This is a genomic window from Caulobacter sp. UNC279MFTsu5.1, assembly GCF_900114015.1.
GTDB lineage: Bacteria > Pseudomonadota > Alphaproteobacteria > Caulobacterales > Caulobacteraceae > Caulobacter.
In genome coordinates this window covers 1-56,207 of sequence record NZ_FORN01000018.1, presented here as the reverse complement: position 1 = coordinate 56,207, position 56,207 = coordinate 1, and the positions used below count along the sequence as shown (strand labels likewise).

Below are 56,207 nucleotides of genomic sequence, written 5' to 3'. Positions count from 1 at the left end.
GTCGTAACCGCAAGAAACCCGCGTTTTGCCGTCGCCCCCGAGGGTGTCAGAAGAGCCCGCCTAGATAGGAGGTAGGAATTTGTCCCTGCAAGCCCGTCCGCTCTTCGACCTGACCCTCCACCTGCATCCGGTGATCGAACTGGGGCGCACGCCGGCCGGCGAGCGTCGCATCTACCCCGTGTCCGGCGGCGCCTTCGAGGGCGACCGCTTGAAGGGCGAGGTGTCCCCGCTCATCGGCTCCGATCTGCTGCTGCTGAGGGCCGACGGCGCCTTCCAGCAGGATGTTCGCCTGCTCCTGACGACCGACGACGGCGCCCCGATCCTGATGACCTATCGCGGCGTCCGCCGGGCTTCGGCGGAGGTCGACCAACGTCTCTCCCGCGGGGAGATCGTCGACAGCGCGGAATATTACCTGCGCACCACGCCTTATTTCGAGACGTCGTCGGACCGGTACGGCTGGCTCAACGGCATCGTCGCCGTCGCGCGGGGCGGCCGGATCCCGGGCGGCGTCCGCTACGAGGTGCACGAGATCCTGTGACCTGGCCCTGGCGCTTCCCATGTTCGACAGTCCGTCGATGATCCTTGATCATCGCCGGGCCCCGGCCGGCAGGGCCCGGCTTCCGAACTCGAGGATGCCTGCCTACCAGATGTCCACCCGGTCCTCCGGCGCCACGTACAGCTTGTCGCCCGGCTTGACGTCGAAGGCCTTGTACCAGCCGTCCTGGTTCCGGATCGTGCCGTTGACGCGGTAGTAGGCCGGCGAGTGGGGGTCGCTGACCACCTGCTGGCGCAGGGCGTCGTCGCGGATCTTCGAGCGCCAGACCTGGGCCCAGCCCAGATAGACCCGCTGGTCGCCGGTGAAGCCGTCGATCACCGGGGCCGGCTTGCCGCCCAGCGAGGCGTGATAGGCCTGCAGGGCGAAGGCCAGGCCGCCCATGTCGCCGATGTTCTCGCCCATGGTCAGCTGGCCATTGACCTTGGCGCCGGGCAGAGGCTCGAAGGCGCCGTACTGGGCGCCCAGCTTGTCGGCCTGGGCCTTGAACTTGGCGGCGTCCTCGGCGGTCCACCAGTCGCGCAGCACGCCCTTGCCGTCCGACTTGCGGCCCTGGTCGTCGAAGCCGTGGCTGATCTCGTGGCCGATCACCCCGCCGATGCCGCCGTAGTTGACGGCCGGGTCGGCGTCCGGATGGAAGAACGGGGCCTGCAGGATGGCGGCCGGGAAGACGATCTCGTTGTTGACCGAATTGTAGTAGGCGTTGACCGTCTGCGGGGTCATGCCCCACTCGGTCTTGTCGACCGGCTGGTTCAGCCGTTCGACGTCGTGGCGCCATTCGAAGGCGCCGGAGCGCAGGGCGTTGCCGTAGACGTCGTCGGCCTTGATCACCAGCTTGGAATAGTCGCGCCACTTGTCGGGATAGCCGATCTTGACGGTGAACTGGGCCAGCTTGTCCTCGGCCTGGGCCTTGGTCTGCGGCGACATCCAGTCCAGCGTCTCCAGGCGGGCCTTCAGCACGCCGCGGATGTTGTCGACCAGGTCGATCATCTTGGCCTTGGACTCGGGCGGGAAGTAGCGGGCCACATAGACGCGGCCGACCGCCTCGCCCAGCTGGTCGTTGACCGACGCCACGGCGCGCTTCCAGCGCGGCTTCTGCTCGGGCTGGCCGGCCAGGGTCTTGTTGCGGAACGCGAAGCTGGCGTCGACGAAGCGCTTGGACAGCAGCGGCGCGGCGCCGTCGGCGACCTTGAACGCCTGCCAGGCCTTCAGGGTGTCCAGCGGCGTGTCGGCGTAGATCTTGGCGAACTTGGGGAACGCGGTGTTGGTGGTCACCACCACGCGGTCGATCTGGGGCAGCTCGGTCCCGACCAGGTAGCGGTTCCAGGCGAAGCCCGGGGTCAGCTCCTGGAGCTGGGCCAGGGTCATGGGGTTGTAGGTCTTGTCGCGGTCGCGACGCTCGGCGCGAGTCCAGGAGGCCTCGGCCAGCTGGGTCTCGAAGGCGACGATGGCCTTGGCGTTCTCGGCGGGCTTGTCCCAGCCGATCATGGTCAGGATCTGCGCGACATAGGCCTCGTAGGCGGTCTTCTTCTCGGCGAACTTGGCGTCGAGATAATAGTCGCGGTCGGGCAGGCTGAGGCCGCCGGTCGCGGCGTAGACAGCGTAGCGCGTGGGGTTCTTGGCGTCGGGGCTGATGCCCAGGCCCAGGATCGCCGAGAAGCCGGTGGTGGGGTTGCGGCCCATCAGGGCGGTGAAGTCGTCCTTGGTCCCGACCTTGCGGATGTCGGCCAGCTCCGGGGCGATCGGCTTGGCGTCCAGCTTCTCCGCCAGGGCCTCGTCCATGAACGCCCTGTAGGCGGCGCCGATCTTGACCGTGTCGGCGTCGGGTGTCTTGCTCGCGGCGGCTTCGGTGATGATCGCCCTGGTGCGGGCCTCCGACAGCTCGGCCAGCTTGTCGAAATTGCCGTAGCGGGTGCGGTCGCTGGGGATGGCGGTGTTGGCGTCCCAGGTCCCGTTGGCGTACTTGTAGAAGTCGTCGCCCGGCCTGGCCGAGCGGTCCATGCCCGTCACGTCGAAGCCCCAGTCGCCATAGCGCGGCGACTCCAGCGACATCGTCGCCGGGCCGGCGGCCGGCGCGTCGGCGGCGACGAACAGCGATTGCAGGGTGCAGGCGTCGTTCAGGCAGGCGTGGTCGTGGTCCTCGCGGGCGTTCGCCCCGAAGGCCGCCAGGGACAGCGCGGCCATGGCGGCGGCGGCGAACCAGATTCGTTTCATGAAGTCGCGATCCGTTGAAAAACCGAACCGTGACTTGGCCATCAACCGGGGCGTTTCGTCCCTTACTTTTTTGTCATGTTTTCAGTGGTCGTGGTGCATGTCAGCCATAGGATCCGCCGCGGCCGGGGCGGCGCCGGCTTTCGGGGCGCCCGATTCCACCGCCAGCTCGATGCGGATCCGCCGCCCGCCGTCGAACACCAGGGTCAGCGGCACCTTGCCGCCCACGGCCTGGGCGCGGGTCAGGCCCGTCAGCATCAGGTGATAGCCGCCGGGCGCGAAGGCGACGCTGGCGCCCGGCGCGATCTTCAGGGGGCCGGTCACCGGCCGCATCGACGAGATCCCGCCCTCCTGGCTGGTCTGGTGCACGGTCACCGCGCGGGCCGCCGGGCTCTGGACCATCAGCAGCTTGACGGGCTTGCCGCCGACATTGACCAGGGTCAGGTAGCCGACGCCGTTCGCGCCGGCCCGGGCGGGCCGGGTCCACGGATGGCGAATCTCGATCCCGCCGACGCGATAGTCGCCGGCGTAGGCGGGGGCGGTGAAGGTCAAGGCGGCGGCGAAGGCGAGGGCGAAGCGGTTCATGGCGTGTCTCCACAGCGGGACTTCATGCCCGACATGACGGGCGGTGGTGGTGCGGCCTGTTGAGCTGGCGGCCGATCGGGCTTCGATCGAACCCGACCCCTGAAATGGTCATCCCGGCCGTAGCGCAGCGAAGCGCCGGGGCCCAGGACCTCCGCGGTGCGTCGATCCCTGGGGTCCCAGACAGCCTCTTCGAGGCTTCCGGGATGATAACGGCTTTTTGCCGCCGATGGTCTTCCAAGCGTCGACCGCCCCTAATGCACCGAGGCCGCCGCCGCCGCCCGTTTCGGGGCCAGGGCCAGCATGCCGCGGGCGATCTCCTGCTCGCCGATCAGGGCGTGGTCGGCCCCCATCTGCGTCAGCAGGTCGACATCGTTGTCGGTATAGGCCCGGGCGACGATCTTGACGGCCGGGTTGGCGGCGCGGGCCTGCTCGATGATCCGGGCGGCCTCGAACGGGCTGGGCACGGCGACGAACAGGTGGGTGGCCTCGGCCAGGCCGGCCCGCAGCAGCACTTCGGGGCGCACGGCGTTGCCCTGGATGACCTCGAAACCGCCGGCCCGCAGGTCGTCGGCCCGCTCGCCCTCGTCCTCGATCACCACCAGCGGCATGCGGCCCTTCAGCCCCTCGGCCACGGCCTTGCCGACCCGGCCGTAGCCGACCAGCACGCCGTGCGGGCGGGCCGCCGCCGCCGGGGCGACGGGCTCGCCGGCCCGGCCGACCAGCCTGGGCAGGACCTTGTCCAGCAGGGCGAACAGCGCCGGGTTGATCAGGATCGACAGGATGGCCCCGGCCAGGATCAGGTCCTGGCCGTCCTTGGGCAGCAGTTTCAGCGACACGCCCAGCCCGGCCAGGATGAACGAGAACTCGCCGATCTGGGCCAGGCTGGCCGAGATGGTCAGGGCCACGCTCTGCGGCCGCTTGAAGGCGACGACGATCAGCCAGGCGGCCAGCGACTTGCCGACCACGATGATCGCCAGGGTGGCCAGCACGGCCAGGGGCTCGCGCAGGATCACCGACCAGTTGAACAGCATGCCGATCGATACGAAGAACAGCACCGCGAAGGCGTCGCGCAGCGGCAGGGTCTCGTTGGCCGCCTGCTGCGACAGCTCGCTCTCGGCCATGATCATGCCGGCGAAGAAGGCCCCCAGGGCGAACGACACGCCGAACAGCGCGGCCGAGCCGAACGCCACGCCCAGGGCGATGGCCAGCACCGCCAGGCGGAACAGCTCGCGCGAGCCGGTGTGGGCGATGCGGTGCAGGATCCACGGGATCACCCGGCGGCCGACGATCAGCATCAGGGCGACGAAGGCGGCGACCTTGCCGATGGTGATGGCGAAGGCCCCCGCGACGCCGCCTGGCCCCGGCGGCGGGGCCTCGCCGCCCAGGATCCCCGACAAGGCCGGCAGCAGCACCAGGGCCAGCACCATGGCCAGGTCCTCGACGATCAGCCAGCCGACGGCGATGCGGCCGCGGTCGGTCTCGATCAGCCGCCGCTCCTGCAGGGCGCGCAGCAGCACCACGGTCGACGCCACCGACAGGGCCAGGCCGAACACGACGCCCGCCCCCAGGGTCCAGCCCAGCAGGTGGGCCAGGCCGATCCCCATCACCGTGGCGGCCAGGATCTGCACCACGGCGCCGGGGATGGCGATCTTGCGCACCGCCATCAGGTCCTTGACCGAGAAGTGCAGCCCGACCCCGAACATCAGCAGGATCACCCCGATCTCGGCCAGCTGCGGCGCCAGCTCCTGGTCGGCCACATAGCCGGGGGTGAACGGCCCGACGACCACGCCGGCCACCAGGTAGCCGACCAGCACGGGCAGCTTCAGGCGGTTGGCGATGGCCCCGAACACGAAGGCCAGGCCCAGGCCCGCGACGATGGTGGCGATCAGCGAGGTGTGATGCAAAGGCTCTCCTTGACGGTCAACATTTTCGGGCGTACTCAACCAATATGGGCGACGTTATCCAGGAGCGCCAGATGCCCCACGCAAAAATCCTCCTGCCGGCCCAGTGCCGCGGCGCGCGCGGCCTGCTCAGCTGGTCGCAGGGCGAGCTGGCCGACCGGGCCGGGGTGTCGCGCAGCACGGTCAAGGATTTCGAGACCGAGCGCCACGCCCTGCACCATAGCACCGAACGCCTACTGATCGACGCGCTGGAGGCCGGCGGCGTCGCGCTGATCCCGCCTGGAAACGACCAGGGGGCCGAGGCCGGGGCGGGCGTAAGACTGAAGATCGCCAGCTAGGAACGCGCGAAGAGGGGCAAGACCACGTGAGCCATGCGATGTCGCCGGCGGACTACAAGGACCTGGTGCTGTTCCTGGCCACGGCGGGCATCGTCGCGCCGCTGTTCAAGCGGCTGAAGCTGAACCCCATCCTCGGCTTCCTGATCGCCGGCGTCATCCTGGGGCCGTTCGGCCTGGGGGCGCTGAGCCGCGGCTTGCCCTGGCTGGACTACGTCACCGTCGACAACCCGCAGGAAATCGCCCAGCTGGCCGAGTTCGGGGTGGTGTTCCTGCTGTTCATGATCGGGCTGGAGCTGTCGTGGGAGCGGCTGCGGCTGATGCGCAAGCTGGTCTTCGGCCTGGGCGCCCTGCAGATGATCGGCTGCTCCCTGGCCCTGGGCGGCGTCGCCATGGTCCTGGGCCAGCCGCCGGTGGCGGCCCTGGCGATCGGCGCGGCCCTGACCCTGTCGTCGACCGCCATCGCCGTGCCGGTGCTGGTCGAGCGCAAGCGCCTGCATTCCGAGGGCGGACGGGCGACCTTCTCGGTGCTGCTGTTCCAGGACCTGGCGGTGGCGCCGATCCTGATCACCCTGGCGATCCTGGGCCGGGGCGACGGGACCTTCACCCTGCGCGACCTGCTGGCCCTGGGGCCGGCCGTGGTCGGGCTGGGCGCGATCGTGCTGTTCGGCCGCCTGGCCCTGCGGCCGATGATGCGCTCGGTGGCGAAAGCCAAGAGCGAAGAGATGTTCATGGCCGCCTGCCTGCTGGTGATCATCGGCGCGGGGCTGGTGGCGTCGCTGTCGGGCCTGTCGATGGCGCTCGGCGCCTTCGTGGCCGGGATCCTGCTGGCCGAGACCGAGTACCGCCACGAGGTCGAGGTCAAGATCGAGCCGTTCAAGGGCCTGCTGCTCAGCCTGTTCTTCGTGTCGCTGGGCATCCGCCTGGACCTGTCGCTGCTGGTCGCCTCGCCGGCCTTCGTGCTGGCCGTCGCCGCCGGCCTGATCGGGGTCAAGGGTGTGATGGTGATGGGGATGGGCCGCCTCTTCGGCCTGTCGAGCCGGGCGGCGATCGAGGCGGCCCTGACCCTGGCGGCAGGCGGCGAGTTCGCCTTCGTGATCCTGGACAACGCCATGGGCGCGGGCGTCGTCTCCGGCCAGGTCGGCCAGGCCGTGCTGGTGGCCGCCACCCTGACCATGTTCCTGATCCCGCTGCTGGCGGGGATCGGCGGGCGGCTGGCCAAGCGCGCCGCGGTCCCGGTCAGCGAGGCGCCCGAGATTCCCGAGCACCAGGGCGAGGAGCCGCAGGGCCGGGTGCTGGTCGTCGGCTACGGCCGGGTCGGCCGGCTGGTCGGCGACATGCTGGACCGCCACGACCTGCCCTGGATCGCCATCGACCGCGACCCCGGCTTCGTCCAGCAGGGCCGCCGCAACGGCCACCAGGTCTATTTCGGCGACGCCTCGCGGGTGGAGCTGCTCGAGCGCTGCGGCCTCGACTACGCCCGGGCCGTGGTGGTGACCATGGACTCGCCGGACGCCGCCGAGGCGGTGGTGGCCACCGCGCGCGGCCACCGCCCCGACCTGACCATCGTCGCCCGGGCCCGCGACGCCCGCCACGCCGCCCGGCTCTACGAGCTGGGCGCCACCGACGCCGTGCCCGAGACCATCGAGGCGTCGCTGCAATTGTCGGAAGCCGTGCTGGTCGACATCGGCGTGCCCATGGGCCTGGTCATCGCCTCGATCCACGAGCGGCGGGACGAGTACCGCAAGGTCCTGAACCGCCCGGACGCCCTGGGCGGCAAGCGCAAGCGGCTTAGGGACGCGGGCAGGACGTAGCGCGGCGTCTACTGGCCGGCCGATATCCGCGCGATCATCTTCTCGGCGTTGTCGTTGGCCGGGTTGAGCGCCAGCGACCGGCGGTACTCCGCGACGGCCTGGGTCTTGTCGCCCGCGGCCGCCAGCGCTTCGGCGTAGCTGTCATGGGCGTTCCAGCTGTCGGGGCGCTGGGCGGCATTGTAGCCGAGCATCGCCCTGGCCTCCGTCGGGCGCGGCGCGCGCAGCAGGCGGTAGCCCCAGGCGTTGACGTAGTCCTCGCTGAGGTGCAGCTCCGGGAAGCGGCGGCGCGTGTCGGCGACGGTCGCGCCGACGTCGGCGTAGCGGCTCCGCTCCAGCGCGGCCTCCAGCGCCACGAGGCCGCGGGGCCGGCCGAACAGCGCCTCGTGCGCGGCGTCGGCGGCCGACTGCAGCGCGTCCTGCAAGCCCGCGCGATTGGCGAGCAGGACGATCCCGTAGCCCTGGCCCGGATAGAAGTCGCAATAGCTCGAGAAGCCGAAGGTGCCGCCGCTGTGGCGCAGGTAGACCTGGCTGTCGGCGGTCTTGGCGATCATCCAGTGGAAGCCGATCGCGGCGGCGTCGGGCGAACCCCAGGCCGGCTGGTGGGTCAGGGCGATGGCCGGGTCGCGGGCGGCCAGCTGGGCGGCGAGATAGCGCGCCATGTCCGCCGCCGAATAGCGCAAGCCCCCGGCCGCGCGGATGACGGGCGCGGCGAGCGCGGGCGTCGCGGGGCCGCTGTGATCGTAGCCCAGCGCGAGCAAGGCGGGCGGCGGCGCGGCCGCGCCGGAGCCCATGCCCAGCGGCGTCTCGACATATTGGGCGAGCAGCGCCTCGTAGGGGCGGCCATAGAGGCGCTCAAGCACGATCCCGACCAGCTGCGAGGCGACGTTGGAATGGCGCGGGACCCGGCCGGGGGTGTCGACCAGGCTGGCCGTGCGCAGGTCGGCCATCAGCGTTTGCGACGTATAGCCGTCGAGGAGCTTGGCGGCGATGAACGGGATTTCCGCCGGCTTGGCGCCCCCGACGGCCTGGCGCCAGTCGGGCAGGCTGTCCGGCAGGGCCGAGGTGGTGTCGACCAGGTCGATCAGCCGCACGGGGCGGCCGTCGCGCTCGAGATTGTCGTAGCCCGGCGGCAGGTGGCGGCGCACGTCGTCGGACGCGGCGGCCTTTCCCTCGCCGATCGCATGGGCCAGCAGCAGGCCGGTGAACGTCTTGGAGATCGAACCGATCTCGTAGACGCTGCGCTCGGTCGCGGGCGTTCGGGCGTCGCGGGCGATGACGCCGGCATTGTGGAAGCGCGTGCGGCCGCCGTGCACGACGGCGACGGAGAGGCCGTCGGCGCGGCCCGCCCGCACGAATTCCGCGACCAGCGCGCCGACCGGATCGACCGCGTCCGCCGCGTTCGCCGCTCCTGAAAGCGCCAGCGGAATCGCCGGCGCCAGGGCGAGAAGCTCGCGTCGAGCCAGGCCGTTCGAATGCGGGGGCGAGGATTTCGGGTCGGTCGATCTCATCAACGCGGTCCGCTGCTGGGGCTCATGGACGCGAGGGCGCCGCTGTCGGGCGCCGCCTGGCGTCGCCGCGCAGCTTATGGAGGTCCGGTTCTTCGACCTAGTGACATCGCGTTCACGTGCGGGCCTTCACGTGCGAGCGCCGAAGCTTGCGATCGTCGCCGTTTCGTATATAACTGACGGGTCAGTTATATATCTCGAGCTCCCCCATGCCCCCCGGCCAACCCAAGTGGCGACGACGCAGCGAGGCCCGGCCTGGCGAGATCATCGCCGCGGCGCTGGCGGTGTTCTCCGAGAAGGGCTTCGCGGCCGCGCGGCTGGACGACATCGCCGCCCGGGCCGGGGTCTCCAAGGGCGCGCTCTATCTCTATTTCGAGACCAAGCAGGACCTGTTCCGGGCGGTGGTGCGCGAGACGATCGCCCCGAACCTGGCGACGGTCGCGGCCTTCGTCGGCCAGAGCCCGCTGCCGTTCGGCGACCTGATCCGCCTGGTCTTCGCCCGGATCGCCGAGGTGATCACCGAGGGGCGCCTGGGCGCGGTGGCCAAGATGGTGATCGGCGAGTCGCGCAACTTCCCGGAGCTGGCCAAGGTCTGGCACGAGGACGTGGTCTCGGTGATGTTGGGGGCGATGAGCGGGGCGGTGGCCGCCGCCCAGGCGCGCGGCGAGGTGCGGCCCGGCGATCCCCAGCTCTACGTGTTCAGCCTGGCGGGACCCCTGCTGCTGGGGGTGCTGTGGCGCGAGGTGTTCGTGCCGGTCGGGGTCAAGCCGATCGACCTGAAGGCCCTGTTGGCCCAGCACGCCGAGGTCGTGCTGCAGGGCATGCTGGTCGAGGCCGGGGAGGGACGCGCATGAAGCCGCCGGTCCGCATCGCCCTGGCCGTCGCGGCGGTCCTGCTGGTCGGGTTCGTGGCCTGGCGGATCTGGGGGTCGGGCGCGGCCCATCCCCGGCGATTGTCGGGCTATGTCGAGGGCGAGACGCTGTATGTCGGGGCGTCGGCGGCCGGGCCGGTCAGCACGGTGTCGGTGCAACGCGGCCAGCGGGTGGCGGCCGGCCAGCCGCTGTTCGCCCTGGACGCCGGCCAGCTGGTCGCCGCCCGCGACCAGGCCGCGTCCCAGGCCGCCGCCGCCCAGTCCCAGGCGCTGGACGCCGCCAAGGGGCAGCGGCCCGACGAGCTGGCGGTCTATGACGCCCAGCGCGCCGCCGCCGCAGCCGCCCTGGCGGAGGCCCAGGCCGACTACAACCGGGTCGCGCCCCTGGCGGCCCGGGGGATCTATGCGCCGGCCCGGCTGGACCAGGCCAAGGCGGCGCTGAGGACCGCCCAGGCCAATGTCCGCACCGTCGAGCAGCAGCGCCGGGTCGGCACGCTGGGCGCGCGGCCGGACGCCGTCCGCGCCGCCCAGAGCCAGGCCGCCGCGGCCCGCGACCAGCTGGCGGCCGCCCAAAGCCGCCTCGACCAGATCAGCCCCCGGGCCCCGACGGCCGCCCGGGTGCAGGACGTCTTCTACCAGCCCGGCGAGTGGGTGGCGGCCAACCAGCCGGTGGTGGCCCTGCTGGCCGACGACCGGGTGCGGCTGCGCTTCTACGTGCCCCAGGCCGAGGTCGCGCTCTATCGGCCCGGGACGCGGATCGCCTTCGCCTGCGACGGCTGCAAGGGCGGTCTCTGGGCCCGGATCAATTTCGTCAGTCCCCGGGCCGAATTCACCCCGCCGGTGATCTACAGCCGCGACGCCCGCGACCGGCTGGTGTTCCTGGTCGAGGCCCTGCCGGACCATCCGGCCGACCTGCCGCCCGGCCTGCCGGTCGACGTGGTCCCGCTGAAGGGGGCGGGAAAGTGAGCGCGGCCGACCCCGCCGCCGCCGATCTGGCGGTGGATGTTCGCGGCCTGGACAAGTCGTACGGCGACAAGCACGTGGTCCAGGACCTGACCATCCAGGTGGGAGCGGGCAAGATCACCGGCTTCCTGGGTCCCAACGGCTCGGGCAAGACCACCACCCTGCGGATGCTGTGCGGCCTGCTGACCCCGGACGGCGGCGAGGGCGCGGTGCTGGGCCTGGACTTCCGGCGGCGCGCCGAGGCGATCAAGCGCCAGACCGGCTACATGACCCAGAAGTTCTCGCTCTACGAGGACCTGTCGATCCGCGAGAACCTTGACTTCACGGCCCGGATCTACGGCCTGGACCGCCGTCGCCAGCGGGTGGACGAGGCCCTGGACCGCCTGGGCCTGGTCAATCGCCAGAAGCAGCTGGCCGGCAGCCTGTCGGGCGGCTGGAAGCAGCGCCTGGCCCTGGCCTCCTGCGTGCTGCACGAGCCGCGCCTGCTGCTGCTGGACGAGCCCACCGCCGGGGTCGACCCCCAGGCGCGGCGCGAGTTCTGGGACGAGATTCACGCCCTGTCGGCCGAGGGCCTGACCGTGATGGTCTCGACCCACTACATGGACGAGGCCGAGCGCTGCCACGACATCGCCTACATCGCCTATGGCAAGCTGATGGCGCGCGGCACGCTGGACGAGGTGATCGGCCAGTCGGGCCTGACCACCTTCCGCGCCGAGGGGCCGGGGGCCGACCGCCTGGGCCGCGCGCTGTCCGAGGCGCCGGGCGTGGCCATGGCCGCGCCGTTCGGGGCCGCCCTGCACGTCAGCGGCCAGGACCGCGCGGCCCTGGAGGCGGCCATCGCCCCCTACCGCAAGCCGCCCTTCGTCTGGAGCGAGGTCTCGCCGACCCTGGAGGACGTGTTCATCCAGCTGATGGCCTCGTCGAAGGACAACTTCCAATGAGCGCCCGGTCGTCCGATCCGGGGGCTCCAGATCGCGGCCAATCTTCAGGTCGAGGATTGTCGCTGAACCGCATCCTGGCGGTGCTGACCAAGGAGTTCATCCAGCTCACGCGGGACCGGCTGACCTATGCGATGATCCTGGTCATGCCGATCGTCCAGCTGATGCTGTTCGGCTACGCCATCAATAGCGACCCGCGCGACCTGCCCACGGCGGTGCTGGTGCAGGACCACGGGCCGATGGCCCGCTCGACCCTCTCGGCCCTGGCCCACAACGGCTATTTCAGGATCGTCCGCGAGGCCGCCTCGCCCGAGGAGCTGGACCGGGCGATCGCCCGGGGCGAGGTGCAGTTCGCCCTGACCATCCCCGCCGACTTCACCCGCCGGGTGGTGCGCGGCGACGACGCCCAGATCCTGGTCGAGGCCGACGCCTCCGACCCCGCCGCCACCGGCGGGGCCATCGCCGCCCTGGCCAACCTTCCGCGCACGGCGCTCTCGCGTGACCTGGTGGGCGCGGCGGCCCAGACGGGGAAGGACCCGTTCGAGGTGGTGATCCACCGCCGCTACAATCCCGAGGCCATCACCGCCTACAACATCGTGCCCGGCCTGCTGGGCGTGGTGCTGTCCCTGACCCTGGTGATGATGACCTCGCTGGGCATGACCCGCGAATACGAGCGCGGCACCATGGAGAGCCTGCTGGCCACGCCGGCCAAGCCGATCGAGGTGATGATCGGCAAGCTGTCGCCCTATGTGGTGGTCGGCCTGATCCAGACGGTGGTGATCCTGATCCTGGCGCGGGTGCTGTTCTCGGTGCCGATGGCGGGCGGCTGGGACGCCTTGGCCTTGGGCGTGGTGTTGTTCATCCTCGGGTCGCTGTCGCTGGGCTTCCTGATCTCGACCGTGGCCCGCAACCAGCTGCAGGCCGTGCAGATGTCATTCTTTTACATTCTGCCGTCGATTCTGCTGTCGGGCTTCATGTTCCCGTTCCGGGGCATGCCGGCCTGGGCCCAGGCCCTGGGCAGCGTGATTCCAGTGACCCATTTCCTGCGGGTCGTGCGCGGCTCTTTACTTAAGGGGCTGGGACTTGCGGACCTGTGGACAAGTCTTGCCGCCCTGGCGGTATTTGTCGTGGCGATCGCCGCCGCCGCCATGTCGCGCTATCGCCGTACCCTGGACTGAGGTAGCCGGCGCCCTTTGTGCGCTGCGGTGGAATTCGCGGCCGAATGCGACGTTTTTAGGCGTCTGCGCAGGGCAAAACGTGCTCAAGGCCTTGCGCTGCGCGGATTCACGTGCGAACCGGTACCACGCTGGCGCTTTTTCCGAGACAGTCAGCCGAAACGCTCGGAAGTTGATTCTGTGGGGGCGGTCAGGTGTTCGCGGCGTCTTCTCTAAGGGGGCGCCGAAACCTGGCAGGTGTTGCTCTGCTGACACTTTCGCGGATCGTGCGCCTTGGTATAACAATGCTCGGTCGGTCTCGGCCGGTGCAGGGCAATAGAGGGCTCTTGATATGAAACTCCAACTCCTGGCGGGAGTGGCTCTGGCCGCGGTGTTCGCCGCTGGCGCCGCTTCGGCCCAAGAGACCGGCTGGTACGGCGCGGTCGACCTCGGCTATCACTGGCCCGAGGGCATCAATACCGAATCAGACTTGGCCCTGCGGGATGGCGCTCCGGCGCACTGGACCTGGTCGACCGACAACGACTGGGCCGGCTTCGTCCGCCTGGGCTACCAGTTCAACCCGAACTGGCGCGCCGAAGTCGAGGGCGGCTATCGCCCCGGCGACCTGACCAGCGTTCGCGGCAACCCGGTCCGTCAGCAGCCGTACGCGCTCTGCACGCCCGGCGTGACCCGCACCGCGGCCGCTCCGACCTGCGGCAGCCCGTCGGGCTCGATCGACTCCTGGTCGCTGATGGTCAACGTCCTGTACGATTTCGCGCCGGACTCGTGGATCAACCCCTTCCTGGGCGCCGGCGTGGGCATCAACCGCCTGGACGTCGACGCGCTGGGTCAGTTCAGCGGCGTCGGTCCGGTCACCGCGACCAACCCGGCCATCCAGAACCTGACCGCCGACGACGACGACATCGCCGTCGCGTGGCAGGCCATCGCCGGCGCTTCGATCAAGGCGACCGACAAGCTGAAGGTCGACGTGACCTATCGCTGGTTCGCGACCCAGGATCACGCCTGGCAAACCACCGGCTCGGGCCCGATCAACCCCGGCGCGTTCGAGGGCCAGTACAAGGACCAATCGCTGACCGTCGGTCTGCGCTATTCCTTCGCCGCTCCGCCGCCCCCGCCGCCGCCGCCCCCGCCGCCCCCGCCGCCTCCGCCTCCGCCCCCGCCGCCTCCTCCGCCCCCGCCGCCTCCGCCGCCGGTGCAGTACGAAGCGCGCGAGTTCATCGTCTACTTCCCGTTCGATCAGTACGTGCTGACGCCGGAAGCCCAGTCGGTGGTTTCGGAAGCCGCGACCTACGCGACCTCGGGTCACGCCACCAAGCTGGTGGTTGTCGGTCACACCGACACCTCGGGTTCGCCGAAGTACAACGCCAAGCTCTCGGAGCGTCGTGCGAAGGCCGTGGCTGACGCCCTGGTCGGCGCCGGTGTCGCCGCCGACACCCTGGCCGTTGACTGGAAGGGTGAAAGCGCCCCGGCCGTCGCCACCGGCGACGGTGTGAAGGAACCGCTGAACCGCCGTTCCACGATCTCGATCAACTTCTAAGATCAAGATCACCACCGAAGTTGAGGGCCCGGCGGCGACGCCGGGCCCTTTTCTTTTGCGTCGCGCGCCTTCGCGCCAAACCGAAGGGCGCGCGCGGGAGGGCGAAAGATGCGCCGTGAGCGTTGGATCGCCAGTCGGCGGGAGCTTCGCCGAGGCAAGGGCTTTTCGGCGGAATCCAGTCCGCGACCGGATCACTTCTTTGTGGCCCGCGACAGGGCGTCGCAGCGGCGATTGCCTAGGCCGTGCAACCCTTTGATCCTGCCCAGCATCTTCCAGGCGACCGTCGTTCGTTCACAGCTTGTTAAGAAAAAACTCGCCCGCGAGGCGCATCTCGTCGTTGACGAGTCATTAGCCACTGTGGCCCCATATGTGGGCTGAGGGGGCTCCTCGGCCACAAGATATAGCGGCTGGACGGGGCGTTCCCTTCTCCGGAACTCGCTGATTGATTATGGATTTTTGATCATGAGCAGTGAAGCGGCGAAGACGACGGCTGTCCCCCAGGCCCGCACCGAAGGCCTGCGGACCTCGGAACGGCCGAAACTGGCGCTGGTGCGCAAGGTCGAGGTCGACCGCTCGCGCGACGCCCTGCTGACCGATTTCGGCAAGACTACGCTGGAGGACCGCTACCTGCTGCCGGGCGAGTCGTACCAGGACATGTTCGCCCGCGTGTCGACGGCCTTCGCCGACGACGCCGACCACGCCCAGCGCGTCTACGACTACATGAGCAAGCTGTGGTTCATGCCGTCGACCCCGGTGCTCAGCAACGGCGGCGCCGAGCGCGGCCTGCCGATCAGCTGCTTCCTGAACGCCGTCAACGACAGCCTGGACGGCATCCTGGGCGTCTGGAACGAGAACGTCTGGCTGGCGGCCAACGGCGGCGGCATCGGCACCTACTGGGGCGGCGTCCGGTCGATCGGCGAGAAGGTCAAGGGCCAGGGCCAGACCAGCGGCATCATCCCCTTCATCCGCGTGATGGACAGCCTGACCCTGGCGATCAGCCAAGGGTCCCTGCGCCGCGGCTCGGCGGCCGTCTATCTGGACATCCACCACCCGGAGATCGAAGAGTTCCTGGAGATCCGCAAGGCGTCGGGCGACTTCAACCGCAAGTCCCTGAACCTGCACCACGGCATCTCGATCACCGACGAGTTCATGCACGCCGTCCGCGACGGCCACAAGTTCGGCCTGCGCTCGCCCAAGACGGGCGAGGTGCTGCGCGAGGTCGACGCCCGCGCCCTGTGGCAGAAGGTTCTGGAGCTGCGCCTGCAGACCGGCGAGCCCTACCTGATCTTCTCCGACACCGTGAACCGCGCCATGCCCCAGCACCAGCGCGAGCTGGGCCTGAAGGTTCGCCAGTCGAACCTGTGCAGCGAGATCATGCTGCACACCGGCGTCGACCACCTGGGCAAGGACCGCACGGCCGTCTGCTGCCTGTCGTCGGTCAACGCCGAGACGTTCCTGGAATGGCGCGACCACCCGATGTTCATCGAGGACATCATGCGCTTCCTCGACAACGTCCTGCAGGACTTCATCGACCGCGCCCCGGACGCCGCCTCGACCGCCGCCTACGCCGCCATGCGCGAGCGCTCGGTGGGCCTGGGCCTGATGGGCTTCCACAGCTTCCTGCAAAGCCAGAACGTGCCGTTCGAGAGCGCCCTGGCCAAGAGCTGGAACATGCGGATGTTCAAGCATCTGCGCCGCGAGGCCGACAAGGCGTCGATCGCCATCGGCGAGGAGAAGGGCCCGTGCCCGGACGCCGCCGAGCGCGGTTCGATGGAGCGCTTCTCGCACAAGCTGGCCATCGCCCCGACCGCCTCTATCTCGATCATCTGCGGCGGCGCCTCGGCCGGCATCGAGCCGATCCCGGCCAATATCTATACGCACAAGACCTTGTCGGGCTCGTTCGCCGTCAAGAACCCCTACCTGGAGAAGCTTCTCGAGGAGAAGGGCCAGAACACCGACGCGGTCTGGGGCTCGATCCTGGAGAACGAGGGCTCGGTCCAGCACCTGGACTTCCTCAGCCAGGACGACAAGGACGTCTACAAGACCGCCTTCGAGCTGGACCAGCGCTGGGTGGTCGAACTGGCCGCCGACCGCACGCCGGAGGTCTGCCAGAGCCAGTCGGTGAACATCTTCCTGCCCGGCGACGTCGACAAGTGGGACCTGCACATGCTGCACTGGCAGGCCTGGGAGCGCGGCGTGAAGTCGCTGTACTACCTGCGCTCCAAGTCGGTGCAGCGGGCGTCCTACGCCGGTTCCGACGTCGCCCTGGCGGGGCCGGCCAACGGCTTCGACGCCCCGACCAAGACCGACTACGAGGAATGCCTGGCCTGCCAGTAGCGGCCGACGCTCGGGAAACCCTGGACATCAACGGCGTCGCGGACCCCCGCGGCGCCGTTTTCGCGTCGGGAACCTAAGCCAATAAGAAATGTTCATGACGTGGGGATTTGTCCCATGGACGCCGTTCGAATTCCGAGTAGGCTTTCCGCGGGGACAAAGGGTTCTGGGGACCTGAATGCGCGCGTACACGGCATTGGCCGCGATCATTGGGATAAGCGCGCTGGCTGTCGCCGCGGCGCAGGCCCAGCCGATCGGATCCGCCAAGTCGTCCAGGCCTTCAAATAAGACGTCGAGCGCCGCCCGCAAGGCCGCCTCGCCCAGTTTCGTCGTCGACATGCGCGCCGGCGCGCCGATCGATCTCGGCGTCCGCAATGTCCGCCCCGCCGGCGCCGCCGTCGGTTTCGCCGAGGCGCCCGCCGCCAGGACCGGGCGCGCCAGCGATCCCAGCTTCGCGCTGTCGCCCGCGGGCGCCTATGGCGACGCCGGCCTGCTGGACGCCAACCGCTATTACCAGGACCGCGGCCCGGTCACCTGGCGGTCCAACGCCTTCGTGGTCGGCGAGGGCGCGCACGCCGTCGACTCGGTCCGCGTGTCGGTGGCCAGCGTCGCGCCGCAGGGGCGGACCCGGCCCCTGGCCCTGGTGCGGCCCGAGCAGGACAGCTTCGAGGATCGCGACGTCGACGTCACCGTCACCCGCGGCTGGCCGGCGGCGGTGTCGCTGGGGGCCGGCAAGTACGCCCTGGACGTCACGCCGCACGCCGGCCTGGGCTTCGGCGGGGCCGGCGGCTCGGCCGAGGCCGGGGCCACGGTGCGGTTCGGCAAGAAGATGGGCGACCAGGTCGTCAACTCGCTGGGCGTCGAGGACGGCCGCCAGTTCGGCCAGCGCGGGCGCTGGTACATGTTCGCCGCCGCCAGCGGCCAGGCCGTGGGCCTGAACATGCTGCGCAACGGCGACGGCGACTGGAGCCGGGCGGGGGTCACCACCGACGCGAGCAGCAAGCTGGTCGGCGACGGCCAGGCCGGCCTGGCCTGGCGCAAGGGACCCATGCAGGCCTCGTTCGGCTATGTGCACCGCAAGATCAGGGCCAAGGACCAGATCATGGGCATGGCCACCCAGAAGGACGAGATGGTCGCCTTTTCGTTCAGCCTCAGGCCGCACTGGTAGGCGGCCACGCCGGGGCGATGTGCTTCGGCGCTTGAGTTTCGGGCCCAGATCATGCAGCTAGCGCCCGTCCATCATCGAGCCTTCCGCCGGGCCTCCAGTCGAGCCATCACGCGCCATGAGCGATAGCGAGCCTCCTCGCCGCAAGATCCTGAGCCTGAAGAGCGGCGTCGCCGCGCCGGGCGGCCCGCCGCCGCTCGAGCGTATCCCGCGGCCGGCCGGCGCCAAGCGCGTGGTGCTGAGAGCCCCCGAGCCGCCGCCGCCCGCGCCGCCGCCGCCGACGGGCGACTTCAAGTGCAAGCCCTGCGGCACGCGCTTCGACCCGCCGTCCGAACTGGCCGACGAGGAGTCGGTGCGCTGTCCGTCGTGCAACGCCCGCCTGGGCCTGGCCGGCGACTTCCGGGCCGATCCGCCGCGCGTCGAGAAGCTGCGGGCCCGCTACCTCAAGAAATAGGCTCGTCCCGTTCCGGCGGCCGCGGGGCCTCCTGTTCGGCGAACGTCTCGTCCGGTGGGGCCAGGGTCGTGTCCGGCGCGAGGATGGGATCCTTGACCACCTGCCGCGGCGTCGGCGGCAGGCGCTTGAACAGGCCCCGCCACAGGGGCTCGGGCGTCGGGATGGCGCTGGACCACAGCCGGCCGTTGATCGCCAGGGCCTCGGCGTCGTCGAAGGTCTGGCGCATGACCGCGGTCTCGAACTTCATCATGTTGAAGTTCTCGAAGCTGGCGGGGATCGAGGCGGACCAGAGCGGCAGGTTGTGGCGGGCGCAGAAGCCGGCGGCCACGCTCAGCGCCTGGCGGTACGAGAACCGCAGCATGGTCTCGAAGCTGCGCCCCATGATCGAGGCCACGCCCGGCTGGGTGGTGCGGGGCGCGGGATCCAGCACGGTGTTGAAGATCACATAGACCCGGCCGCGCCGCAGGCGCTGGCCCAGGTCGCGCCAGCGCAGCAGGGCGTCGGGCATCAGGAACAGCGGCGCGGCGATGCCGCCGTCGGCGTGCATTTCCTGGTAGCGGGCCATGCCGCCGTCGCCGTCGGCCGCTTCGACATCGATCAGCTTGGGCGGGAACAGGCCGGGCAGGGTGGCCGAGGCCACGAGCACGTCGCGGAACAGCCGTACGGCGTCCTCGCCGCCCCGGGTGGCGATCTCGCCCATGTCCCAGATCGTCGCCTTCTGGCTGTCGAGATTGGTGGTGGCGATCAGCAGGCGGCGGCCGCGGGCGTGCTCGCGAGCCACGGCCTGGATCATGTCCAGGTCGACGAACGGCGCGACCAGCCCGTCCAGGGAGTCGCCGCGGAACAGGCTGAGACCCAGGGTCGGGCCTAGGCGCTTGAGGCTGAGCAGTTCGGAGGCGTGGCCGCCGATATAGGCGTCGGCCAGGCGGTCGTCCCAGTCCGGGCCGAGGAAGGCGAACGGCGCGATCAGGGCGCCGGTGCTGACGCCGGTGACGATGGCGAACCGCGGCCGGGTGCCGGCCTTGGTCAGGCCGACGAGCGCCCCGGCCCCGAAGGCGCCGCCGGCCGCTCCGCCCGACAGGGCCAGGATGTTGAAGTCCTCGCGGCCCAGCAGCGGCCGCATCGGGGCCAGGCGGTCGGCGACGCCGCGCAGGGTCTCGTCGGCCTCGTCGATGCTGAGCCGCACGCCCGGGAAACCGACGGCCTCGATCGCGCTGTCGGGCAGGCCGACGGGGGCGGGGGCCCGCTTGGCGCGTTGGGCGTTGGCCGCGCGATCCCGGAAGAAGGCCTGGACGGGATTCTTGGGGTCGGACGGCGTGCTCAAGGGTGGCTCAGGAGTGGCCGCTCGAGGCCAGGACCACCCCGACCAGCACGGCGGCGTAGTGCAGGCCGGCGCCGCCGATCACGTGACCGTGCCAGATCGCCCGCCGGAACTTCAGCCGCTTCATCAGGTAGAACACCGTGCCGGTGGAATAGATCACCCCGCCGATCGCCAGCAGCAGCAGGGCCACCCAGCCCATGCCGGCGATCATCGGCTTGATGGCCACCAGCACCAGCCAGCCCAGGGCCAGGTACAAAAAGACCCAGAAGCGCTTGTCCAGGCCCGGCAGGAACAGCTTGGCCAGCACCCCGATCCCGGCCACGCTCCAGACGGCGGCGGTCATGCCGATCGCCCACCAGCCATGCAGGTTCTGGGTGGTGAACGGGGTGTAGGACGCGGCGATCATGATGAAGATGCCGGCGTGGTCGAAGCGACGCAGCAGCGGCCGCCAGCGGGCCTTGGCGAAGTTGTAGGCGGTCGACAGCGACAGCATGGTGATCAGGCCGACGGTGTAGACGGCGATGGCCGCCACCTGGCTCAGCGAGCCCAGGCCGAAGGCCAGGCCCAGCATGATGCCGCCGCCCAGCAGGGCGCAGGCCAGGCCGGCCAGGTGCACCACAAGGTCGGCGCACTTGGCGGCCGGCGTCGGATAGTGCGTGGCCTGGACGACCGCCGGGACCGGGGCCGACGTCGGGGCCGGAATGATGCTGGTCGTCTCGGTCATGGCCCGCCCACTGTACGCGCAATCGATGACATATAAACGCCGATCATCGTGGCTGGGATAGGGCGCGGGACGATTTGACGCTGGAAGGGTGGGAGGTGTTCGGCGGGTGAGATCCGACGGGGTGAAACGCAAAATCCGTTGTCACCCCAGCAGCCCGTGCGCCCCGTCCCAGGCCAGCTTGGCGCCGACCGCGATCAGCAGCAGGTAGATGACCTTGTAGAAGCCCTCGGCGGGCACGCGGCGCACCAGCCAGACGCCGGCCCAGGTCGAGGCCAGGGCCAGGGGCAGCAGCACGGCGGCCGTGGTCAGCACCTGGGGCGTGAACTGGCCCAGGGCCACATAGGCCGGCACCTTCATCCAGTTGACCGTGGCGAAGAAGATGGCGCTGGTGCCGATGAACACGTCGCGCGGCAGGCGGCGGGGCAGGACATAGATCTGGAACGGCGGGCCGCCGGCGTGGGCGACCTGGCTGGTGAAGCCGGCGACCGCGCCGCACAGGGCGCCCAGCCAGGGCCGCGCCGGCCCGGCCTCGACCGCCTCGGCGGCCTTGACCGCTCGCTCGGCCCACAGCCGCTGCAGCGAGAAGGCGATCGAGATCAGGCCGATCGACAGCTCGACCGCCGCCACCGACACCCGGGCCGCCAGCAGCCAGCCGACGAAGATGCCGACCGCCGCCGCCGGCAGCATCAGGACCAGCAGGCCCCTGTCCCAGGTCTTGCGGAACGACCAGACGCTGACCACGTCCTGGGCCAGCAGGATCGGCAGGGTGATCGCCGCGGCCAGCACCGGCGAGACGACCAGCGCCATCATCGGCACCGCCACCACCCCGATCCCCGCGAACCCGCCCTTGGCCAGGCCCAGCAGGATCACGGCGGGCACGGCGACGGCGTAGAACAGGGGATCGGTCAGCATGGGAGGGTGGTAGCAGGATCGTGGCGGCCGCGTCATCCGCCGGGAGCCCCCTCCGGCCCTCCGGGCCACCTCCCCCAGAGGGGGAGGATCTACGCTGTGCAGATGCTCCCCCTCTGGGGGAGCTGTCGCGAAGCGACTGAGGGGGTCTTTGGGCCCGCGCTCTCGGCCTAGCCTTCGCGCGCGGAGCCGCATCCGAATTCCTGGCGGTAGGAGCTTCCGCGAACCTGCCTACCCCGCCGCCCCCTTGCTCTCCCAGCCCTCCACGAACGGAAACCGCTCGGCCCAGAAGTCCGCCAGCCGCGGATCCGCATCGACCCGCCGCACCACCTCGGCCATCCGCGGCGCCACCTCGTAGAACCGCTCGCGCCGCGGGCCCCAGCGGCTGACCACGGCGACATAGAGGTCGAGCACCGTCAGCGCGTCGCCGAGCAGATAGCGCCCCGGCGCCAGCTGCGCCTCCATCATCCCCCAGCACGCGGCGATCCGCTCGGCCGTCGCGGCCTTGATCCGCGCCTGGACCTCGGGGTCCGGCCCGCCCAGCCGCGAGGGATCGTCCCGCACCCAGAACAGCGAGTAGATCGCCGCCGGCACGAACACCATCCAGCGCAGGAACTGGCCGCGCAGGGGCGAATCGGGCGACGGAGCCAGCCGCGCCTCGGGGAACCGGTCGGCCAGCCAGATCAGGATGGCGGCGCTCTCGGTGATCGTCTCGCCCTCCGGCGTGACCAGGGCCGGGATCTGTTTCAGCGGATTGACCCCCGCCACCTTGGCCTGCTGGGCCGCGCCCTCCCAGGTCGGCGCCTCGACGACGGCGTAGGGCTGCCCCAGAAGGGTCAAAGTCGCTTCGACGGGCACGGACCCCGAGCCAAGCGCGCCGTAGATGGTGTAAGCTTGATTCATCTTTCGTTACCCAATCTACCCACAACATGTTGTGTGCTGCGACGTCGTGGCCACTAGATGATCCCGACGACCGCGCGCTACCAAGAGAGCCTAACCGTCCGTCCGATTCGCGTCCGCCTGCCCTGGAGCCGTCCTCGATGTCCGCCAAGCTGATCACCACGCCCGGCCTGCTGACCCCCTCCGGCGCCTACAAGCCCTTCCGCTACCCGTGGGCCCACGACTTCTGGAAGAAGCAGCAGCAGGTCCACTGGATGCCCGAAGAGGTGCCGCTGGGCGAGGACCTCAAGGACTGGGCCGTCAAGCTGAACGACAAGGAACGGAACCTGCTGACGCAGATCTTCCGCTTCTTCACCCAGAGCGACGTCGAGGTCGCCGACAACTACATGGAGCGCTACGGCCGGGTGTTCAAACCCACCGAAGTGAAGATGATGCTGTCGTCGTTCGCCAATATGGAGACCATCCATATCGCGGCCTACGCCCTGCTGCTGGAAACCATCGGCATGCCGGAGAGCGAGTTCGGCGCGTTCATGGAATACCAGGCCATGCGCGACAAGCACGACTTCATGCAGAAGTTCGGCGTCGACTCCAACGCCGACATCGCCCGCACCCTGGCCATGTTCGGCGGCTTCACCGAGGGCCTGCAGCTGTTCGCCAGCTTCGCGATGCTGATGAACTTCCCGCGCTTCAACAAGATGAAGGGCATGGGCCAGATCGTCTCGTGGTCGATCCGCGACGAGAGCCTGCACTGCGAAGGCATCATCAAGCTGTACCACACGTTCAACAAGGAGACCGGCGCGGTCACCAAGGCCGTGGCCGACGACATCGTCGACTGCTGCAAGACGGTGGTGACGATGGAGGACGCCTTCATCGACCTGGCCTTCGAGGCCGGCGACGTGCAGGGCATGACCCCCGACGACATCAAGCAGTACATCCGGTTCATCGCCGACTGGCGCCTGCGCCAGCTGGCCCTGCCGGAGGTCTACGGCGTGAAGGAAAACCCGCTGCCCTGGCTGCAGTCGCTGCTGTCGGGCGTGGAGCACGCCAACTTCTTCGAGGCCCGGGCCACCGAATATTCCAAGGCGGCCACCCGGGGCCAATGGCACGGCGCGGAGGGCGTGTGGTCGAGCTTCGACACCATGCTGCAGAAGCGCTCCGAGAACACCCTGCCGGCGGAATAAGCCAGAAGAAGCAGGGATAAACGGGGATAACATGCCGCCGCCCTCGAAAGGGGGCGGCGTTTTCTTTGGCGGGAGCCTGGAGCTGGTGATCGTGCGGGGCAGGGGGAAGCCCACGCTCCGTGGCGCAGGGCTGTCGCCTATGGATTTTCCGGGAAAAGAGCTGTCATCCCGGACAAGCCCGGCGAAAGCCGGGCGCCGATCCGGGACCGCGCGCAAGCGCCTGAGTTCACGCGTCGATCCCGGATCTTCGCGCTGCGCGCTTCGTCCGGGATGACAATGGGGCCTTCAGCGAAACGCTACGACAGCCTTACGGCCGGTCCTTCTTCGGGATGGCCGCGACCTGTTCGGCCGAGAGCTTGGTGATCGACTTGGCCATGATCGGCATGGCGAAGCCGAAGCCGTCGGAAACCCGCAGGTCCAGGTCGAGCGGATGGCAGACCGAGTCGACGCCGCGGACCACCGACACCAGGTGCACGCCGGGCGAGGTCAGCTGGCTGGTGCCGTGCGACAGCTTCACCTGGTAGACGTCGCGGTTGCGCACCCGCAGATACAGCGTGTCGCGGTCGGGCGCGCTCCAGCCGTCCCAGTCCGACAGGTAGAAGCAGCTGCGGGCCGGCTTGGCGGCGGCGTCCTTGGCTTCGTCGGGGGCGTTGGCGGCCAGGGCCGGCGCCGAAGCGGCCAGCAGCGCCGTCGTCAGCAGGCCGGCCCGGATCGTGGATTTGACGTTCATGGCGTTTTCCTAACCGAGATCCCTCGGGGGAAGAGATTGGTCTTCTCCCCCTTGAAGTCAATCGGTCGCGCTTGGGTTACGCCGAGTTCCGGTTGAGTTGGAGAACAGCCGGAGATTGTCATCCCGGCAGCCTCTACGAGGCTTCCGGGATGACAGCGGATGAGAGGCTTCCGATAGTCTCGGGCGGCCAGCCGCTCGATTGAGCGCGGACCTAGGCCTTGGCGGCTTCCGCTTCGGCCGCGACGTCGGGCTCCGGATCGTCCAGTTCGCCCTCCCACTTGGCGACCACGGCGGCGGCGACGGAGTTGCCGACCACGTTGGTGGCGCTGCGGCCCATGTCCAGCAGGTGGTCGACGCCCAGCACCAGGGCGATCCAGGTCTCGGGCAGGCCGAAATAGGTCAGGGTGGCCATGATGACGACGAGCGAGGCGCGCGGCACGCCGGCGATGCCCTTGGAGGTCACCATCAGCAGCAGCAACATGAAGATCTGCTGCTGGATCGACAGGTGCACGCCGTGGGCCTGCAGGATGAACACCGTGGCGAAGGTGCAGTACAGCATCGAGCCGTCGAGGTTGAACGAATAGCCCAGCGGCAGGACGAACGAGACGATGCGGCGGCGGATGCCCAGCTTGGGCAGGGCGTCGAGGATGCGCGGATAGGCGGCTTCCGAGCTGGCGGTCGAGAAGGCCAGCAGGGCCGGCTCGCGGATGGTCCCGAACAGCGGAACGGCCCGCTTGCCCAGCACCAGGAAGGCGGCGATGAACAGCAGCAGCCACAGCGTGCCCATGGTGGCGTAGAAGCCCAGCACGAACTTGCCATAGACCGCCAGCATCGACAGGCCCTGGGCGGCGATGGTCGAGGCCAGGGCGCAGAAGATCGCCAGCGGGGCCAGCTTCATCACGAAGCCGGTGACCTTCAGCATGATCTGGGCGCCTTGCTCGGCCAGCTCCAGGATGTGCGGGGCCTTGTTGTCGAGCGAGGCGACGGCGGTGCCGACGAACAGGCTGAAGACCACGATCTGCAGGATCTCGTTCTTGGCCATGGCGTCGAAGATCGAGGTCGGCACCAGATGGGTCAGGAAGCCCTGCAGGGTGAAGGTCTCGGTCGAGGCGGCCGGGGCGTTGGCGGCGGCGCTGGTCGCCTCGTTCAGCACCAGGCCCGCGCCGGGATGCAGCAGGTGCACCATCAGCAGGCCCAGCAGCAATGAGACGGCCGAGGCGCTGATGAACCAGCCCATGGTCTTGGCGCCGATCCGACCCACGGCGGCGGCGTCCTCCATGTGGGCGATGCCGGCCACCAGGGTGGTGAAGACCAGCGGGGCGATGATCATCTTGATCAGCCGCAGGAACAGGTCGGTGCCCATCTTGAACCACTTGACCGCCTCTGCGGTCTGGGCGGGGTCGAGATACTGGTTGCAGACCCAACCCACCAGGATCCCCAGGACCATGGCGGCGATGATCAGGAAGGCGAAACGTCTATTCATGGGCTCCCCTCTCGGGCGCGGGCCCGAGCGATTGGTCGTGGCGGCGGCGGCCGAAGGAAAGGGCAAGCTTTCCGCCCGGCCGCCGCCGCGCAGGTCATTGCGACCCTTGTGGCCGACGAATTCGGCTTCGTCCATGCCTTGAAGACGGCCCGTCGGCCTTAGCCTGGAAATGCCGGCGGAACGCTGATATAGGGCGCCATGTCAAACCAAGAAAAAGCAATCGCCGCGGTCGAGCGGCTCAATCAAGAATACGAACGCGCCGTCGACGCCCTGCGGACCGCGCTTCGCGCCTATCTCGAACACGGGACCCGGCCCGACCCGCAGACGCGGTTCGACGGCACGTTCGCCTATCCCGAGCTGCGGCTGATCTACGATCCCGAGGCCCTGCCGCCCAAGCTGGCGCGCTCCTACGCCCGGGTCAGCCGGCCCGGCGTCTACGCCACCACCATCACCAAGCCCAACCAGTTCCGAGACTACCTGGTCGAGCAGCTGACCCTTCTGCTCGACGACTTCGAGGTCGAGATCGAGATCGATCGCTCCACTCAGGAGATCCCCTATCCCTACGTGCTGGACGCCAGCATCGACCTGAACCAGGCCGACGTCCGCAGCGAGGACATCGCCCGCTTCTTCCCGACCACGGACCTGGCCTTCATCGGCGACGAGATCGCCGACGGGGTCTGGAACCCGGCGATGGAGGAGAGCCGGCCGCTGGCCCTGTTCGACGGCCTGCGCACCGACTTCTCGCTGGCCCGGCTGAAGCACTACACCGGCGCCCCGGCCGAGCACGTCCAGCAGTTCATCCTGTTCACCAACTATCATCGCTATGTCGACGAGTTCGTGCGCTGGGGCATCGAGCAACTGGGCCAGGAAGGCGGCCCTTACGAGGGCCTGTCGTGCTCGGGCGGGCTGATGATCACCGCCAACACCGCCAATCCCGAACTGGCGGTGGCCGAGTCGACCTGGCGCAAGCACCAGATGCCAGCCTACCACCTGATGGCGCCCGGCGGCCGGGGCATCACCCTGGTCAACATCGGCGTGGGTCCGTCCAACGCCAAGACCATCTGCGACCACCTGGCGGTGCTGCGGCCGCAGGCCTGGCTGATGATCGGCCACTGCGGCGGCCTGCGCGACACCCAGACCATCGGCGACTACGTGCTGGCTCACGCCTATCTGCGCGACGACCACGTGCTGGACGCCGTGCTGCCGCCCGAGATCCCGGTGCCGTCGATCGCCGAGGTCCAGCGCGCCCTCTACGACGCCTCCAAGGCGATCAGCGGCGACAGCGGCGGCCAGCTGAAGAAGCGCCTGCGCACCGGCACGGTGGTCACCACCGACGACCGCAACTGGGAACTGCGCCACAGCCTGTCGGCCCTGCGCTTCAACCAGAGCCGGGCCGTGGCCATCGACATGGAGAGCGCCACCATCGCCGCCCAGGGCTATCGCTTCCGGGTGCCGTACGGGACGCTGCTGTGCGTGTCGGACAAGCCGCTGCACGGCGAGATCAAACTGCCGGGCCAGGCCAACGCCTTCTACGAGCGGGCGATCAGCCAGCACCTGCAGATCGGCATCCTGACCTGCAAGCTGCTGCTGGACGAAGGGCCGAACCTGCATTCGCGCAAGCTGCGGGCCTTCGACGAGCCGCCGTTCCGGTAGGCGCGCGCGAAACCCCCTCAGTCGCTCCGCGACAGCTCCCCCAGAGGGGGAGCATTTGGCTCGGACCAGATCCTCCCCCTCTGGGGGAGGTGGCCCGAAGGGCCGGAGGGGGGCCTACGGCGCTTCCAGAAACGCGACGATCGCCTCCGCCAGCCCCGGCTCCATCACCGCGCTCAGGTGATCCCCCGGGACCCGCGCCGCCCGGGCGTCGGCCATCATCGCCGCCAGCCCCTCGACCGAGCCGTTGTCGTCGTCCCGCTGCCCCGCCACGACCAGGGTCGGCGCGTCGATCGCCGCGATCTCTTCCGCCGACGTCGCCACGAACGAGCTCAGCGCGCCCAGCATCGCCTCGGGCTTCAGCCCGCCCGCCGCCATCATCGCGTGGACTCGGCGACCGGCGCGCGGGTCCTTGGCCGCGTCGCCGTGGCGGATGGCGTCCTCGAACATCGCCGCCCGCGCCCCGGCCTCCATCAGCCCGCGCTCGCCCATCCCGCCCAGCACCAGCTTCCGCGGCCGGGCCCCGCGCGCCACCATCCGCACCGCCGTGCGCGCGCCCAGCGAATAGCCGACCAGGTCGTAGTCCTTCAGGTTCAGGTGGGCGACCAGGGCCTCCTGGTCCATGGCCAGTACCTCGCGTGGCCAGGCGGCCGGATCGGCCGGGGCGTCCGAGCGGCCGTGGCCCCGCAGGTCGGGCGCGATCACCCGCCGGCCGGCGGCGGCCACGGCGGCGGCGATCCCCGGCAGGAACCAGTTGCTCTCGGCGCTCGCCAGGAAGCCGTGCAGCATCAGGGTCGGCCAGCCTTCCCCAAGCGTGCGGTAGCCGATGGAGACGCCGTCGAAGCTCTGGAAGCGGTGCAGGTCGGTCATCGGGGCAGAGTGGCGCCCGGCAGTTCACTCTTCAATCCGCTCATCCCGGCGAACGCCGGGACCCAGATCCCGTAGCGGTGCGGTGGGTTGGAGAGGCTCAGCGCTCTTGGCGTCAACCACACCGTCATTCCATCTGGGTCCCGGCGTTCGCCGGGATGAGCGGTGTTTGGATGTCTCGCTTTCGTCATCCTGTGGCGCTAACACGGCGCCATGACCCGTCATATCCCGCTGCAAGGCGTCGAGAACTTCCGCGATTTCGGCGACTACGCCGCCGGCGCGGGCCGGCTGAAGAAGGGCGTGCTGTTCCGCGCCGCCCACCAGGCCCAGGCCACCGACGACGACCTGGCGGCCATGGCGGACCTGAACCTCTGCACCATCGTCGACCTGCGCCGGCCCAACGAGCGCCAGCGCGATCCGTCGCGGCGCTGGGAGGGTTTCGCCGCCGAGGTCATCGACAACGACCTGGGCGTGACCGGCGAGGACCCCTGGCATGCGTTCCTGCGGGAATCGGACCTGTCGGTGGCGTCGATCCGCGGCTATCTCGTGGAGTACTACCGCCGCGCGCCGTTCGCCGAGCGGCACCTGGACCTGTTCCGCCGCTACTTCCAGGCCCTGGCCGCGGCGCGCGGCCCGGTGCTGGTCCACTGCGCGGCGGGCAAGGACCGCACGGGCCTGCTGGCCGCCCTGACCCACCACGTGGCCGGGGTGGGCGACGACGACATCGTCGACGACTACCTGCTGACCAATGACGAGGCGCGCTTCGCCCGTCGCGGGCCGAAGTTCGCCGACCTGCTCGAGGCCGAGCTGGGCCGCCGCCCGTCCGACGCGGCCGTGCGCGCGGCCATGGGCGTCGAGGCCGACTACCTGGCCACGGCGATCGCCGAGATGAAGGCGCGCTACGGCTCGCTCGACGGCTACCTGGACCAGGCGGTCGGCCTGGACGCCAAGGGCCGCGAGGCGGTGCGGGCGCATATCCTGCTGTAAGCGCTGGACGCCACCTCCCCTGCGATGCGGGTGAGGAGGAAGAGCGGACGGAGGGGGCGTCCTCCGCATTCCCCTCGTGACAAACGCTCGTTTCAAAGTCACGGTCTCCCCCAAGCCGCCGCGTCAGACGACGGCCCTGTAACAGGGTGGAGCAGCATGAGTGAGGTCTCGGCCGCCGCGGCGGTCCCAGCCGGGGGCGAGCCGGTCGCTCCGCCGAAGTCGGGCCTGCCGCGTGGCGCGCTCGCCTGGATTCTGCAGCAGGGCTCGCGCGACCCCTATGTGATCCTGATCACCATCTACATCTTCTCGCCCTACTTCTCGCGGGTGCTGGTCGGCGATCCGGTGGCGGGCCAGGCCCTGGTGGCCAACATCTCCACGACCTACGGCGTGCTGACCGCCCTGACCGCGCCGCTGCTGGGCGCGATGATCGAGCAGTACGGGCCGCGCAAGCCGATGCTGGGCGGGGTGCTGGGCGTGATGGTCCCGGCCCTGGTCGCCCTGTGGTGGGCCATGCCGGCCGGGGGGCTGCCGCTGATCGCCACCAGCGCCCTGCTGACCGTGCTGGGGCTGGTCTACAACTGGGGCGACGTGCTGAGCAATTCGCTGCTGGGCCGGGCCGCCGGGGTCGTCCCGGGCCGCGCCGCCCTGATCTCGGGCCTGGGATACGCCGTGGCCAACGGCCTGTCGGTGGCCCTGCTGATCTTCATGCTGTGGGGCATGGTGCTGCCCGGCCAGGTCGACTGGCCCGGCGTGCCCCACGCGCCGCTGTTCGGCCTGGACCCGGCGAAGAACGAGCCCAGCCGGATCTCCGGCCCCCTGTCGGCGGCGGTGATGCTGCTGGGCGCGATCCCGTTCTTCCTGTGGACCCCCGACGCCGCCCGCACCGGCCGCAGCTGGACGGAAAGCTTGCGCGCTGGGATCACGATGCTGCGCGACATCTTCGCCAACCTGCGCGGCCACCGCGACGTCGCCCTCTTCCTGGGCGCGCGCATGCTCTACAACGACGGCATGACCGCGCTCCTGGTGTTCGGCGGGCTGCTGGCCGCCGGCCTGATGAAGTGGGGCGCGCTGGAGATGCTGGCCTACGGCATTTCGCTGAGCGTCTTCGGGGTGATCGGCGGCCTGGTCGCGCCGTGGTTCGACCGCGTCCTGGGCCCGCGCAAGGCCGTGCAGCTGGAGATCGCCGGCTCGCTGGCGGTGCTGGTCGCCACCCTGGGCATGGGCCGCGAGAAGATCCTGTACTTCTGGTCCTACGACCCGGCGGCCCACGCGCCGATCTGGAACGGGCCGCTGTTCCGCACCGCGCCGGAGCTGATCTATCTGGGCCTGGGCCTGCTGATCGCGGTGTTCGTCACCGCCCAGTACGCGTCGAGCCGCACCCTGCTGATCCGCCTGTGCCCGCCCGACAAGACCGCCGCCTTCTTCGGCCTCTACGCCCTGTCGGGAACCGCCACGATGTGGCTGGGCTCGCTGCTGGTGGCCGTAGCGACGGCGATCTTCAAGAGCCAGGTCGGCGGCTTCCTGCCGGTCGCCGCCCTGCTGCTGCTGGGATTCTGCGGCCTGTTCCTGGTCCGGGGCGGCGACCCGGAGGGCTGATCCGGTAGCCTTGGGACGCCGGGGGCGGTATCACCCGCCGATGCGTCACGTCGTCCTCATCAGCGCCCCCTGGCGCGACCCGGTCTGGGCCGCGGCCCCGTGGCGGGACGAGCCCTTCGCCTGCGCGATGATCTCCGGCGGCCAGGCCGGGCGGTGGTCCTACCTGCTGCGCGAGCCGGACGCCACGCTGGCCCTGGACGCCGCCGACCCGCGCGACCCCTTCGCGGCCCTGGCCGAGCTGGTCGGGCCGCCCCAGGGCGTGGACCCCGACGGCCCGCCGTTCCAGGGCGGCGTCGTGGGCCTGGCCGCCTACGAGCTGGGCGACCGGGTCGAGCGCCTGGACCTGCCGCGCACCGGCTGGCCGGACCTGGCCTGCGCCCGCTATCCGGCCCTGCTGGCCTTCGACCACCTGCAGCGCCGGGTGCTGGCGATCGGCCGCGGCGGCTCGCAAGGCTTCGCCCGGGCCCGCGCCGAGTCGGCCCTGGGCTGGCTGGACGGCCCGGCGCCGGCGCTGCACGACGGTCCGCTGTGCGAGGGCCTGAGCGCCAGCGACGGCGAAGCCTACGAGGCGGCGGTGGCCGAGGTGGTCGAGCGCATCGTCGGCGGCGAGATCTTCCAGGCCAATATCGCCCGCGCGTGGACCGGGCGGCTGGCGGCCGGCGCCCATCCGTTCGACCTGTTCGCCCGCCTGCGCGCCGACAGCCCCGCGCCGTTCTCGGCCTATCTGCGCCTGCCGGGCCGGGCCCTGGTGTCCAACTCGCCCGAGCGGTTCCTGAAGGTGTCGGGCGACGACCTGGCGATCGAGACCCGGCCGATCAAGGGCACCCGTCCGCGCGGCGCCGACCAGGCCGAGGACGCTCGGCTGATCGCCGAGCTGTCGGCCAGCGCCAAGGACCGGGCCGAGAACCTGATGATCGTCGACCTGATGCGCAACGACCTGGCGCGGGTCAGCCCCCCCGGCAGCGTCGCGGTTCCCGAGCTGTTCAAGGTCGAGACCTTCGCCAACGTCCATCACCTGGTCTCGACCGTGACCGGCCGACTGGGACCCGGCCTGGGGCCGGCCGACCTGCTGCGCGCGGCCTTCCCGCCCGGCTCGATCACCGGCGCGCCCAAGGTCCAGGCCATGAAGGTGATCGCCCAGCTGGAGACCCCGCGCGGCCCCTATTGCGGCTCGCTGTTCTGGGCCGGGTTCGACGGGGCGCTGGAGTCCAGCGTGCTGATCCGCACCGTCGGCCTTGAACAAGATCGGGAAGGCTGGCGTTTGGAAGCCAGGGCCGGGGCCGGCATCGTCGCCGACAGCGACCCCCACGCCGAGCGCCTGGAGACCGAAGCCAAGTTCGCCGCCCTGCGACGGGCCCTGATGGAGCCGCCCCGCGGATGACAGCCTTTCCCTTGGATGATCGCGGCCTGCTGCTGGGCGACGGCCTGTTCGAGACGATGCTGTGGACCGGCGGCGGCCTGCCGCATCTGGACGCCCACCTGGCCCGGATGGCGGCCGGCTGCGAGACCCTGGGCCTGCCGGTCTTCGATCAGGACCAGGCCCGCGCGCTGTGCCTGGCCGCGCCGGGCGAGGCCGGGCTGGGCGAGGTCCGCACCGCCGTACGCCTGACCCTGACGGCCGGCTCCGGCGGCCGGGGGCTGGATCGTCCGGTCGCTCCGGTCCCGCGCCTGGCGGCGACGGCGGCGGCCGCGCCGGTGGTCGCCACCCCGGTCGACCTGGTTCTGGCCAGGACCCGCCGCAACGAGGGCTCGCCCGCGTCCCGGCTGAAGACCCTGTCCTATGTCGACAACGTCCTGGCCCGCGCCGAGGCCCGGGCCGCCGGCGCCGACGAGGCGGTGATGCGCAACAATCGCGGCGACCTGGCCTGCGCCGGGGCGGCCAACCTGTTCTGGGTGGCGGGCGGTTCGCTGTTCACCCCGGCCCTGCATTGCGGCGTGCTGGACGGCCTGGCCCGCCGGCGGGTGATGGCGGCGGCGCGCGAACTGGACGTCGAGGTCCACGAGGTGGCCAGCAGCGCCGAGGCCCTGGACGCGGCCGAGGCGGTGTTCGTGACCAACAGCCTGATCGGCGTGCGGCCGGCGCGACGCTTCGAGGGCGAGACCTTCGGCCCCCACGCGCTGGTCGAGCGTCTGGGCGAGGCGTTGCGCGACCCCGTCAGGTCTTAGAGCGCGTCACCTGCTCGGAGAGGCGGGGCTTCAGATAGTAGGTGCGGCGGAAGGTCAGGGTCTGGGGGATGACGGCCTTGAACATCGAGTTGTACTCGTAGCTGGCCTTGCTCATGATCACGCTCTGGCCGGCCGGCAGCACGCTGACCGGAATGTCGACCACGGCGCCGGCCGAGGGGCAGTTCAGCGGCGCGTTCGACTTTTCCGACCATACGACCACATCCTTGCCCTGGGCGTCGGAGGCGATGCTGACCAGGCACATCCGCAGGCTCGAGGCCGGGAACGGCGACATCAGCACCTGGCCGACGCTGAACAGGTCGGCCACCCGCGCGTCGGTCAGTTTCTGGTCGCGGGCCACCACGTCGCCGATCGACGAGGTCAGGTGGCTCAGGCGCCGCTGGGCCATCATGGCCTCGGTCAGCTCGGCCATGCCGAAATAGAAGAGGATCAGCACCGGGGCGATCAGGGCGAACTCGACGGCCGAGACGCCGCGGCGATCGCGCCAGAACCGGGAAAGGCGGCGGGTCATGTGCATTTGATCGCCACCGGGGTCTCGGAATAGGGCTCGTTGGCGAACACCGCCGCGAACGTCACCTGGCGCTCACCGGACGCGCCGCCGACCGCCTCCTGCAGCAGCGGGGTGATCAGCGGCCACTTGTAGTAGCCGCGCACCAGAACGATCGAGCCGGGGCCGCCGGGATCGAAGCAAGTCTTGCCGCCCGTGGGCGCGGGCAGGTTGTTGGTCTGGGCGAACGAAGGCAGGACGCGGACGTCGAGGGTGATCGACGAGGCGCACGAGCCGCCCAGCCAGGACATCTTGCCGCACACCGCGTCGCGGAACGTCGTGGCGTCGCCGCCGCTGGTCTGCAGGGCCCCGGTGCGGATCGTGCGGTCGACGTCGGCCAGGGCGTTCTCCAGGCTCATCGACACCAGGAAGGTGAGGCCCAGTTCGATGATCGCGAACACCAGGACCAGGAAGGGAATGGCGACGAAGGCGAACTCGATCGCCGCCGCGCCGCCGTCGGCCTGGGCGAAGCGGCGCAGCAGGCCCAGACGGGCCAGGAGTTGGCGATGGTGTCGGGCTCGATCGGCCATGGCGGCGTCCGCGTCAGCGCCTTCTGGGAACGGCAGGCGACGCAATCTAGGCCGCGCGTCCCTAATCAGGGGTTTAGGCTCGCGCGATCACGCGGCGAGCCGGCTTCAGGGCGTGGGCAGGGCGGCGGCCGCGGCGGTCGCCGCGGCGGGCTCCGCCGGGGCGGTCGCGCCGCCCAGCAACGAGCAGCGCTCGCCGCAGGCATAGGTCGCGGCGTTGACGCCGCGCTGAACGACGACGGCCTGGGTGGGAACGTTGGAGACCACGACGTCGCGGTCGGCCAGGGCGCGGCCGTGGGCGTCGAAGGCCAGGATGGTGGTGGCGCCGGCCTTCTTGCCCATGACCACCAGCGTCCGCTCGTTGACCAGGCTGACGTCGGCCACGGTCGGATCGCCCACCACGATGTCGCGCACCGGCGCGCCCAGCACGATGCGCGCGGCGGCGCCGGCGCTGACCGATAGCGGGGCGGACGGGCTGCCGGCGGCGGCGACGGTGGCGACGGAGAGGCTCAGACCGGCGCAGAGGACGAGAGTCAGGCGGCGCATGAAGGTGTCTTCCCAGGCTTTGTACGCCGCCAGCATGCCCGGGAATGGTCAATAAAGAACTAAGCTGGCTACTTGTGTATTCTTTCCGACACTTGAGAACATGTTGTCGCATAAGGAGTTTTTGCCCCTTTCTGCATCATATAGTTAAGAAGAAATAATGGTAAACTAAAATAAACCAATGAAAAAATCGCGGAAACCATTGGCTGTTTACTGGGCATTAAGTGAGGTGGGCGAAATTGATCGTGTTTTCGGGGGTGAGCAAGTCGACACGGCTTGGAGCCCAGATCCACTTACTGACCAGGAGATCCACCATGTCGAAGTTCGTCACCCGCTTCCTGAAAGATGAATCCGGCGCGACCGCCATCGAGTACGGCCTGATCGTCGCCCTGATCGCCGTCGTGATCGCCACCATCGTCACCACCCTCGGCGGCAGCCTGAAGGCGACCTTCGCCAAGGTGAACACCACGGTGACGACCGCGAACAGCGCGACCTAAGACGCTCTGACGCTCGAAAAAAAAGAGGGCCTCGGCGGAAACGCCGGGGCCCTTTTTCATGTCCGTCACCCCGGAGTCCCGGACCGCCGGCCGGTGGAAAATGCGGGACGGCAACCATTGCTTCATCGGATCGGGCGCAGATTGCCGCCGTTGGAACACGCAAGGCCGCCATGCAGACCTTTCAGTTCGCTCTGCTGCTCATCTTTCCCGCGCTGGTCGTCGTGGCCGCGCTGAAGGACGTCACCAGCTACACGATCCCCAACTGGATCTCCCTGGCCCTGATCGTCGCCTTCGCGCCGGTCGCGCTGTTCAGCGGGGCCTCCCTCGCGACCATGGGACTGTGCCTGGCCGCCGGCCTGGTCGCCCTGCTGGTCGGGATGGGGATGTTCGCGGCCGGCTGGATCGGCGGCGGCGACGCCAAGCTGTTCGCGGCGGCCGTCCTGTGGCTGGGCTGGCCCGCCGCCCTGCCGTTCATGCTGGTCACCGGCATGGCCGGCGGCGCCCTGACCCTGGGCATCCTCGGCCTGCGCTCGGGCTGGTTCGAGCCGGTGCTGGCCGGCAGCCCCGCCTGGCTCCGCAAGCTCGGCGCCCAGGGCGGCGACATTCCCTATGGCGTGGCCATCGCGGTTGGAGCCCTGGCGGCCTTCCCGCAAGGCGCGCTGGCCCTGGCCGTCGGCGGCTAGGGGCGAGCCTGTCTCGGGCTTCTGGCGCCCGCGTCAGCCTGTCACGCCGCCGCCCCGCTTTTCGGACCGGCGCCTTTAGCCGCTGTTAACCATGGCCGCGCGAGCATGAGAGGCGGCCAGAAAGGCTGTTCGACGATTCGTGCGTGATCGCCTGAAGGCGGCTCGCCCCCGCCTGTATCTCCGTCGCCAGAGCCCGACCGCATGAATCCTCTTCGCGTCATGATCGTCCTGGTCGCCGCCGTCGCGGCCATCGGCCTGGCCGTGGTCATGCAGAAGGCGATGGGCGGCAAGCCCGCGCCCGCGCCGATCGCCCAGGCCGCCGCCCCGTCGACCAAGCCCATGACCCAGGTCCTGGTCGCCAAGCGCGACCTGGCCATCGGCGACCGCCTGACCGCCGGCGACGTCGACTGGCAGCCCTGGCCGTCCGACACCGTCAACGCCGCCTTCATCACCAACGGCGCGGCCGATCCCGTCCCAACCAAGGCGACCGCCAAGGCCGCCAAGGCGGTCGGCGACGCGGCGGGGACGATGATCGGCGGCGTCACCCCTGAAAAGGCCGTCGAGGGCGCGATCGTGCGCGACCCGATCCTGGCCGGCGAACCCATCACCGCCCGCAAGATCGTCCGTGGCGGCGAAGGCGGCTACCTGTCGGTGGTCCTGGGACCCGGCAAGCGCGCCATGGCCGTGCCAGTCACCTCCGAAACCGCGGTCGGCGGCTTCATCCTGCCCGGCGACCGGGTCGACGTCATCCAGACCCGCGAGGCGCAGAGCTTCGGCGAGGGCGATGGCGGGGCGATCAAGCAGACCGTCGCCGAGACCGTCGTCCAGAACGTGCGCGTGCTGGCCCTGGACCAGAGCACGGCGGCCGAGAAGGACGCCAAGACCATCGTCGCCTCCACCGCCACCCTCGAGGTCGGCCCGGTCGAGGCCGAGGCCCTGACCCGGGCCAAGGCCGGCGGCCCGGTGACCCTGACCCTGCGCGCCTACACCGACCTGGGCGGCCCCTCCGGCCTCGCGGCCGCTTCGCAAGATTCCGCCGTCGTCCGCATCAACCGCGGCGGCCAGACCTCCAGCATCTCGGTCCGCCCATGATCCGCCGGCTCCTCTCCGCCTCGCTCGCGGCCGTCCTGGCCCTGGCGTCGTCGACCGCCGCCCTGGCCGACGGCCCGGCGGCCGGCACCCATCTCTACCGGACGCCGGCTCGCGTCGCGTCGCGCCCGATCGAGACGCCGACCCTGGCCCCGCCCGCCGACCAGGTCCTGCGCATCGACCTCACCACTACGGGCGCCCAGAGCCTGGTCCTGTCGCGCGGCAAGTCGGCGATCATCGAGCTGCCGGTCGACGTGCGCGACATGCTGGTGACCAATCCTGCCGTGGCCGACGCGGTGCTGCGCGGCCCGCGCCGCATCTATGTGCTGGGCATGGCCCTGGGGGCGACCGACGCGGTGTTCTTCGACGCCTCGGGCCGCAAGATCCTCAGCCTGGCCATCCGGGTCGAGCAGGACTCCACCGCGCTGGAAGAGACCCTGCGGCGCGTTCTGCCCAACGCCAACATCCAGGTGCAGGCGATCCGCGACAGCGTGATCCTGACCGGCGCGGTGGCCAACACCGGCGAGGCGGGCATGGCCTCGCAGATCGCCAGCAAGTTCGTCGACAAGCCCGACAACGTGCTGAACATGCTGACCATCGCCGGCAAGGACCAGGTGATGCTCAAGGTCCGCATCGTCGAGGTCCAGCGCAACATCATCAAGCAGCTGGGCTTCAACACCGGCGCGGTGCTGGGCCAACTGGGCGGGGCGCAATATTCATTCGGCATGAGCCCGACCTTCGGCGTCAACGGCGCGCTCCTCGGCGGCGTGACCGGCGGTTACAAGCTGGACACCACCAAGCAGCCGATCGCCGCGGCGCCGGCCCAATGCACCAACAGCACCGTGGTCAACGGCTCCAACATCGGCAACTGCGTGGGCGTCGACCGCATCGGCAGCGACGGCCTCAACTCGGCCAGCGCCATGGTCCAGGCCTTCGAGCGGGTGGGGCTGCTGCGCACCCTGGCCGAGCCCAACCTGACCGTGGTGTCGGGCGAATCCGGCAAGTTCCTGGTCGGCGGCGAATTCCCGATCCCGGTCTCCCAGGACATCTCCGGTCGGGTCTCGCTGGAGTTCAAGCCGTACGGCGTGGGCCTGGGCTATACGCCGGTGGTGATGTCGGGCGGCCGCATCTCGCTGAAGCTGTCGACCGAGGTGTCGGAGCTGACCAGCCTCGGCGCCTTCACTTTGGCCAGCAGCACGGGCGGCACCAATCTGAGCGTGCCGGGCCTGACGGTCCGGCGAGCCGAGACCACGGTCGAGCTGCCGTCGGGCGGTTCGCTGATGATCGCCGGCCTGCTGCAGCAGACCAGCAAGCAGAACATCGACGCGCTGCCGGGCATGACCAACCTGCCGATCCTCGGTTCGCTGTTCCGCTCGCGCGACTATCTGAACGGCGAGACCGAGCTGGTGGTGATCATCACCCCCTACATCGTCGACCCGACCAAGCCGCAGAACCTGCAGACCCCGGCCGACGGCCTGCAGACGGCGAGCGACATGGGCACGGTCCTGCTGGGCCGGCTCAACAAGGTGGTCAAGGCGCCGGACGGCGCGAACAGCGGGCGCGCCTACCAGGGCCCCGTCGGCTATGTGATCGAGTGAGAACGCGGACATGACGCGACCCCATCCCCATTTGCTCCAGACGACCTTGATGAAGCTGACGGCCGGCGGCCTGGTCCTGGCGCTGCTGACGGCCTGCGCCTCGTCGGGCGCCGGTCCGGATACGGCCGCCCTGCCACGCACCGACTCCCAGCAATGGGAAGACCGGGTCCATGTCGACTCCCGTCCGGACGAGGTGCTGCTGGCCCTTCACGCCGAGGGGCTGTCGGCCGCCCAGAACCAGGCCCTGGACCAACTGCTCGGCCGCTGGCTGGCCGCCGAGGCGCGCGAGATCGTGGTCAACGCCCCGACCGGCGGCGCCAGGGGCGAGATCGCCGGCCGCATGGCCGCGGCCGCCCGCCAGCGGCTGGTCGCCATGGGCGCGCCGGCCGCCAAGGTCCGGGTGACGGGCTATGACGCCGGGGGCGCGCCGGGCGCGCCGCTGAAGGTCGGCTTCCTGCGCTACACCGCCCACGTCCCGCAGTGCGGCGGCTGGGAGAACATCACCGCCACCCGCAACAACGCCGCCTACGAGAACTTCGGCTGCGCGGTGACCGCCAACATCGCCGCCCAGGTGGCCAATCCCGAGGATCTGCTGGGTCCGCGCGCCGAGACGCCGATCGACTCCGGGCGTCGCGCGACCGTGCTCGACAAGTACCGCAAGGGCGAGGTCACCTCGTCGGCCAAGGACGAGCAGTCCAACGGCGTCATCTCGAAGGCGGTCAACTGATGGCCCCGCGCAACGATCACGACCCCTTCGACCTGGGCTTCGAGGCCGACGACGACTTCGCCGCGCCCGGTATGTCCCCGGGGAGCGACCCGTGGCGCGGCGCGCCGCCGGCGCGTTCGAGCGCCGACGACCCGTTCGCCGATTTCCCGCCCGTGCGGCCCGGCGAAACCGTCTCCGCGCCGTTCGCGGACCTGCCGCCGCCGGCCGAGCCGTACATGCCCAAGCCGCCGGCCGCCGCCGCGCTCGCCGCCCCGCCGGCCGCTCCCGCGGCGACCCGGGCCGTGCCGATCGAAGCGGCCGAGCCGGTCGCGCCCGTCGCCCATCCGGTCGGCACCACCCAGGCCCTGGTGCAGGAGGTGCTCGCCGCCGCCGACGCCGACATGGGCGAGGCGGCCGTGCCGCGCATCACCATCCACGCCTTCTGCGCCCGGCCCGAGACCGTCGCCCTGGTCGAGGCCGCCGCGGCCGACCGCCGGATGGCCCGCGCCTCGACCATCGCCCAGCCCGGCGGACTGGAGGCGGCCGTGGCCTATTACCAGAACCAGTCGACTCCCTCGCTGGTGCTGGTCGAGAGCCTGGACGCCGCGCCGCGCATGCTGGCCCTGCTGGACGGCCTAGCCCAGGTCTGCGACCCGGGCACCAAGGTCGTGGTCATCGGCCAGACCAACGACATCGCCCTCTACCGCGAGCTGATGCGGCGCGGGGTCAGCGAGTACATCACCCAGCCCCAGGGGCCGCTGCAGATCATCCGCGCGGTCTCCAGCCTCTATGCCGATCCCTCCGCGCCGTTCGTCGGCCGGCAGATCGCCTTCGTCGGCGCCAAGGGCGGCGTCGGGTCCTCGACCCTGGCCCACAACTTCGCCTGGTCGATGGCCGAGCGCGTGCAGGCCGCCACGGTGATGGTCGACCTGGACCTGCCGTTCGGCACCGCCGGCCTCGACTTCAACCAGGATCCGCTGCAGGGCGTGCTCGACGCCCTGACCCAGCCCGACCGCCTGGACCCGGTGCTGATGGACCGGATGATGGTCCGCTGCGGCGACCGCCTGTCGCTGTTCGCCGCGCCCGGCGCCCTGGACCAGGACTACGAGATCCCGGCCGACGCCTTCGAGGAGGTCACCCAGAAGATCCGTGGCGCCGCGCCCTTCGTGGTGCTGGACCTGCCGCACAGCTGGAGCGCCTGGACCCGCCGGGTGCTGATCGCCAGCGATGACCTGGTCGTGGTGGCCACGCCCGACCTGGCTTCGCTGCGCAACGCCAAGAACATCGTCGACCTGGTTCGGGCCGCGCGCCCGAACGACGCCCCGCCGCGCCTGGTGCTGAACCAGGTGGGCGTGCCTGGCCGTCCCGAGATTCCGGTCAAGGACTTCGGCGAGGCCCTGGGCCTGACGCCGTCCCTGGTGCTGCCGTTCGATCCCAAGCCCTTCGGCCAGGCCGCCAACAACGGCCAGATGGTCGCCGAGGTGGCCCCCAAGTCGAAGGCGGCCGAGGGCATCGACCACCTGGCGCGGCTGATCAGCCGCCGCGAACCGCCGGCGGTCCAGAAGACCTCGGTCCTCTCCAGCCTGTTCAAGAAGAAGTAGGGGCATGTTCGGCAAGCGCGATCAGGCCGCCATCCGCACGGAGCAGGCGCCGCCGCCCGTCTCGACCGGCGCGCCGGCCATCGCCACGCGTCCGCAGCGCGTCGAGCCCGCCGCCAACGAATCCGGCGCGCCCGCCGCCCAGGGGGCCGGGCCGGCCCTGGCGACGCCCGCTCCGGCCAAGGCCGCCGGCCCCAAGGCCACCAACGGCCTGGAGCAGCTGCGCGCCGCCCAGGGCGCGCCGCCGACCACCCAGGTGGTCCGCGAGCAGAGCGACTACTACCACGCCACCAAGACCACGATCTTCAACGCCCTGCTCAACACCATCGACCTTTCCCAGCTGGCCCAGCTGGACCTGAAGGCGGCGGCCGAGGAGATCCGCGACATCGTCGCCGAGCTGGTGGCGATCAAGAACGTCTCGATGTCGGTGTCCGAGCAGGAGCACCTGGTCCAGGACATCATCAACGACGTCCTCGGCTACGGCCCGCTGGAGCCCCTGCTGGCCCGCGACGACATCGCCGACATCATGGTCAACGGCGCCCACCGGGTGTTCATCGAAGTGGGCGGCAAGGTCCAGCTGACCAATGTCCGCTTCCGCGACAATCTGCAGCTGATGAACATCTGCCAGCGGATCGTCAGCCAGGTCGGCCGTCGGGTCGACGAAAGCTCGCCGATCTGCGACGCCCGCCTGCCCGACGGCAGCCGCGTCAACGTCATCGCCCCGCCCTTGGCGCTGGACGGTCCCACCCTGACCATCCGGAAGTTCAAGAAGGACAAGCTGACGATGAAGAACCTGGTCGACTACGCGTCGATCAGCCCGGAAGGGGCGCGGGTGCTGGGCGTGATCGGCGCCTGCCGCTGCAACATCGTCATCTCGGGCGGCACCGGTTCGGGCAAGACCACCCTGCTCAACACCATGACCGCCTTCATCGACCCCACCGAGCGGGTGGTGACCTGCGAGGACGCGGCCGAACTGCAGCTGCAGCAGCCGCACGTGGTGCGCCTGGAAACCCGGCCGCCCAACCTGGAAGGCCAGGGCGCGGTGACCATGCGCGACCTGGTCAAGAACTGCCTGCGGATGCGCCCCGAGCGGATCATCGTCGGCGAAGTCCGCGGCCCGGAGGCCTTCGACCTGCTGCAGGCCATGAACACCGGCCACGACGGCTCGATGGGCACGCTGCACGCCAACAGCCCGCGCGAGGCGATCAGCCGGATCGAGAGCATGATCACCATGGGCGGCTACGGCCTGCCCTCCAAGACCATCAAGGAGATGATCGTCGGCTCGGTCGACGTCATCGTCCAGGCCGCCCGCCTGCGCGACGGCTCGCGCCGCATCACCCACATCACCGAGGTGGTGGGGCTGGAAGGCGACGTGATCGTCACCCAGGACCTGTTCGTCTACGAGATCAACGGCGAGGACGCCGAGGGCAAGGTGCTGGGCAAGCACCGCTCGACCGGCATCGGCCGTCCGCGCTTCTGGGACCGCGCCCGCTATTACGGCCTGGAGCGCGAGCTGGCCGAAGCCCTCGACGCGGCGGAGTAGGCGATGCTGTTCATCCTCGCCGGCGTCCTGGGCTTCATCACCATCGCGGGCCTGGGCTTCGTGCTGGCCGGCGGCGGCGACAACGGGGCGGCCAAGACCGTCAAGCGCGCTCAGCTGATCACCGGCGGTGACCGCCAGGCCGTGGCGGCCCGCGCCAAGGCCGCGGCCAACACCCCCGACGCCCGCCGCAAGCAGATCCTCAAGACCCTGAAGGAACAGGACCAGAAGAAGAAGAAGGCCTCGCTGACCGTCGCCGCGCGCCTGCGCGCCGCCGGCCTGGGCGACAATGTCCGGATGTTCTGGATCATCAGCGGCGTGGTCGGGCTGACGGCCGGCCTGGTGCTGCTGCTGCTGCGCCAGATGCCGCTTGTCGCCCTGGGCGCGGCCTTCGCCGCCGGCTTCGGCCTGCCGCGCTGGGTGGTCGGCATGATGGCCAAGGCCCGCACCAAGAAGTTCACGACCGCCTTCTCCGACGCCATCGACATCGTCGTGCGCGGCATCAAGTCGGGCCTGCCGGTCCATGACTGCCTGAAGATCATCGGCAAGGAGTGCCCCGAGCCCCTGGCCGGCGAGTTCCGCGTCCTGGTCGAGAACACCGGCATGGGCATGTCGATGGAGCAGGCGCTGGAGCGCATGTACGAGCGCATGCCGACCAACGAGCTGCGCTTCTTCACCATCGTCCTGACCATCCAGGCCAAGACCGGCGGCAACCTGGCCGAGGCCCTGGGCAACCTGTCGACCGTGCTGCGGGCCCGCAAGCTGATGGCCGAGAAGATCAAGGCCCTGTCGGCCGAGGCCGTCGCCTCGGCCTTCATCATCGGCTGCCTGCCGCCCGGGGTCATCGCCCTGATCTCGATCACCGCGCCCACCTACATGGCGCCGATGTTCAGCGACCAGCGCGGCCACTTCATGCTGATGATCGCCGGCTTCTGGATGGCCGTGGGCATCTTCGTGATGCGCAAGATGATCAACTTCAAGTTCTAGGGGAGGCGAGATCATGATCGAGAAGCTCACCGACCCGCAGACTCTGTTCAGCATCTTCATCGCCATCGTGGTGTTCGCCACCATCGTCACCCTGGCCTCGCCGATGATGAGCAGCAACGGCCTGGAGGGCCGGCTGAAGTCGGTGGCCAACCGCCGCGAGGAGCTGCGCCGCCGCTCGCGCGAGGCCCTGTCCCAGAAGGGCGGCGGCTCGCTGCGCCACGTCGACGAGGGCATGTACAAGAGCGTCGTCGACCGCCTGCAGCTGTCCAGGCTGCTGGAAGACCCCAAGGTGGTCGACAAGCTGGCCCAGGCCGGCTTCCGCGGCCCCAAGCCCGTCTCGACCTTCTACTTCTTCCGCTTCCTGATGCCGTTCGTGTTCGCGGTGGTGGTGGCGTTCTACCTCTATGTGGTCAACGGCTTCGGCCTGTTGCCGGTGCAGAAGATCGCCGCCTGCTTCTTCGCCCTGACGGCGGGCTACTACGCGCCCAACCTCTACATCTCCAACATCGCCCAGAAGCGCCGCGAGTCGATCGTCCAGGCGTTCCCGGACGCCCTGGACCTGATGCTGATCTGCGTCGAGAGCGGCATGTCGATCGAGGCGGCCATCGCCAAGGTCGGCGCCGAGGTCGGCTCGGCCTCGATGGAGCTGGCCGAGGAGCTCAGCCTGCTGACCGCCGAGCTCAGCTACCTGCCCGAGCGTCGCCTGGCCTACGAGGGCCTGGCCCGGCGGACCAACCATCCCGGCATCCGCTCGGTGGTCACCGCCATGATCCAGGCCGAGCGCTACGGCACCCCGCTGGGCGCGGCCCTGCGGGTGATGGCCAAGGAGAACCGCGAACTGCGCCTGTCGGCCGCCGAGAAGAAGGCCGCCGCCCTGCCGGCCAAGCTGACCGTGCCGATGATCGTGTTCTTCCTGCCCGTGCTGTTCATCGTGATCATGGGTCCGGCGATCATCAAGATCCAGGACGTGATGAAGCACCGGTAAGGCCGGGAGCGCCGTGCCCGCTTTCGACCCAATACAGACATTACCTGCATGAGAACTGGACCGGCCGGTTCTACATGTGAACGGTCAACAGGGCATGGCGAAAGTATACGCCTTGATGGCCTCAGGCGGGTCAAAGGAACGCAGGCGGTTGCGGCCGCTCTCTGGCGCCGGGACCGCTCGGCTATAGGGCGCTCAGCGAAGGCGGGAGAAGCATCGTCGCTTAGTCCGCTTTTCACCGTCCGACAGGATGGGCCAAGCGGTCCTGAAGTCGAGCTCAACTAAAAAGCATGTCGTTTTGGATTGCCAACATAGGTCTAGATCGCGGATGGCCAGTGTGAAGATGCCTGTAGTCGCGTTGCTGGTCGCCGCACCGGCTCTCATTCTCGCGAACTGCGCGCCACCTTCCGACCAAATCGCTGCGAGCACGAGGCACTGCGCCGATGTGCGTGTTGCGGCCGACCTTAGTATGCGCCTGAGCTCATACGGCGAGGATAATGAGCGGTGGGTCGTGCAGGCGTGTCATCCTAGCGGAACGGCTTGCACGCGGGTGCTGAGCTATGAGCATGCGCCGCCGCCTGTCTACTCGATGGGCGACGACGAAACAGTCACCATCGAGGTGCTGGGGGGAAAACTCTTAGCGCATGTCGATGAAGCGGCGACGAGCCGAAAATTCCATTTTCGCGCCCACAAGATCACCGGCAACATGGGAGCGGAAGGCGTCAAGTCGTTCTATGCCAGAATACAGCATCGCTGCCCTCCGCCAAATCGCTTGTACCCGCGCTAGTCCGGCGGCGAAGGCTCCCCGCAAGGACGAAGAGCAGCTAACGACCGATGCTGTTGAAAAAGTCGGATTCCGGCTCAGGGCGTTGAATTTTCTGCGATATTAGGCCCTATTCGAAAATTCGCGCGGCCGGACGTGTATTCGCCAGCTTTGGCCTTGAGCGGACACTTTATAGCCGTCTACCGTGGTTTATTTGGCAATACTCCGAGATGCCGTGCAAAATGCTAAAATTCCCGCAAGTCAGCTTTTCGACTTTTTCAAAAGCATCGACCCAATACAGACATTATCTGCATGAGAACTGGACCGGCCGGTTCTACATGTGAACGGTCCGCAGGGCATGGCAAAAGTATACGCCTTGATAGTCTCGAGCGGGCCAAGGGAACGCAGGCGGCTGCGGCCGCTCCCTCAAGTTTTCTCAAGAGGTTCTCGGCATGACGCTGCTATCTCAAGGCTTAGTAATTTTGTTTCTGGCGCAGAGTGCGGAGTTGGCCGTACTTAGGGTCCTTGAAGGTTCCGACCTCTCGAGCGAAGGTATCGACGCACAGGTAATCAGCCTTCCTAGGGGGGTGAGCGCGGAGTCGTTCGCCGAGCATGTCGTTCAAGCTGAACATCTGAAAGCCTGGGGTGACGGCTCAATACGGCAGAACGAGACGCCGGGACCGCTCGGCTATAGGGCGCTCAGCGAAGGTAGCGGGAGAAGCATCGTCGTTTATTACTCGCGCGAGGAAAAAGGGCCGAGTGTGGTTTGCCGACTAAGAACAAAAGGCGCCAGGGGCCTTAGCGCCGCACGGTATCGCGCGCTTAGATGGTGCGCCGGACAAGTCGGCGTCGAGTTGCCGGCGTCACCTCCGCCGCCGGTAGGGGGCAATTAAACAGGGCCTCGCCACGGCGGCGAAAACTGAACCTGGCGCCGCAACCGGGCCAAGGCCGCTGCACGACGGACGCAACGTTCAAGCCGTGCGCCCGGGATGGTTGCTCGCGTGGGGGGCAAGTTCGGATTGCCACCCCAAGCTGACGTCCGGGGCGTCCGCTTGGCGCCGGTTGGAGGTCGCCTTGGCGAGGGCGATCCTCTTTCCCCTCTACCCGCCCGCCTTCACCGCGTCCCACGAGCGAGTGGCGCTGGCTTGTCCGACGGCGGCGCGCAGCCAGGCCAGGTTGTTGTCGACGGACTCGGGCGGCAGGTCCTGGCGGGCCAGTTTCTCGGCCTCGTCGAGGCGGCCCTGCAGGCCGACCACCAGGGCCAGGTTCTGGCGCACCTGGATGGTGGCGGTGGGCAGGGCGGCGGCCTGGCGCAGCAGCTTCTCGGCTCCGGGCAGGTCGCCGCTCGAGGCCAGGTGCATGGCTAGGTTCGTCAGGGGGACCGCCTCGGCCGGGGCCAGGGCCACGGCCTGGCGATGGGCCGCCAGGGCCTCGTCGTCGCGCTTGGCCTGCTCGTAGGCCACGCCCAGCAGCGACAGCGGCCGCCAGTCGCGCGGCTGCAGGGCGGCGGCCTTGCGGCCCGGCTCGATCGCGTAGAAGCCCTGGCCGCGCGCCACGTTGGCCCGCGCCGATTCCATCAGGGCGTCGTAGTTGTCGGGCACGACGATCAGGATGCGGCCGGCCGCGTCGGCGGCCTCGTCGTAGCGGCCCAGGGCGCGCAGGGCCTGGGCCAGGCCCACGCCCGCCTCGACGTCGCGGCCGTCGCGCTCGGCCTCGGTCGACCAGAAGGCCATGCGGGTCAGGGGATCGGCCCGCCGCATCTCGGCCCGTTCGGCCGGCGTGGCCTTGCGCGGCGGCTCGGGCGCGGCGACGGGGGCGGTCGCCGCCGCGGGCTTGTCGGCGGCGTACGCCGAGGCCGCCGTCAACACGCCGGAGGCGAGGAGGGGGACGAGAACGGTTGCGAGGCGCGCGCGCTTGCGACACATGAAGAAGGATCTCCCGACGGTGTTCGCATCCTCGCGCGCGGCCCTCAAGGAATCGTTAAGCATAATCTTCACCCCTTCAGGGCGCGTCCATGTCGGAACCGATCATCGCCTCCTCGTCCCGTGCTCCCGAGGAGGGCGCGCCGACGCCGATCCATTGCCTGTACGAGGATGAACTGACCGCCTTCGTCGAGGCGCGGCCCAGTTTCGTGAAGGGCTTCGTGGCCCTGGAGGACTTCAAGGCCAAGGCCGGCCAGGTGCTGGTCCTGCCGACGCCGCAAGGGGCCGTGGACCGCGTGCTGCTGGGCCTGGGGGCCCGGGACAAGGCCGAGGCCATGCTGTTTCGCGCCCTGCCGGCCCGCCTGCCGGCCGGCGACTACCGCCTGGCGGCGACCCCCGACGGCCTGGATCCCGGCCAGATCGCCCTGGCCTTCGCCCTAGGCGCCTACCGGTTCGACCGCTACCGGCCTCGCGGCGGTGAGGAGCCGCGACGACTGGTCGCGGACGAAAGCGTCGACCTGGACGAGGTCCGCGCCGTGGCCCACGCCTGCGCCCTGGCCCGCGACATGGTCAACACCCCGGCCAACGACCTGGGGCCGCTGCAGATCGAGACCATCGCCCGCGAGATCGCCGAACGTTACGGCGCGACCCTGGAGGTGATCCTCGGCGACGACCTGCTGGAGCGGAACTATCCGGCCGTCCACGCCGTGGGCCGCGCCGCCGTCCCGTCCCGGGCGCCGCGCATGCTGGAGCTGACCTGGGGCGATGCGGCCCACCCGCGCCTGGCGCTTATCGGCAAGGGCGTGGTGTTCGACACCGGCGGTCTGGACATCAAGCCGTCCGGGGGCATGCGGCTGATGAAGAAGGACATGGGCGGCGCCGCCCACGCCCTGGCCCTGGGCCGGATGGTGATGGCCGCCGGCCTGCCCGTGGCCCTGACCGTGCTGGTGCCGGTGGTCGAGAACGCCATCGCCGGCGACGCCATGCGGCCCGGCGACGTGCTGGCCACCCGCGCCGGCCTGACCGTCGAGGTCGGCAACACCGACGCCGAAGGGCGGCTGATCCTGGCCGACGCCCTGGCCCGGGCCGCCGAGCTGGAGCCGGCCCTGACGATCGACCTGGCCACCCTGACCGGCGCGGCCCGCGTGGCCCTGGGGCCGCAGGTCATCCCCTTCTACACCCCCGACGACGACCTGGCCCTGGAGATCGAGGAGGGCGCGCGCGAGGCCTCCGACCCCGTCTGGCGCATGCCGCTGTGGGACGGCTATCGCGAGGCGGTCGAGGGCGACATCGCCGACCTGAAGAACGACCCCGACGCCTGGGCCCAGGCCGGCTCGATGACGGCGGCCCTGTTCCTGCAGCGCTTCGCCCCGACCACCGGGTCGTGGGCGCATTTCGACATCTTCGCCTGGAACCCCAAGGCCCGGCCGGGCTTCGCAGCTGGCGGCGAAGCCCAGGTGATCCGGGGCCTCTACGGCATGCTGAAGTCGCGGTTCCCGAAGGCCGACGCATGAGCGATCCGCGCCCCAATGACCCGAGGGTGACGCTGGCTCGCCCCGACCTGGCCGACCTGGACCTGCAGGGCCTGGTCGCCGCCGAGCGCTACGCGGCCCCGACCCTGCGCCAGGTCGCCGTCCCGACCACCGCCCTGCGCAAGGCCGCCCATCCGATGGCCGAGCAGTGGGACCAGCTGCTGTTCGGCGAGCTGTTCCGGGTGCTGGAGGTCAAGGACGGCTTCGCCTGGGGCCAGGCGGCGCGCGACGGCTATGTCGGCTTCGTCGCCGAGGACGACCTGGCCGCGCTTGGGGCGCCGGCCACCCACCAGGTCGCCGTGCCGCGCACCTACGCCTTCGCCGAGCCGGACATCAAGTCGCGGCCGGTCGGCCTCTATTCGCTGAACGCCCTGACCGCCATCGAGGCGACCGAGGGCCGGTTCGCCAAGGGCGAAGGGACGGGCTGGTTCGTCGCCGCCCACCTGGCCCCGATCGGCAAGGCCCTGACGGACTATATGGCGGTGGCGGAGGGCTATCTCGGCGCGCCCTACCAGTGGGGCGGTCGCGAATCGCTGGGGCTGGACTGCTCGGGCCTGGTGCAGCAGGCCCTGGCGGCTTGCGGCAGGGCGGTCCCGCGCGACACCGACATGCAGCTGGCCTTCTTCGCGCCGATCGCGGCCGAGGACCGCCGGCGCGGCGACCTGGTGTTCTGGAAGGGCCACGTGGCCCTTCTGCTGGACCCCGACACCCTCCTGCACGCCAACGCCCACCACATGGCCGTGGCCGTCGAGCCCCTGGCCGGGGCGATCGCCCGGATCGAGGCGGCCGGCGGCGGGACGCCGACGGGGTGGCGGAGGCCGTTTTAAATACCGTCGTTCCCGAGGCACACTCAGAAAGAATGATCGCAGATGACGAATATCGGGCCGAGCTCATCACAAATCTGTTTTAGCCCGACCGTCCGGAAGAAATTTGAAGCGCTCGGTAAATTGGAGCTTATCGACTCTCTTGAGGGTTTCTATTCGCAGTTGCTGAAATGCCGCCGCGATTTCGTTGAATACTCAAATCCAGAAACCATGAGCGAGGTCGCGCGCGCGGCTGCGAATGTTCAGGTCTTGCAGCAGGTTCATCTGCATCGTGCCGAGCGGTTGCTGGTTTCGGCGGGGTCGATGATCGCCGAAGAGAACATCTACGGCCTGACTCTCCTCATTCGAGGACATATCGAGTCGACGGCCATAATGGGTTACCTCTGTGATCGTATTCGTGCGTTTATGAACGGAAGTGTCCCGTTCGAAAGGGTCATCTTCGATATCGCCCACGCCCTAATGGGGGTGAAGCATGTGATGTTCAAAGAAAAGCCTGATCCTGTGAATATTATGACGGCTATTGAGAAAGCGGACCGCTATTTCGAGCGCAAAGCTGGTTCGTCCGGGCAAGGTATGCTTGCGGATTGCTACGCTTGGCTGAGCGACTTTGCGCATCCGAACTTCCTTTCCGGGGGTTCCGCGCTAAAGCTCAACCGGTCCCTTGGTCGGTTGGAATTCCGTCACGGGTTCGGGCTCAGTGAGGAGGAGATAGGGCACCTTGGCTATCTCAATATTAGCGCAGCGCTCTTCATTATGTTCTTCAATGATCTAACCGAGATGGTGCCCAGCGCCTTTCCTGTTGGTCTCAGTCCCGACATCTAGATCGTCATTGCCATTCATATCTCTCCGCATGCGCCTACTTATTTGCGCGCGAGATTTTGCGCGCGAGATCAAAAAAGAGCGCAAGCATTTCGCATAAGCCAAATGCCGAACTTGGCTTAACTCACTTCGGCCACTGCGCCAGCCAGTCGACGATCGACTGCGGCGTCATGTGGCGAGCGTCGGTCAGGGCGAAGAAGGCGCCGTCATTGACCAGCTTGCCCTTGGCGTCGACCACCAGGAAGCTGGGCACGCCCTTCAGCTTGTCCAGCCCGTATCGGGCCGGGATCTGCATGTTCTTGTCGTAGCGGCCGACGTTCACCGTCACGACCTCGTAGTGCTTGTCGACCCAGGCCTTGACGTCGGGCTGCTCGATGACGCCGGCGAAGACCCGGCAGTCGCCGCACCAATTGCCGCCGAAATCGATCAGGGTCAGCTTGTGGGCCTTCTTCGCTCGCTTGAGGGCCGCGGCGACGTCGGCCTCGGCGTCGGCCTTCTCGTCATAGGGATAGGGCGGGGTCGGCAGGTCGGCCAGCGACTTGAGGGCCACGGTCGGCGCCTTGGCGGCGAAGGCCGAGCCAGGAAGCGCGGAAACAGGGGCGGCGATCAGCAGCGCGGCGAAAGAGGCGGCCAGCAGGCGAGACGTCATGGTCGAACGGTTCCGGTGAAACGGTGCGGTTCGATACTCTACTCACGGAATGGGAAAAGACCGCAAGGCCAGCTTTGCTGCAGGCGGCTTCACGCCGCCTGGGGCGCCTTGAAAGGCGGCAAAAGAAAAGGCCGCGAAGCGAACTTCGCGGCCTTTGATTCTTTTGGACCTGAAGACGATCAGGACTTGGCGGCGGCTGGGGCCGGGGTGGCCGGAGCGGTCGCGGCGGGCGTTCCGGCGGCGGCCGGAGCGGCGGGCGCGCCAGCAGCGGCCGGAGCCGCGCCGGCGGGCTTAGGGGCCGGGATCGGCAGGCTGGAGCCCAGGCTGTGCAGGTAAGCGATCATGGCGATCCGATCTTCCTGCTTCTTCAGGCCGACGAACGTCATCTTGGTGCCCGAGACGTCCTTGCCCGGCGCCTTCAGGAAGGTGTCGAGGTGGTCGTAGTCCCAGACCGGGTTCTTCGAACCGAAATCGACCATGGCCGCCGAATAGGCGAAGCCGGGGTGGGTGCCGGGCTTGCGGCCGACCACGCCGAACAGGCCTGGACCGGTGTGATTCTCGGGCGTGAAGTTGTGGCACGAGGCGCACTTGGCGCTGACCGCCTGGCCTGCGGCGACATTGGCCGGGGTCAGGACGCTGCCCCAGTCGGGCGCGACCTCGGCGGCCGCGCCGCCTTCGCCCGCCTCTTCGGCGACCGCGATCTCGTAGCCGGGCTTTTCAAGCTCGTGCTTGGCGAAAACGATGTCCGACGCTTCCCGCAGACCGAAAATGATCAGGCCGGTCAGCAGCACGCCGCCAGCGATCTTGTTGAACGTCAGGTCGCTCATCTAAAGCCTTACCAGCCTCTTGGGGGCCGTCTGACGACAGGCCCGAAATCCGCGCCCGGAGGTTTCCCCCGCGCGCTCCATGTTGCGCTCGCGTCTCTTACACGCTACCGCCCGAGGCGCAACCGGGCAGCAACGGTTTTGACCCGCAACGGCCTTACATGAACCCCATCGTCGTCATTCCGGCCCGCATGGCCGCCACCCGCCTGCCGGACAAGCCCTTGGCCGACATCGGCGGCGTGTCGATGATCGTGCGCGTGCTGCGCCAGGCCCAGGCGGCGGGAATCGGTCCGGTGGCGGTGGCGGCCGGCGACATCGCCATCGTCCACGCGGTCAGGCAGGCCGGCGGCCAGGCGGTGCTGACCGACCCGGCCCTGCCCTCGGGCTCGGACCGCATCCTGGCCGCCCTCGAGGCGCTGGACCCCGAGCGCCGCCACGACGTGGTCATCAACCTGCAGGGCGACATGCCGTTCGTGCAGCCGTCGGTGCTGAGCGCCTGCGCCGACCTGCTGAGCGCCCATCCCGGCTGCGACATCGCCACCGTCGTCGCGCCGGAGGCCTCGCCGGCCGACCGGTCCAACCCCGACGTGGTCAAGGCCGTGCTGGCCATGGAGCAGAACGGCCTGTCGGGCCGGGCGCTCTATTTCACCCGCTCCACCCTCTATGGCGAAGGGCCGGTCTGGCGCCACATCGGCATCTACGGCTATCGCCGCGCCGCCCTCGAAGCCTTCAACGCCGCCCCGCCCTCGCCGCTGGAGAAGCGCGAAAAGCTGGAGCAGCTGCGGGCCATGGAACTGGGCCTGTCCCTACGCGCCGCCGTGGCCGCCGAGGCCCCGATCTCCGTCGACAATCCTTCGGACCTAGAAGCGGCGCGCGCCTACGCCGGGAAACACGCATGAGCATCCTCAAGAAGATCGCCTTCCAGGGCGAGCCCGGCGCCAACAGCCACGAGGCTTGCCGCACCTATTTCCCCGACTACGAGGCCGTGCCCTGCGCCACCTTCGAGGAGGCGTTCGAGGCCATCAAGACCGGCGCCTGCCAGCTGGGCATGATCCCGATCGAGAACTCGATCGCCGGCCGGGTGGCCGACGTCCACCATCTGCTGCCGGCCTCGGGCCTGAAGATCGTCGGCGAGCGCTTCAAGCCGATCCGCTTCCAGCTGATGGCCAACAAGGGCGTGACGCTGGAGACGGTGAAGATCGCCTGCTCGATGCCGATCGCCCTGAGCCAGTGCCGCCACAGCCTCAAGAAGCTGGGCCTGGCCCACGAGAGCGCCGGCGATACGGCGGGCGCCGCCAAGGCCCTGGCCCTGAAGCCCGATCCGACTCGCGCCGCCGTCGCCCCGGCCCTGGCCGCCGAGATTTACGGCCTGGACATCCTGGCCCGCGACATCGAGGACGAGCGCAACAACACCACCCGCTTCCTGGTGATGACGGCCGAGAAGAAGCCGGAGCCGCCGCCGTTCACCCACCGCTGCGTGACCAGCTTCGTGTTCAAGGTCCGCAACCTGCCGGCCGCCCTCTACAAGGCCCTGGGCGGCTTCGCGACCAACGGCGTCAACATGACCAAGCTGGAAAGCTACATGGAGGGCGGGGCCTTCACCGCCACCTTCTTCTACGCCGAGGTCGACGGCCGCCCTGAGGACCGCCCCCTGGCCCTGGCCTTCGACGAGCTGAAGTTCTTCTCCGAGAAGTTCGAGGTGCTGGGCGTCTATCCGGCCGATCCGTTCCGGGACCGGGTGTAGGGTCCGGGCGCCGACCCGTACAATGACTGGACAGCGGCGCCGGGGCCGGATATTCGTCCAAAAGTTGTTTTTCGGGGGTTTAAATGACGATTCAGTTGGCGAATGATTTCATCATCGAAAACGATGAAGTCTATAGTGGAGAGCCAGCGTTTTATCTCTACAACTTCGGCGGAGCCATGAGGCTCGAGAATAACGGTACGATCACCTCCACCACGATGGGGATTAATTCGTACGTCTCCAGCGGCCTCATACTGAACGCCGGCAAGATCCAAGTCGAAGGAACCAGCACCGCCTACGGCATTTACTCGGGTCAGTGGTGCGCCGCGGTGCTGAACACTGGATCCATCGAGGTTTCCGGTGTCAACGCTTACGGCATGCTGTCCTGGTCTCCGGGGCAGAAGTTTGACAACCAGGGTCGGATATTGGTCTCCGGGACGGACAGCGCCACCGGGCTGCAGTTCGTCAACGGCACGACGCTGAGCAACACCGGGACGATCGACGTCCACGCCGGTTCAGGCTACGCGCGCGGCGTCTACATCGATCGGCTCGACGGCGGCGGTTTCCAGAACCGCGGCTCGATCACGGCCGTGTCGGACAGCGGCGTCTCTTACGGTCTGGTGCTGAGCGGCCTAGCCTCGGGCGCGCCGACGGCGCCCAATATCGTCAATTGGGGCGTCATCACCGCCGACGTGGCGATCTATTCCAACAGTGGCGGCTATTCTCCGCCCCAGGAGGTGGTCGACTACGTCGCCAACTACGGCACGATCAACGGTCAGATCTTCCTCGACCTCGGCGCCGACATTCTCAAGAACTACGGAACCATCCGGGGCGACGTGTTGATGGGCGCGGGCGGCGACACGGTCGACCTGCGTGGCGGTGTGTTCGTAGGCAGCGTCGACCTGGGTGACGGCAACGACTTCGCGATCGGCGCGGTCTCGGCGGACACCATCTACGGCGGCATCGGGCGCGACATGATCCAAGGTGCGGGCGGCGATGACATGCTCGACGGCGGGCAGGGCGTCGACATCCTGCTGGGCTGGTCCGGCGGGGATCACCTTCTGGGCGGAAGCGGCTCGGACACGCTCGATGGCGGAGCCGGGGCGGACATCCTCGTCGGCGGTTCGGGAAGCGATAGGCTGACCGGCGGGGCCGGGGCGGACATTTTCACGGCCACCCATGCCGAGCTGGCCGGCGATGTGATCGTCGACTTCGCCCGCGGCGACGTCATCAACATCACCGACGTCGATCCCGCCCAGTTCACCTATGTTCGCAACGGTTCGACCATCACCCTGGGCACCGGGGAGAGCTTCACGCTCCTCAACGCTCCGCATGGCGACCTCGTCGTCACGGCCGACGGCCACGGCGGCGTCAATCTGGCTCTGACCGGCGTGGCCAAGGCCGGGATTGGTCCGAACTTCAGCGCCGACTTCAACGGTGACGGGGTGAGCGACTTGGCTTGGCGCGAGATGGCTGGAACCTTCACCACCTGGACCACCGTGCTGGATCACGGCCAGCCGACCATGGCGGCGAACACCTTCATCACGAGCGACCAGAACAACAACTGGCAACTGGGCGCCGCCGCCGACTTCAATGGCGACGGCAAGGCCGACCTCCTGTGGCGCGACGCCGGGGGAACGCTCGACGTCTGGACTTCCACCGGATCGGGCTTCGAAGCGGGCGCCATCACCGACGGCGTCTCGTTCGACTGGGCGCTGGCGGCCACCGGCGACTTCAACGGCGACGGCAAGGCCGATCTGATCTGGCGTCACAGCGACGGCATGTTCACGGAGTGGACATCCAACGGTGTGGGTTTCAACAAAAATGTCTATTTGCAGGACGGGGTTGACCCCAGCTGGACCCTGGCCGGCGTCGGCGACTTCAACGGCGACGGCAAGGAAGACCTGATCTGGCGTCACAGCGACGGCATGTTCACGGAGTGGCGCTCGAGCGGCGCCGGCTTTCAGCCCAACGTCGTGGTGGACGGCTCGGTGACGCCGGACTGGACGATCGCCGCCATCGGAGACTTCAACGGCGACGGCAAGGACGACCTAATCTGGCGCCATGACAGCGGCGTCTTCTCGGAATGGGCGTCGACGGCGAGCGGGTTCGACAAGAACGTCTATGTCAACGGCGGTGTTGGAACCGACTGGGCGCTGGAGAGCGTCGGCGACTTCAACGGCGACGGCAAGGCCGACCTGCTGTGGCGTCACGACGGCGGCACGTTCACCCTGTGGAACTCCACAGGCGATGGCTTCACGCAGAACGTGCTGATCGACAGCTCGGTCAGTTCCGATTGGCATACGGCGGTCCGGGATTACTTCCTGATCTGACCTCGGTCGAGAACCGGAAGACGGAGCTTGCCGTCAGGGCAGGCTTCGCCTTCCGGTCTTTCGGCGCCTAACCTCCCGGCCAAGGCCCCAGCGAGGGGCCGGGGGAGAACTTTGATATGCACACTCTGATCGCGCCGGTGATGGCGCTGACAGCCTGGTCGCTGGTGATCTGGCTGTGGATGTACATCCAGCGGTTGCCGGCCATGAGCCGGGCCGGGCTCAAGCCGCAGGACGCGGCCTTTCCGGGCGGCCTGGACGGCCTGCCCGCGCCCGCCCGCCAGGCGGCCGACAACTACAACCACCTGATGGAGCAGCCGACGATCTTCTACGCCGCCGCCCTGGCCATCCAGGTCGCCGGCCATGGCGACGCCCTGGCGGTCCGGCTGGCCTGGGCGTTCGTGGGCCTGCGGGTGCTGCACAGCCTGATCCAGATCAGCGTCAACATCGTGCTGCTGCGCTTCACCGCGTTCGCGGCGGCGACGCTGGTGCTGGCCTGGATGGTGGCGCGGGAACTGGCGAGGTTGTTGGGATAAAGATCCTCCCCCTTTGGGGGAGGTGTCGCGGAGCGACGGAGGGGGTCTGCGGACTCGGCGGGTGAAACCCCCTCCGGCCCTCCGGGCCACCTCCCCC

The 56,207-nt window shown here is 69.2% G+C and carries 51 protein-coding genes; 34 read left to right on the top strand and 17 right to left on the bottom strand.

Annotation, left to right across the window (positions count from 1 at the left end):
• Window positions 1-79: 79 nt before the first annotated feature.
• Window positions 80-538, top strand: coding sequence for a DUF3237 domain-containing protein (locus tag BM066_RS12150; RefSeq protein WP_018062057.1), 459 nt, complete (start codon window positions 80-82; stop codon window positions 536-538).
• Window positions 539-640: 102 nt separating this feature from the next.
• Here the strand turns inward: BM066_RS12150 and BM066_RS12145 are convergent, their stop codons facing one another.
• The 3 genes from BM066_RS12145 to ybaL all read right to left on the bottom strand — a co-directional run bounded on the left by BM066_RS12145 (window position 641) and on the right by ybaL (window position 5,253).
• Window positions 641-2,767, bottom strand: a complete 2,127-nt coding sequence (locus BM066_RS12145) for a M13 family metallopeptidase (RefSeq protein WP_018062056.1) — start codon at window positions 2,765-2,767, stop codon at window positions 641-643.
• Window positions 2,768-2,848: 81 nt separating this feature from the next.
• Window positions 2,849-3,349 carry a copper chaperone PCu(A)C gene (locus BM066_RS12140; RefSeq protein WP_018062055.1) on the bottom strand — a complete coding sequence of 167 codons (501 nt, stop codon included), beginning with the start codon at window positions 3,347-3,349 and terminating at the stop codon, window positions 2,849-2,851.
• Between the two features lie 251 nt (window positions 3,350-3,600).
• A complete protein-coding gene (ybaL, locus tag BM066_RS12135; protein WP_018062054.1) occupies window positions 3,601-5,253 on the bottom strand; it encodes a monovalent cation:proton antiporter-2 (CPA2) family protein in 1,653 nt (550 codons plus the stop codon).
• Window positions 5,254-5,324: 71 nt separating this feature from the next.
• Between ybaL and BM066_RS12130 the strand changes: the two genes are divergently transcribed.
• Together BM066_RS12130 and BM066_RS12125 are read left to right on the top strand one after the other, a co-directional pair.
• Window positions 5,325-5,588 (top strand): helix-turn-helix transcriptional regulator, encoded by a 264-nt coding sequence (locus BM066_RS12130; RefSeq protein ID WP_049801103.1) that lies wholly within the window; start codon window positions 5,325-5,327, stop codon window positions 5,586-5,588.
• A 38-nt stretch (window positions 5,589-5,626) separates the two neighbouring features.
• Window positions 5,627-7,399 (top strand): cation:proton antiporter domain-containing protein, encoded by a 1,773-nt coding sequence (locus BM066_RS12125; protein WP_369823245.1) that lies wholly within the window; start codon window positions 5,627-5,629, stop codon window positions 7,397-7,399.
• A gap of 8 nt (window positions 7,400-7,407) precedes the next feature.
• Here the strand turns inward: BM066_RS12125 and BM066_RS12120 are convergent, their stop codons facing one another.
• A complete protein-coding gene (locus BM066_RS12120; protein WP_018062051.1) occupies window positions 7,408-8,907 on the bottom strand; it encodes a serine hydrolase domain-containing protein in 1,500 nt (499 codons plus the stop codon).
• Window positions 8,908-9,113: 206 nt separating this feature from the next.
• Between BM066_RS12120 and BM066_RS12115 the strand changes: the two genes are divergently transcribed.
• The 8 genes from BM066_RS12115 (at window position 9,114) to BM066_RS12080 (ending at window position 18,341) form a co-directional block, all read left to right on the top strand.
• Window positions 9,114-9,758, top strand: coding sequence for a TetR/AcrR family transcriptional regulator (locus BM066_RS12115; RefSeq protein ID WP_018062050.1), 645 nt, complete (start codon window positions 9,114-9,116; stop codon window positions 9,756-9,758).
• The gene (locus BM066_RS12110) at window positions 9,755-10,741 is read left to right on the top strand and encodes an HlyD family secretion protein (protein WP_018062049.1); all 987 of its coding nucleotides are present in this window, start codon (window positions 9,755-9,757) and stop codon (window positions 10,739-10,741) included. The genes BM066_RS12115 and BM066_RS12110 overlap by 4 nt, the downstream gene beginning before the upstream one ends.
• Complete coding sequence (locus BM066_RS12105) at window positions 10,738-11,679, top strand: ABC transporter ATP-binding protein (protein WP_018062048.1); 942 nt, start codon at window positions 10,738-10,740, stop codon at window positions 11,677-11,679. The genes BM066_RS12110 and BM066_RS12105 overlap by 4 nt, the downstream gene beginning before the upstream one ends.
• Window positions 11,676-12,854 carry an ABC transporter permease gene (locus tag BM066_RS12100; RefSeq protein WP_049801099.1) on the top strand — a complete coding sequence of 393 codons (1,179 nt, stop codon included), beginning with the start codon at window positions 11,676-11,678 and terminating at the stop codon, window positions 12,852-12,854. The genes BM066_RS12105 and BM066_RS12100 overlap by 4 nt, the downstream gene beginning before the upstream one ends.
• A gap of 328 nt (window positions 12,855-13,182) precedes the next feature.
• Window positions 13,183-14,388, top strand: a complete 1,206-nt coding sequence (locus BM066_RS27270) for an OmpA family protein (RefSeq protein WP_026176546.1) — start codon at window positions 13,183-13,185, stop codon at window positions 14,386-14,388.
• Between the two features lie 462 nt (window positions 14,389-14,850).
• Complete coding sequence (locus BM066_RS12090; protein WP_018062045.1) at window positions 14,851-16,725, top strand: ribonucleoside-diphosphate reductase subunit alpha; 1,875 nt, start codon at window positions 14,851-14,853, stop codon at window positions 16,723-16,725.
• A gap of 175 nt (window positions 16,726-16,900) precedes the next feature.
• A complete protein-coding gene (locus tag BM066_RS12085; protein WP_018062044.1) occupies window positions 16,901-17,890 on the top strand; it encodes a lipid A-modifier LpxR family protein in 990 nt (329 codons plus the stop codon).
• Between the two features lie 115 nt (window positions 17,891-18,005).
• The gene (locus tag BM066_RS12080; protein WP_018062043.1) at window positions 18,006-18,341 is read left to right on the top strand and encodes an FmdB family zinc ribbon protein; all 336 of its coding nucleotides are present in this window, start codon (window positions 18,006-18,008) and stop codon (window positions 18,339-18,341) included.
• Here BM066_RS12080 and BM066_RS12075 read toward each other — a convergent pair.
• From BM066_RS12075 to BM066_RS12060, 4 genes are all read right to left on the bottom strand, one after another.
• Window positions 18,331-19,665: a patatin-like phospholipase family protein gene (locus BM066_RS12075; protein WP_018062042.1), complete on the bottom strand. Its 1,335-nt coding sequence runs from the start codon at window positions 19,663-19,665 to the stop codon at window positions 18,331-18,333. The genes BM066_RS12080 and BM066_RS12075 overlap by 11 nt on opposite strands.
• A gap of 7 nt (window positions 19,666-19,672) precedes the next feature.
• Complete coding sequence (locus tag BM066_RS12070) at window positions 19,673-20,386, bottom strand: PAQR family membrane homeostasis protein TrhA (protein WP_018062041.1); 714 nt, start codon at window positions 20,384-20,386, stop codon at window positions 19,673-19,675.
• Between the two features lie 141 nt (window positions 20,387-20,527).
• Window positions 20,528-21,298: a sulfite exporter TauE/SafE family protein gene (locus BM066_RS12065; RefSeq protein WP_018062040.1), complete on the bottom strand. Its 771-nt coding sequence runs from the start codon at window positions 21,296-21,298 to the stop codon at window positions 20,528-20,530.
• A 228-nt stretch (window positions 21,299-21,526) separates the two neighbouring features.
• The gene (locus BM066_RS12060) at window positions 21,527-22,198 is read right to left on the bottom strand and encodes a glutathione S-transferase family protein (protein ID WP_018061509.1); all 672 of its coding nucleotides are present in this window, start codon (window positions 22,196-22,198) and stop codon (window positions 21,527-21,529) included.
• Window positions 22,199-22,335: 137 nt separating this feature from the next.
• Here BM066_RS12060 and BM066_RS12055 point away from each other — a divergent pair, with 137 nt between their 5' ends.
• Complete coding sequence (locus BM066_RS12055; protein ID WP_018061508.1) at window positions 22,336-23,376, top strand: ribonucleotide-diphosphate reductase subunit beta; 1,041 nt, start codon at window positions 22,336-22,338, stop codon at window positions 23,374-23,376.
• Window positions 23,377-23,683: 307 nt separating this feature from the next.
• Here the strand turns inward: BM066_RS12055 and BM066_RS12050 are convergent, their stop codons facing one another.
• Together BM066_RS12050 and BM066_RS12045 are read right to left on the bottom strand one after the other, a co-directional pair.
• Window positions 23,684-24,106 (bottom strand): DUF6491 family protein, encoded by a 423-nt coding sequence (locus tag BM066_RS12050; RefSeq protein WP_018061507.1) that lies wholly within the window; start codon window positions 24,104-24,106, stop codon window positions 23,684-23,686.
• Between the two features lie 211 nt (window positions 24,107-24,317).
• Window positions 24,318-25,589, bottom strand: a complete 1,272-nt coding sequence (locus tag BM066_RS12045; protein ID WP_026176469.1) for a dicarboxylate/amino acid:cation symporter — start codon at window positions 25,587-25,589, stop codon at window positions 24,318-24,320.
• Window positions 25,590-25,787: 198 nt separating this feature from the next.
• On the opposite strand from BM066_RS12045, the gene BM066_RS12040 reads away from it, so the two are divergent.
• Window positions 25,788-27,242 (top strand): AMP nucleosidase, encoded by a 1,455-nt coding sequence (locus tag BM066_RS12040; RefSeq protein ID WP_018061505.1) that lies wholly within the window; start codon window positions 25,788-25,790, stop codon window positions 27,240-27,242.
• A 114-nt stretch (window positions 27,243-27,356) separates the two neighbouring features.
• Here the strand turns inward: BM066_RS12040 and BM066_RS12035 are convergent, their stop codons facing one another.
• A complete protein-coding gene (locus BM066_RS12035) occupies window positions 27,357-28,109 on the bottom strand; it encodes an alpha/beta fold hydrolase (protein ID WP_018062009.1) in 753 nt (250 codons plus the stop codon).
• 210 nt (window positions 28,110-28,319) lie between these two features.
• On the opposite strand from BM066_RS12035, the gene BM066_RS12030 reads away from it, so the two are divergent.
• From BM066_RS12030 to BM066_RS12015, 4 genes are all read left to right on the top strand, one after another.
• Window positions 28,320-29,093 (top strand): tyrosine-protein phosphatase, encoded by a 774-nt coding sequence (locus tag BM066_RS12030; RefSeq protein ID WP_018062008.1) that lies wholly within the window; start codon window positions 28,320-28,322, stop codon window positions 29,091-29,093.
• Window positions 29,094-29,249: 156 nt separating this feature from the next.
• Window positions 29,250-30,689, top strand: coding sequence for an MFS transporter (locus tag BM066_RS12025; RefSeq protein WP_018062007.1), 1,440 nt, complete (start codon window positions 29,250-29,252; stop codon window positions 30,687-30,689).
• A 40-nt stretch (window positions 30,690-30,729) separates the two neighbouring features.
• Window positions 30,730-32,070: an aminodeoxychorismate synthase, component I gene (gene pabB / locus BM066_RS12020; RefSeq protein ID WP_018062006.1), complete on the top strand. Its 1,341-nt coding sequence runs from the start codon at window positions 30,730-30,732 to the stop codon at window positions 32,068-32,070.
• Window positions 32,067-32,855, top strand: a complete 789-nt coding sequence (locus BM066_RS12015; protein ID WP_049801094.1) for an aminotransferase class IV — start codon at window positions 32,067-32,069, stop codon at window positions 32,853-32,855. Before pabB ends, BM066_RS12015 begins: the two co-directional genes overlap by 4 nt.
• Here BM066_RS12015 and BM066_RS12010 read toward each other — a convergent pair.
• The 3 genes from BM066_RS12010 to BM066_RS12000 form a co-directional block, all read right to left on the bottom strand.
• On the bottom strand, window positions 32,845-33,384 hold the full coding sequence (locus tag BM066_RS12010; RefSeq protein ID WP_018062004.1) for a TadE/TadG family type IV pilus assembly protein: 540 nt from the start codon (window positions 33,382-33,384) through the stop codon (window positions 32,845-32,847). The two genes, BM066_RS12015 and BM066_RS12010, sit on opposite strands and share 11 nt — an antisense overlap.
• Complete coding sequence (locus BM066_RS12005; RefSeq protein ID WP_018062003.1) at window positions 33,381-33,950, bottom strand: TadE/TadG family type IV pilus assembly protein; 570 nt, start codon at window positions 33,948-33,950, stop codon at window positions 33,381-33,383. Before BM066_RS12005 ends, BM066_RS12010 begins: the two co-directional genes overlap by 4 nt.
• Before the next feature lie 105 nt (window positions 33,951-34,055).
• Entirely contained in the window at window positions 34,056-34,493 is a 438-nt protein-coding gene (locus tag BM066_RS12000) for a pilus assembly protein N-terminal domain-containing protein (RefSeq protein WP_049801095.1), read from the bottom strand.
• 311 nt (window positions 34,494-34,804) lie between these two features.
• On the opposite strand from BM066_RS12000, the gene BM066_RS11995 reads away from it, so the two are divergent.
• The 10 genes from BM066_RS11995 to BM066_RS25975 all read left to right on the top strand — a co-directional run bounded on the left by BM066_RS11995 (window position 34,805) and on the right by BM066_RS25975 (window position 44,957).
• Window positions 34,805-34,987: a Flp family type IVb pilin gene (locus BM066_RS11995; protein WP_018062000.1), complete on the top strand. Its 183-nt coding sequence runs from the start codon at window positions 34,805-34,807 to the stop codon at window positions 34,985-34,987.
• A gap of 170 nt (window positions 34,988-35,157) precedes the next feature.
• Window positions 35,158-35,670 (top strand): A24 family peptidase, encoded by a 513-nt coding sequence (locus tag BM066_RS11990; protein ID WP_018061999.1) that lies wholly within the window; start codon window positions 35,158-35,160, stop codon window positions 35,668-35,670.
• Window positions 35,671-35,871: 201 nt separating this feature from the next.
• Entirely contained in the window at window positions 35,872-36,762 is an 891-nt protein-coding gene (cpaB, locus tag BM066_RS11985) for a Flp pilus assembly protein CpaB (RefSeq protein ID WP_018061998.1), read from the top strand.
• Window positions 36,759-38,357 carry a type II and III secretion system protein family protein gene (locus tag BM066_RS11980; RefSeq protein ID WP_018061997.1) on the top strand — a complete coding sequence of 533 codons (1,599 nt, stop codon included), beginning with the start codon at window positions 36,759-36,761 and terminating at the stop codon, window positions 38,355-38,357. Before cpaB ends, BM066_RS11980 begins: the two co-directional genes overlap by 4 nt.
• Window positions 38,358-38,406: 49 nt before the next feature.
• Window positions 38,407-39,084, top strand: a complete 678-nt coding sequence (locus BM066_RS11975; protein ID WP_018061996.1) for a CpaD family pilus assembly protein — start codon at window positions 38,407-38,409, stop codon at window positions 39,082-39,084.
• Window positions 39,084-40,664, top strand: a complete 1,581-nt coding sequence (locus BM066_RS11970; RefSeq protein ID WP_018061995.1) for an AAA family ATPase — start codon at window positions 39,084-39,086, stop codon at window positions 40,662-40,664. Before BM066_RS11975 ends, BM066_RS11970 begins: the two co-directional genes overlap by 1 nt.
• A gap of 4 nt (window positions 40,665-40,668) precedes the next feature.
• A complete protein-coding gene (locus BM066_RS11965; protein ID WP_018061994.1) occupies window positions 40,669-42,204 on the top strand; it encodes a CpaF family protein in 1,536 nt (511 codons plus the stop codon).
• A gap of 3 nt (window positions 42,205-42,207) precedes the next feature.
• The gene (locus BM066_RS11960) at window positions 42,208-43,188 is read left to right on the top strand and encodes a type II secretion system F family protein (RefSeq protein WP_018061993.1); all 981 of its coding nucleotides are present in this window, start codon (window positions 42,208-42,210) and stop codon (window positions 43,186-43,188) included.
• Between the two features lie 13 nt (window positions 43,189-43,201).
• Window positions 43,202-44,173, top strand: a complete 972-nt coding sequence (locus BM066_RS11955; protein ID WP_018061992.1) for a type II secretion system F family protein — start codon at window positions 43,202-43,204, stop codon at window positions 44,171-44,173.
• A gap of 325 nt (window positions 44,174-44,498) precedes the next feature.
• Window positions 44,499-44,957 (top strand): hypothetical protein, encoded by a 459-nt coding sequence (locus BM066_RS25975; RefSeq protein WP_143093722.1) that lies wholly within the window; start codon window positions 44,499-44,501, stop codon window positions 44,955-44,957.
• Between the two features lie 1,076 nt (window positions 44,958-46,033).
• Here the strand turns inward: BM066_RS25975 and BM066_RS11950 are convergent.
• Entirely contained in the window at window positions 46,034-46,858 is an 825-nt protein-coding gene (locus tag BM066_RS11950; protein ID WP_026176534.1) for a tetratricopeptide repeat protein, read from the bottom strand.
• An 89-nt stretch (window positions 46,859-46,947) separates the two neighbouring features.
• On the opposite strand from BM066_RS11950, the gene BM066_RS11945 reads away from it, so the two are divergent.
• From BM066_RS11945 to BM066_RS11935, 3 genes are read left to right on the top strand one after another with little or no spacing between them, the layout of a single operon-like run.
• Entirely contained in the window at window positions 46,948-48,369 is a 1,422-nt protein-coding gene (locus tag BM066_RS11945; RefSeq protein ID WP_018061989.1) for a leucyl aminopeptidase family protein, read from the top strand.
• Complete coding sequence (locus BM066_RS11940) at window positions 48,366-49,214, top strand: C40 family peptidase (RefSeq protein ID WP_018061988.1); 849 nt, start codon at window positions 48,366-48,368, stop codon at window positions 49,212-49,214. Before BM066_RS11945 ends, BM066_RS11940 begins: the two co-directional genes overlap by 4 nt.
• Before the next feature lie 42 nt (window positions 49,215-49,256).
• On the top strand, window positions 49,257-50,033 hold the full coding sequence (locus BM066_RS11935) for a hypothetical protein (RefSeq protein ID WP_143093721.1): 777 nt from the start codon (window positions 49,257-49,259) through the stop codon (window positions 50,031-50,033).
• Between the two features lie 121 nt (window positions 50,034-50,154).
• Here BM066_RS11935 and BM066_RS11930 read toward each other — a convergent pair whose 3' ends face one another.
• Window positions 50,155-50,679, bottom strand: a complete 525-nt coding sequence (locus tag BM066_RS11930) for a thioredoxin family protein (protein ID WP_018061986.1) — start codon at window positions 50,677-50,679, stop codon at window positions 50,155-50,157.
• Window positions 50,680-50,858: 179 nt separating this feature from the next.
• Window positions 50,859-51,506 carry a c-type cytochrome gene (locus BM066_RS11925; protein WP_018061985.1) on the bottom strand — a complete coding sequence of 216 codons (648 nt, stop codon included), beginning with the start codon at window positions 51,504-51,506 and terminating at the stop codon, window positions 50,859-50,861.
• A 158-nt stretch (window positions 51,507-51,664) separates the two neighbouring features.
• Here BM066_RS11925 and BM066_RS11920 point away from each other — a divergent pair, with 158 nt between their 5' ends.
• The 4 genes from BM066_RS11920 (at window position 51,665) to BM066_RS11905 (ending at window position 56,110) form a co-directional block, all read left to right on the top strand.
• Window positions 51,665-52,402, top strand: coding sequence for a 3-deoxy-manno-octulosonate cytidylyltransferase (locus tag BM066_RS11920; RefSeq protein WP_018061984.1), 738 nt, complete (start codon window positions 51,665-51,667; stop codon window positions 52,400-52,402).
• Window positions 52,399-53,247 (top strand): prephenate dehydratase, encoded by an 849-nt coding sequence (locus BM066_RS11915; protein WP_018061983.1) that lies wholly within the window; start codon window positions 52,399-52,401, stop codon window positions 53,245-53,247. Before BM066_RS11920 ends, BM066_RS11915 begins: the two co-directional genes overlap by 4 nt.
• 176 nt (window positions 53,248-53,423) lie before the next feature.
• Window positions 53,424-55,577 (top strand): FG-GAP-like repeat-containing protein, encoded by a 2,154-nt coding sequence (locus tag BM066_RS11910; protein WP_143093720.1) that lies wholly within the window; start codon window positions 53,424-53,426, stop codon window positions 55,575-55,577.
• Between the two features lie 116 nt (window positions 55,578-55,693).
• A complete protein-coding gene (locus BM066_RS11905) occupies window positions 55,694-56,110 on the top strand; it encodes an MAPEG family protein (protein WP_018061981.1) in 417 nt (138 codons plus the stop codon).
• The last annotated feature ends 97 nt before the right edge of the window (window positions 56,111-56,207 follow it).

Bases quoted from the DNA above. Each gene is read 5' to 3' on its own strand.
- BM066_RS12025 (WP_018062007.1), top strand. From the start codon at position 29,250: ATGAGTGAGGTCTCGGCCGCCGCGGCGGTCCCAGCCGGGGGCGAGCCG.
- BM066_RS12050 (WP_018061507.1), bottom strand. From the start codon at position 24,106: ATGAACGTCAAATCCACGATCCGGGCCGGCCTGCTGACGACGGCGCTG.
- BM066_RS12045 (WP_026176469.1), bottom strand. From the start codon at position 25,589: ATGAATAGACGTTTCGCCTTCCTGATCATCGCCGCCATGGTCCTGGGG.
- BM066_RS11960 (WP_018061993.1), top strand. From the start codon at position 42,208: ATGCTGTTCATCCTCGCCGGCGTCCTGGGCTTCATCACCATCGCGGGC.
- BM066_RS11980 (WP_018061997.1), top strand. From the start codon at position 36,759: ATGATCCGCCGGCTCCTCTCCGCCTCGCTCGCGGCCGTCCTGGCCCTG.
- BM066_RS11995 (WP_018062000.1), top strand. From the start codon at position 34,805: ATGTCGAAGTTCGTCACCCGCTTCCTGAAAGATGAATCCGGCGCGACC.
- pabB (WP_018062006.1), top strand. From the start codon at position 30,730: ATGCGTCACGTCGTCCTCATCAGCGCCCCCTGGCGCGACCCGGTCTGG.
- BM066_RS12010 (WP_018062004.1), bottom strand. From the start codon at position 33,384: ATGACCCGCCGCCTTTCCCGGTTCTGGCGCGATCGCCGCGGCGTCTCG.
- BM066_RS11945 (WP_018061989.1), top strand. From the start codon at position 46,948: ATGTCGGAACCGATCATCGCCTCCTCGTCCCGTGCTCCCGAGGAGGGC.
- BM066_RS11950 (WP_026176534.1), bottom strand. From the start codon at position 46,858: ATGTGTCGCAAGCGCGCGCGCCTCGCAACCGTTCTCGTCCCCCTCCTC.
- BM066_RS12120 (WP_018062051.1), bottom strand. From the start codon at position 8,907: ATGAGATCGACCGACCCGAAATCCTCGCCCCCGCATTCGAACGGCCTG.
- BM066_RS11970 (WP_018061995.1), top strand. From the start codon at position 39,084: ATGGCCCCGCGCAACGATCACGACCCCTTCGACCTGGGCTTCGAGGCC.
- BM066_RS12085 (WP_018062044.1), top strand. From the start codon at position 16,901: ATGCGCGCGTACACGGCATTGGCCGCGATCATTGGGATAAGCGCGCTG.
- BM066_RS11990 (WP_018061999.1), top strand. From the start codon at position 35,158: ATGCAGACCTTTCAGTTCGCTCTGCTGCTCATCTTTCCCGCGCTGGTC.
- BM066_RS11905 (WP_018061981.1), top strand. From the start codon at position 55,694: ATGCACACTCTGATCGCGCCGGTGATGGCGCTGACAGCCTGGTCGCTG.
- BM066_RS12115 (WP_018062050.1), top strand. From the start codon at position 9,114: ATGCCCCCCGGCCAACCCAAGTGGCGACGACGCAGCGAGGCCCGGCCT.
- BM066_RS12070 (WP_018062041.1), bottom strand. From the start codon at position 20,386: ATGACCGAGACGACCAGCATCATTCCGGCCCCGACGTCGGCCCCGGTC.
- BM066_RS11920 (WP_018061984.1), top strand. From the start codon at position 51,665: ATGAACCCCATCGTCGTCATTCCGGCCCGCATGGCCGCCACCCGCCTG.
- BM066_RS12005 (WP_018062003.1), bottom strand. From the start codon at position 33,950: ATGGCCGATCGAGCCCGACACCATCGCCAACTCCTGGCCCGTCTGGGC.
- BM066_RS12080 (WP_018062043.1), top strand. From the start codon at position 18,006: ATGAGCGATAGCGAGCCTCCTCGCCGCAAGATCCTGAGCCTGAAGAGC.
- BM066_RS11930 (WP_018061986.1), bottom strand. From the start codon at position 50,679: ATGACGTCTCGCCTGCTGGCCGCCTCTTTCGCCGCGCTGCTGATCGCC.
- BM066_RS11915 (WP_018061983.1), top strand. From the start codon at position 52,399: ATGAGCATCCTCAAGAAGATCGCCTTCCAGGGCGAGCCCGGCGCCAAC.
- BM066_RS12130 (WP_049801103.1), top strand. From the start codon at position 5,325: ATGCCCCACGCAAAAATCCTCCTGCCGGCCCAGTGCCGCGGCGCGCGC.
- BM066_RS12110 (WP_018062049.1), top strand. From the start codon at position 9,755: ATGAAGCCGCCGGTCCGCATCGCCCTGGCCGTCGCGGCGGTCCTGCTG.
- BM066_RS12035 (WP_018062009.1), bottom strand. From the start codon at position 28,109: ATGACCGACCTGCACCGCTTCCAGAGCTTCGACGGCGTCTCCATCGGC.
- BM066_RS12125 (WP_369823245.1), top strand. From the start codon at position 5,627: ATGTCGCCGGCGGACTACAAGGACCTGGTGCTGTTCCTGGCCACGGCG.
- BM066_RS11965 (WP_018061994.1), top strand. From the start codon at position 40,669: ATGTTCGGCAAGCGCGATCAGGCCGCCATCCGCACGGAGCAGGCGCCG.
- BM066_RS11910 (WP_143093720.1), top strand. From the start codon at position 53,424: ATGAGGCTCGAGAATAACGGTACGATCACCTCCACCACGATGGGGATT.
- BM066_RS12065 (WP_018062040.1), bottom strand. From the start codon at position 21,298: ATGCTGACCGATCCCCTGTTCTACGCCGTCGCCGTGCCCGCCGTGATC.
- BM066_RS11955 (WP_018061992.1), top strand. From the start codon at position 43,202: ATGATCGAGAAGCTCACCGACCCGCAGACTCTGTTCAGCATCTTCATC.
- BM066_RS12090 (WP_018062045.1), top strand. From the start codon at position 14,851: ATGAGCAGTGAAGCGGCGAAGACGACGGCTGTCCCCCAGGCCCGCACC.
- BM066_RS11940 (WP_018061988.1), top strand. From the start codon at position 48,366: ATGAGCGATCCGCGCCCCAATGACCCGAGGGTGACGCTGGCTCGCCCC.
- BM066_RS12030 (WP_018062008.1), top strand. From the start codon at position 28,320: ATGACCCGTCATATCCCGCTGCAAGGCGTCGAGAACTTCCGCGATTTC.
- BM066_RS25975 (WP_143093722.1), top strand. From the start codon at position 44,499: ATGGCCAGTGTGAAGATGCCTGTAGTCGCGTTGCTGGTCGCCGCACCG.
- BM066_RS12055 (WP_018061508.1), top strand. From the start codon at position 22,336: ATGTCCGCCAAGCTGATCACCACGCCCGGCCTGCTGACCCCCTCCGGC.
- BM066_RS12145 (WP_018062056.1), bottom strand. From the start codon at position 2,767: ATGAAACGAATCTGGTTCGCCGCCGCCGCCATGGCCGCGCTGTCCCTG.
- BM066_RS12040 (WP_018061505.1), top strand. From the start codon at position 25,788: ATGTCAAACCAAGAAAAAGCAATCGCCGCGGTCGAGCGGCTCAATCAA.
- BM066_RS11925 (WP_018061985.1), bottom strand. From the start codon at position 51,506: ATGAGCGACCTGACGTTCAACAAGATCGCTGGCGGCGTGCTGCTGACC.
- BM066_RS12015 (WP_049801094.1), top strand. From the start codon at position 32,067: ATGACAGCCTTTCCCTTGGATGATCGCGGCCTGCTGCTGGGCGACGGC.
- cpaB (WP_018061998.1), top strand. From the start codon at position 35,872: ATGAATCCTCTTCGCGTCATGATCGTCCTGGTCGCCGCCGTCGCGGCC.
- BM066_RS27270 (WP_026176546.1), top strand. From the start codon at position 13,183: ATGAAACTCCAACTCCTGGCGGGAGTGGCTCTGGCCGCGGTGTTCGCC.
- BM066_RS12140 (WP_018062055.1), bottom strand. From the start codon at position 3,349: ATGAACCGCTTCGCCCTCGCCTTCGCCGCCGCCTTGACCTTCACCGCC.
- BM066_RS12060 (WP_018061509.1), bottom strand. From the start codon at position 22,198: ATGAATCAAGCTTACACCATCTACGGCGCGCTTGGCTCGGGGTCCGTG.
- BM066_RS11975 (WP_018061996.1), top strand. From the start codon at position 38,407: ATGAAGCTGACGGCCGGCGGCCTGGTCCTGGCGCTGCTGACGGCCTGC.
- BM066_RS12000 (WP_049801095.1), bottom strand. From the start codon at position 34,493: ATGCGCCGCCTGACTCTCGTCCTCTGCGCCGGTCTGAGCCTCTCCGTC.
- BM066_RS11935 (WP_143093721.1), top strand. From the start codon at position 49,257: ATGACGAATATCGGGCCGAGCTCATCACAAATCTGTTTTAGCCCGACC.
- BM066_RS12100 (WP_049801099.1), top strand. From the start codon at position 11,676: ATGAGCGCCCGGTCGTCCGATCCGGGGGCTCCAGATCGCGGCCAATCT.